Source organism: Fluviibacterium sp. S390, assembly GCF_049800695.1.
Classification (GTDB): Bacteria; Pseudomonadota; Alphaproteobacteria; order Rhodobacterales; family Rhodobacteraceae; genus Meridianimarinicoccus.
The window spans coordinates 1-53,887 of the sequence record NZ_JBNAFN010000005.1; the positions used below are offsets into that span (position 1 = coordinate 1).

Here is a 53,887-nt window from a genome sequence, read left to right on the forward strand (position 1 = left end):
CCAGCCATCATCCTCGCGAAAACACCTTTGTCACTCCACCGCTTCCAGCGGTTGTACAAGGTCTTGTGCGGACCGTATGCGGCGGGCGCATCCCGCCAACGTAAGCCATTGCGGTTGATGAAGATAATTCCGCTCAACACGCGCCGATCATCGACGCGGGGCTTGCCGTGAGACTTGGGAAAGAAAGGCGCAAGCCGCGCCATCTGCGCGTCGCTAAGCCAGAAGAGATCAGACATGTCACCGCTCGTTTTTCGAACGGTGAATCACGCTGATCGCCGGAAATCAATGGGTCCTGAGCCTAATAACGTTCTTGCAACCGTAAGACAAAGCAATCTCGACTTTTTTCGATGTGAGCATACCGTCTGTCTTACAGTCGGTCAAACATCCAGTTCCTCGACAAACCGCGCGTTGTCCTGGATGTACTCGAACCGCTTTTCGGGTTTCTTGCCCATCAGCCGTTCGACAAGATCGGCGGTTTCACCCGGTTCGTCGTCGTCCACGGACACCCGGATCAGTTTTCGGGTGGCCGGGTTCATGGTGGTGTCTTTCAGATCCTTGGCGTCCATCTCGCCCAGACCCTTGAAGCGGCTGACGTCGATCTTGCCCTTGCCGCCCAGTCCCTTGGCCAGCCATTCGTCGCGCTCGACCTCGTCCAGACAGTAGACGCGCTTGGCGCCTTGCGTCAGCCGGTACAGTGGCGGGCAGGCGAGGTAGAGGTGGCCGTTGTCGATCAGCGGGCGCATCTGGCTGAAAAAGAAGGTCATCAACAGCGCCGCGATATGGGCGCCGTCGACGTCCGCATCGGTCATGATGATGATTTTCTCATAGCGCAGATCGTCGACGCGGAACTTGGTGCCCATCGAGACTCCCAGCGCCTGCGACAGGTCATTGATCTCGGCGTTCTGGGTCATCTTCGACGAGGCCGCGCCCAGCACGTTCAGGATCTTGCCGCGCAAGGGCAGCAGGGCCTGGGTCTTGCGGTCCCGCGCCATCTTGGCCGAGCCGCCGGCGCTGTCGCCCTCGACGATGAACAACTCGGTGCCGGCGCGGTTGGCGGCCGAGCAATCCACCAGCTTGCCGGGCAGGCGCAGCTTCTTGGTGGCGGATTTGCGGGCGGTTTCCTTTTCCTGGCGTCGGCGCAGGCGTTCCTCGGCGCGCAAAACCAGAAAATCGAGGATCGCACCGGCGGATTTCGTGTCGGCGGCCAGCCAGTTGTCGAAGTGGTCGCGCACGGCGTTTTCCACCAGGCGGGCGGCCTCGGTGGTGGCGAGGCGATCCTTGGTCTGGCCGACGAATTCCGGTTCGCTGATGAAACAGGACACCAGCGCGCAGCCGCCGGTGATCAGGTCTTCGCGGGTGATGTCCTTGGCCTTGCGGTTGCTGGCCAGTTCGCCATAGGCGCGGATGCCCTTCAGGATCGCGGCCCAGAAGCCGGCCTCGTGGGTGCCGCCTTCGGGGGTGGGGACGGTGTTACAGTAGGACTGGATGAAGCCGTCGCGGGCCGGGGTCCAGTTGATTGCCCATTCGACCAAGCCGGGTACGCCGAAACGTTCCTGGAACTGCACCTTCCCTGCGAAAGGGCGGTCGGCATAGGTGGCCGCGCTGCCCAGGGTTTCGGTCAGATAGTCCGACAGGCCGCCGGGGAAGTGGAACACCGCCTCGGCCGGGGTTTCACCGTCGTCGATATGGGATTTCCAGCGGATTTCCACGCCCGAGTATAGGTAAGCCTTGGAGCGGGCCATCTTGAACAATCGCGCGGGCTTTAACCTTAGCTTACCGAATATCTCGGCATCAGGATGGAAGGTGACCGAGGTTCCACGGCGGTTGGGGGCCTGCCCGACCTCGGTCACCGGTCCTTGCGGGATGCCGCGGGAAAACTCCTGCGCGTAGACGGTCTTGTTGCGCGCGACCTCGACCCGGACGTGATCGGACAGGGCGTTGACGACCGACACGCCGACGCCGTGCAGACCGCCCGAGGTTTCATAGGCCTTGCCCGAGAACTTGCCGCCCGCGTGCAGGGTGCACAGGATCACTTCCAGCGCGGATTTGTCGGGGAATTTCGGATGCGGATCCACCGGGATGCCACGCCCGTTGTCCTTGATGGTGACCGAGCAATCGCCGTGCAGTTCGATCTCGATACGGCTGGCGTGGCCCGCGACGGCCTCGTCCATCGAGTTGTCCAGAACCTCGGCCACCAGATGGTGCAGGGCGCGCTCATCGGTGCCGCCGATGTACATGCCGGGCCGTTTGCGCACCGGCTCCAGCCCTTCCAGCACCTCGATCGAGGCGGCGTCATAGGCAGGCGACGGTTGCGCCCCGGTCAGAAGGTCATCGGCCATGGAACTGCTCTTTTGTTGGTATTTCGGGCCAGTCTACAGGCAGCGGGCAGGGAAGGGCAATCACTCCTGCGCCCTCACTTGCGTTGATTCGCCTCTCGTGCCACAAGATGTGGGAGGCGAACGCATGGGAAAAACACGATGCGAGCAGTAGGTTTTGGGACGGTTCTTGCCGTCCTGGCGGGCATTTCGGCGGCCCATGCACAGAACGCCGAATTCGACGCGGCGCTGAGCCACGCGGCGCGCGAAGAGGTCACCCAACCGGGCGATTCCGACAAGTCCGACAACGACATTTCCCGGCTGGCCATGGCGCTCAGTTGGGATGCGGGCGGCGACGGACGAATGCGGGCGGCGCTGGAACTGGGCGTGGGCAACGAGGATTTCGATGGCCCCTATCCGGCCCTCAACGGGTTCGAACTGGCGTTCGGGCGGCGGGTCGGCATGCAGCGCTATGCCGCCGGGGCGCGGATCCGGTCCGACGATGATTTTTCGACGACGACAGAACTGGCCTACAGCGCCGAGCATTTCGGCCGCTCCATCGACTGGCACGGGCTGTTTGGAATGCAGTTTGTCGCCGATTCCGACGATGTGCCGGGGCGGGACGGACCGGGGTTGTTCGGTCAGGTCGACGGCGATTTTTATATCAATGACAACTGGTTGCTGATGGCCGGGGCGTTGGCCGATACCGATGGCGCGGTCTACGGCTTTGGCACGGAGTACCGTTTTGACGGCGCGCCGATCAGCCTGTTCCTGGACTATGCCGAGGCCTTCAACGATTATCGCGGCCAGCAGAAATACGACTCCCTGTCGGTGGGCATCCGCATCATGCCAAAGTCCAAGTCCTTGCGATCCTTCCATCAGAGCAACCTGAGCCGCGCAATGTTCCGGCTGGTTGAAGTGCAGTAGCACGCCCTCCCACGGCCCTTGAGGGGGCACGGCAATCGGAGTAAGGGCCGGGGATGTCCCGACCCTTGACCTTTTCCGCGCATCTGAAAGCGACCCTGACCCTTGGCCTGCCGTTGATCGGCGGGCAGTTGGGTCAATTGCTGATCCATGTCACCGATACGGTGATGATGGGCTGGTACGGCGTCACCGAGCTTGCGGCGCTGGTGGTGGCAACCTCGGTCATCTTCGTGTTCCTGATCCTTGGCTCCGGGTTTGCCTGGGGCGTGATGCCGCTGGTGGCCGCAGCCGCCGAAGAAGGCGACGACATCCAGGTGCGCCGGGTGACCCGCATGGGTCTCTGGGCGTCGATGGGGTACTGCGTGGTGGTTCTGCCGCCGCTGGTAATGGTGCCGGATCTGTTCGGCATGCTGGGGCAGGTGCCCGAGGTGGCGGTGCTGGCCGACCAGTATTTTGCCATCGGCCTGTGGATGATGGTGCCGGCGCTGGTGATCATGCTGTTGCGCAGTTACCTTTCGGCGCTGGAGCGCACGCAGGTGGTCCTCTGGGTCACGCTGGCGGCGGCGGCGGTGAACGCCGTGATGAACTATCTGCTGATCTTCGGCACCTTCGGATTTCCCGAAATGGGGGTGCGCGGTGCGGCCTGGGCCTCTATCGGGGCGAACGTCGCGGCGGCCATCCTGCTGATCATCTACGCGCGCTGGAAAGAGCGGCGGCGCGAGATCTTCGTGCGCTTCTGGCGGCCCGATTGGGTGGCGCTGCGGCAGGTGTTTCGCATCGGTGCACCGATCGGGCTGACCAGCCTGGCCGAGGCCGGGCTGTTTTCCTTCGCCTCTGTCCTGATGGGCTGGATCAGCGCCGAGGCCCTGGCCGCCCATGGCATTGCGATGCAATACGTCACGGCCACCTTCATGGTGCATCTGGGCCTGGCACAGGCGGCGACGGTGCGGGCCGGGCGTGCCTATGGCCGTAAGGACGCCGCTCTTCTGGTCGGCGGGGCCAAGGCGGCAATGGCATTGTCGGCGGCGGTGGCGATTGTCACCGTAGTTGTCCTCGTGGCGCTGCCCGAACCCCTGGTCAGGCTGTTCCTTGATCCCGATGATCCGCAATTGCCCGCAATCGTGGCCATCGGTGTCGGCCTTCTGGCTGCTGCCGCGATCTTCCAGGTGACCGATGCGGCGCAGGTCATGGCCCTTGGGTTGCTGCGCGGGGTGCAGGACACCCGGGTGCCGATGATCTATGCGGCGGTCAGCTATTGGGGCGTTGGCGCGCCGGTGGCCTGGTTCCTGGGCTTCCACATGGGTTTTGGCGGGGTCGGCATCTGGCTGGGTCTGGCGCTGGGTCTGACCATGGCGGGCATCCTGATGATGCGCCGGTTCTGGACCCGGATCGTTCCGAAAGTGGCGGCGGCGCGCAGGGCACCGGCCGCCTGATCTGGTCGTTTACGACAGTGCCGCGCAGAACGACTTGATCCGCCCGCAGGCCTCGGTCAGCGCGTCGTCCGAGGTGGCATAGCTGACCCGGAAGCAGGGCGAGGTGCCGAAGGCCGCGCCGAAGACCACGGCAACGCCGGTTTCCTCAAGCAGGGCCGTGGCGAAGGTTTCGTCATTCTCGATGACGGTGCCTGCGCCCGACGTCTTGCCGATGCACGCCGCAATCGACGGGTAGACGTAGAAGGCGCCTTCCGGGGTCGGGCAGGTGATGCCTTCGCAGTCGTTCAGCATCGAAACCACAAGGTCGCGGCGGCGTTTGAAGGTCTGGTTGTTGACCGGAATGAAATCCTGCGTGCCGTTCAGGGCTTCGACCGCCGCCCATTGGCTGATCGAGCAGGGGTTCGAGGTGCTTTGCGACTGGATCTTCCGCATCGCGCCGATCAGCTCCTTGGGGCCGGCCGCATAGCCGATCCGCCACCCTGTCATCGCATAGGCCTTGGACACGCCGTTGACGGTCAGGGTGCGGTCGTACAGCGCCGGCTCGACCTCGGCCGGGGTGCAGAAGTCGAAGTCGTCATAGACGAGGTGTTCGTACATGTCGTCGCTCATCACCCAGACGTGGGGATGGCGCAGCAGCACATCGGTCAGGCCTTTCAGTTCGGCGCGCGAATAGGCCGCGCCCGACGGGTTCGACGGCGAGTTGAAGATCAGCCATTTGGTCTTGGGCGTGATCGCGGCCTCCAGCGCCTCGGGCGTCAGCTTGTAGGCATTCTCGGCGGTGGCTTCGGCAATCACCGGCTCTCCGCCGGCCAGCAGCACCATGTCGGGATAGCTGACCCAATAGGGGGCGGGGATCACCACCTCGTCGCCGGGGTTCAGCGTGGCCATCAGGGCGTTGTACAGGATCTGCTTGCCGCCGGTGCCGACCGAGACCTGTGCCGGTTCATAGTCCAGCCCGTTGTCGCGCTTGAACTTGGCGCAGATCGCCTGCTTCAGCTCGGGGATACCATCGGGGGCGGTGTATTTGGTCTTGCCCGCGGCGATGGCCGCGACGGCGGCATCCTTGATGTTCTGGGGCGTGTCGAAATCCGGTTCGCCCGCGCCCAGGCCGATCACGTCCTTGCCGGCGGCGCGCAGTTCCGCGGCCTTTGTGGTGACCGCGATGGTCGGGCTGGGTTTCACGCGGGCAAGGGTTTCGGACAGGAAGCTCATCGGTCTCTCCGGTTGTCATGGGGGTAGGCTATGCTTAGGGTGCGCCGCATGACGGATCAAGAGACCACGGACATGAGCGGCGCTGAAAAACCCGAAGAATGGTTCAGTTCTGAAACTTCGACCTTCGGAGACCGGCTGGCCGGCGCGCGGGAGGCCGCCGGCATGAGTCGCGGGCAACTGGCCCGTCGGCTGGGTGTCAAGGAAACCACGGTCGCCAAGTGGGAAGACGACTTCTCGGAACCGCGCGCCAACAAGCTGCAGATGCTGTCGGGCATCCTTGGCGTGTCGCTGACCTGGCTGCTGACGGCCGAGGGCGAAGGGCTGGACGGCCCCGCCGTCGAGGACACGATCTCGGACGATCTGGCCGCGATCCTGACCGAGATGCGGGTGCTGAAATCCGAGATGCAGCGCAGCGCTGACCGCGTGGGCTTGCTGGAAAAGCGCCTGCGTCAGGTGCTGAAAGAGGACAAGTGATGGCGGAAACGGCAGAGGCCCGGATCAAGCGCATGAAGATGCGCTCGATGCGGCGGGGCATCAAGGAAATGGACCTGATCCTGGGTGGCTTCGCGGATCGTGAGCTTGAAGGGCTGAACGAGGCCGATCTGTTGATCTATGACGCGCTGCTGTCGGAAAACGATCACGATCTGTACCAGTGGATCAGCGGCCAGAAACCGACCCCGCCCGAGTATCTGGAACTGATGACCCGCATCGCCGCCAGCCAATCGACCGCAGTCTCGCACGGTTCGCGCCCAGTTTAACGTGATCTTGGGAAAATGCGCTGAATGTTTTCGCCAGTTGCTTATTGGCGGAGGTTTTCAGGATGAGTGTTCACCCAGGTATCGGGGAAAAGGCGGAACAGTCGGTGATGTCCAGCTATCTGGATGTCATGTCGCTGGTCGAACGGCTGCACCGGCTGCTGCTGGATGTGATCAAGGATGAGTTCGAACGGCTCGGGATCATCGAGATCAACGCGGTGCAGGCGCTGCTGTTGTTCAACATCGGCGACAATGAGGTCACCGCAGGCGAATTGAAAAGCCGCGGCTACTATCAGGGCTCCAATGTCTCCTACAATCTCAAGAAGCTGGTCGAGATGGGGTTCATGGACCACCAGCGCTGTCAGATCGACCGCCGTTCGGTGCGGGTCAAACTGACCGAGAAGGGGCGCGAGATCCGGGCGATCATGCAGGATCTGTTCGCGCGCCATGCCGACGGTCTGGAAAGCCACGGGGTAATGGGTGCCGATGGCATGGCCCAGATCAACACCTCGCTGCGCCGGGTCGAGCGGTACTGGAGCGACCAGATCCGCTACATCTACTAAGCATCGTCCGGGCGCCGACACGCCGCCCGAACCAGGGACCAGAACGGTCCGCGCGCATCCAGATCACCAGTGACCGGTGTTCTCCATGCTCGCCCAAGGCTCCTGCGGGGGCAGAGATTTTCCCTTCTGAAGCAATTCGATCGACACGTTGTCCGGCGACCGCACAAAGGCCATGTGCCCGTCACGCGGCGGACGGTTGATCACCACGCCGTTGTCCATCAGGTGCTGGCAGGTCGCATAGATGTCGTCGACCGCATAGGCCAGGTGCCCGAAATGGCGGCTGTCCGAGGGCAATCCCTCGTCCCCATCCCAGTTATAAGTCAGTTCCAGCGGGCAGTCCGGCTGATCCGGCGGCGCCATGAAGACCAATGTGAAACGTCCGCCTTCGCTGTCCGTGCGTCGGGTCTCTTCCAGTCCCAGCAGGCGGTAGAAGGCCATAGACGCCTCAAGATCTTTCACGCGCACCATGGTGTGGAGGTATTTGATCGTCATCGGGATCCCCTGTTGTTGATGGCGCAAACATAGGCGGAGCGGCGGCGGTTGCAAATGCCCTGGCGCCTCTGCCGGGCCCGCGATCTGCTTTGCCGGTCGGGGTGGAACGGGTACACATCGGAAAACGGCATCCGGCGCCCGAGTCGCGCCGGTGCAGGACAGCCCGCAGGGAGGGAAACGTGCAGGAATATCTCAACGCATTGCAAACGGTGCTGCAGAAGGGTGTCGACTCCTCGGATCGCACCGGCACCGGCACCCGGTCGTATTTCGGGCTGCAGTGCCGCTATGATCTGCGCGCGGGATTTCCGCTGGTCACCACCAAGAAGCTGCACCTGCGGTCGATCGTGCACGAACTGCTGTGGTTCCTGTCCGGCGATACCAACATCCGCTACCTGAAAGACAACGGGGTGCGCATCTGGGACGAATGGGCGGATGAAAACGGCGACCTTGGCCCGGTCTATGGCCACCAGTGGCGGCATTTCCCCAAGGTCGAGACCGGCTCCGCCGGTCCGATCATCGGCGAGGTGGACCAGATCGCCAAGCTGGTCGAGGCCATCCGCACCAGCCCCGACAGCCGCCGGCTGATCGTCTCGGCGTGGAACCCCGGCGAGGTCGACGTGATGGCGCTGCCGCCCTGTCACACGCTGTGGCAGGTTCGGGTGCAGGGTGACACCATGCATCTGCAACTCTATCAGCGCTCGGCGGACATGTTCCTGGGCGTGCCCTTCAACATCGCCTCTTACGCGCTGCTGCTGGCGATGCTGGCGCAGGTGACCGGCTACAAGCCCGGCGAGTTCATCCATTCCATTGGAGATGCCCATATCTATTCCAACCATATGGAACAGGTGGCTGAGCAGTTGTCGCGGACCCCGCGCGCCCGTCCGACCCTGATGATCACGCGCGAGGTGCCGTCGATCTTCGACTTCCGCTACGAGGACTTCGAATTCCTGAACTACGATCCGGCGCCGGTGATCCGCGCGCCGGTGGCGGTCTGACCATGATGACGCTGATCGTTGCACGGGCCAGAAACGGCGCCATCGGGCGGGACGGGGATATTCCGTGGCATGCGCCCGAGGATCTGAAGGCGTTCCAACGTGAAACCCTGGGCGGGGCGATCATCATGGGCCGCCGGACCTGGGAAAGCCTGCCGTTCCGCCCGCTGAAACGCCGCTTCAACTGCGTCGTCTCGGGGGGGCAGATCGACGGTGCCGATGCGGTCTGCACCAGTGTCGAGGCCGCGATGACCGCCTGCGCGGCGGCGGGCTATCACCGGATCTATGGCATTGGCGGTGCGGGGATCTACCAGGCGATGCTGCCGCTGGCCCATCGGCTGATGATCACCGAGGTTGATCTCGACGTGCCGGATGCCGACACCTTCTTTCCCCGCATCGATCCAGCCGACTGGACGGTGGTGGCCCGCACACCGCTGCGCAGCACCGCGCCGGCCTGCGAATTGGGCGAATGGTTGCGGCTGTAAACGCAAAAAACGGCCGCGATGGCGGCCGTTTTCTTGGTCTCATGCGGTCTGAGCCAGGTCAGCTTTCCAGCGACAATTCCGAGGCCGACGCCCGCCCGTCGCGGCCTTCGCGCAATTCATAGGAAATCTTCTGATTGTCGGCGAGGCCGGTCAGCCCGGCGCGCTCGACCGCTGAAATGTGCACGAACACATCCTTGCCGCCGTCGTCAGGGGCGATGAAGCCATAGCCTTTTGTGGTGTTGAACCATTTCACGGTGCCTGTGGGCATCGCGTGTCTCCTTGTCCTCCCCGCCGGAGCGGGCCGTTTGTCTTCAGCCGAAACCGTATCGACCGTGGTGTACGGGGGCGGCGGGACCGCCCCCTGTCCCTATTGAACAAGCATGTTGGGGAAAAAAGGCAAGTCCGGAGTGCTCCATCCCCGCCCATTTTTCCGGTGGTTCCTGGTGCGGCGCACAGGGCTGCCCGGAAACCGGGCAACCGACCCATGCCGGTCAGACCTCGACTTTACGGTTCAGGACAAAACGGTCGGCGGCGAAGGGACCAGCGCCTTTCAGCACCAGAACCAGAAGCAGGAAGATCCAGAACGACCGCTGATCGACGATCAGGCTGCTCGGGTCGCGGTCGAACCATGCCCCGATGTCCTTGGCCGCCAGCCCGTGCCCGGTGATGTCCACCCAGCTTTGCACGATGACGAAGCCGATCATGCCAAGGGCCGCCGCGCGGGTGAGCAGCCCGATGACGATCATCAACGGCAGCAGAAACTCGGCATAGGTGCCCAGGAGCACGACAAGCCAGTGGAAAAAGCCCAATTGGCTGGTGTCATAGCCCGCGGCCTCCATCGCCTTGGGGAAGATCTGGATGTAGGCCCCGGCCGAGGGAAACAGGAAGCCGAAGATGCCATCGCCGATTTTGGTCATCGCCGACGCCCAATAGTAGACCAGAAGGGTGCCGGCAAAGACCAGCCGGGCAAGGGTCGGGGTCAGCCAGCCATCGGTGGCGCGTTCCAGCAGGCCGAAGACGGAATTGTACAGGGAAACAAGGGTTTTCATGGGGTCAGCTTTCGGTCAGGGAATGGATCGCGCCACGGGTCAGAAGCAGGCCCAGCGTGGCGCTCAGGTCGAAGTCGGGGTCGGTCCCGGTGGCCTGCTCCAGCGCGGCGCCGAAACGGGTGCCGGCTTGCAGGGCCTGGCAGAAGGACACGGCACCGGGGGTCAGCGGGTCAACCATGGGATCAAATCCGGGGCGCGAGATCAGCACGGATTCGGCCTGCGGGTTCGGCGGCGGAGCAGAGGCCCGGGTATTGGCGCGCCAGATGCCGTGGATCGGGTGGGGCGAGCATAGCACGCGCATCGCCGGGGCCATGATGAAGCCGGTGGTCATCAGCACGTCGGTGGGAAGGTCTTGCAGGCGCGCGGGGTCGAGCGGTGTGCAGTCTGCAGCGTGATAGGCTTCGCGCAGGGCCAGTTCCAGCCGTGCCACATCGGCCAGATAAGGCAGATGCGTGACGGGTGGGAAGGCTTCCAGGAAGGTTGGAAACGCGGTGCCATAGGTCATCAGAAGCGGCGTTTGCGGGGGGGATTGCCGCAGGTGGATGCCGACCATGGCCTTGAAGAAGTCTTCCCCGACCAGCTTGCGGATGACCGGAAATCCGGTTTCCAAGGCTTCGGTCAGGCTGACCGCCACGTTGTTGCGGTAGACGTCGAATCGCTTGCCGGCAGGGGCGCCGTCTGGGCCCGTCAGACCGTCCGGTACCGGGGACGCAGGGTCCAGAAGGGCCTCTCCAAAGGTCGAAAGGCGCGTCATTGCGCGGGCACCAGGACAGGTGCCAGCAGGTCGGCCGCGCGGCGGGCCTCTGACACCAGCACAGGCCAGTCCGGCACATCGGTGTCCCATTCGATCAGGGTCGGGCGTGGACCGCCACGGCGCAGGGTATGGGCATACAGCGTCCAGACCGGGTCCACCACCGGGGCGCCGTGGCTGTCGATCAGCAACGGTGCGCCCGCATCATCTGTATCCTCATCATGGCCGCCAAGATGAATTTCGCCCACAAGATCCAGCGGGAAGGCGTCGATATAGGACACGGGATCGGTTTGCTGGTTGGTGGCCGACACGAACACGTTGTTCACGTCCAGCAGCAGGCCACAGCCGGTGCGGGTCGCGATCTCGCGCAGGAAGTCGACCTCGGCCATCTCGGTTTCAGAAAACGCCAGGTAGGTCGAGGGGTTTTCCAGCAGCATCCGGCGGCCCAGAGCCTCCTGAACCTGATCGATATGGGTGCAGACCCGGTCCAGCGTGGCGGCGGTATAGGGCAGCGGCAGCAGGTCGTTCAGAAAGCCGCTGTCATGGGTCGACCAGGCCAGATGTTCCGAAAAGGACGCAGGGGCAAGCCAGCCCAGCAGCGTCTTCAGGCGCGACAGATGATCGGTGTCCAGCGGGCGTTCTCCGCCGATCGACAGACCGACACCATGCACCGAGATCGGGAAGCGTTCGGCCAGCGCCCGCAACTGTGCCAGCGGGCGTCCGCCTGCCCCCATGTAGTTCTCGGCGTGAACCTCGAACCAGCGCACGGGGCCGGGGTCGGCCTCGATCGCCGCGAAATGGCTGGGCTTGTAGCCGACGCCGACGGCATCGGGCAGGGCGGTGAACGGCGGGCGGCTGAACGACATGGGAACCTCGGGCAGTCAGGGGTGGGCAGGCCGATCCCGGCCCGCCCGACAGGCCGATCAGGCGGGCAGATCGCGGTCCAGGGCTTCCAGCGAGCCCATGCGCCCGTCGGGAAGTTTCATTTCCGTGCAGGTGCCCTTGGCCACCAGTGTCCAGGCGTTGCCCTGGTAGTCCACGGTCGAGGTGCCAGCGCATGTGGTGCCGGGACCGGCTGCGCAATCGTTCTCGCCAGCCAGCGACACGCCATAGCATTTTTCCTGGGCTTGCGCGTGGGCCGGGGCGGTGGCGGCGGTGGCAACAGCGGCGGCGACGGCGCCAGCGACGGCAAGATGCTTCACGGTGTTCGACATGGGTCTATCCTTGTTGGGTTGTATGTGTTTCGGTGCCGCATCGGGCGACAGGGAAATCCTAGACGCTGGCATGAGCCGATCCCACACACGGCTCCGTGACTCACCGGGCTGTCATATCCTGTCAGGTGGTGGCCGGGAGTCGAGGTGCGCAAGGCATTGTTTTCATTTGATATGACGCCGAAGTGTTGCAATTTCCGGCATCGCTTGGGGCCGCGATGCACGAAATGTTACAGGTTTCGCGGTCGATGGCGGTACCGGCCCGCGCGGAAAAATCCAGGCCTGAAACACTTCGGCCCGCGGAAAACCGCGGGCCGTTGCATTTGGGATCGGGAGGTGGATCAGACCAGATCGGGCGGCGTGGCCTCTTGGGTCAATTGCCCGACAATCTCGTCCAGCGGCACGACGCTGGTGGTCTTTTCGCCCAGCCGGCGGACCGAGACCGAGCGGTTCTCGACCTCTTTCATGCCGATGGCCAGAATCACCGGCACCTTGCCCAGCGAATGCTCGCGCACCTTGTAGTTGATCTTCTCGTTGCGCAGATCGGCCTCGGCACGCACCCCGGCGGCGGTCAGCGCGTTGACGACTTCCTGACAATAGGCATCGGCGTCCGAGATGATCGAGGCCACCACCACCTGACGCGGGGCCAGCCAGAACGGCAGTTTGCCGGCGTAGTTTTCGATCAGGATGCCGAGGAACCGTTCGAACGAGCCCAGAACCGCACGGTGCAGCATGACCGGGCGATGCTTGTCGCCATCGGCGCCGATGTAATTGGCGTTCAGGCGCTCGGGCAGGTTGAAATCGGCCTGGAAGGTGCCGCACTGCCACTCGCGCCCGATGGCGTCGGTCAGCTTGAAGTCCAGCTTCGGCCCGTAGAACGCGCCTTCGCCGGGGTCGAGTTCGAAATCGTTGCGCACGCTGAGGATCGCCTTTTCAAGCGCGGCCTCGGCCTTGTCCCAGATCTCGTCCGAGCCGACACGCTGTTCCGGTCGCGTCGACAGCTTGATGTCGAATTTGCCAAAGCCGGTGTCGGTATAGACGCGGCTGAGCAGGTCGATGAACTTGGCGCATTCGCTTTCGATCTGATCCTCGGTGCAGAAGATATGCGCGTCATCCTGGGTGAAGCCGCGCACCCGCATCAGCCCGTGCAGCGCGCCATGCGCCTCGTAGCGGTGGCACGAGCCGAACTCGGCCAGCCGCATCGGCAGGTCGCGATAGGACTTCAGGCCCTGGTTGAACACCTGCACATGGCAGGGGCAGTTCATCGGCTTCAGCGCATTGGTGCGCTTTTCGTTGGCATGTTCCTCATCGATCTCGGTGGTGAACATGTTCTCGCGGTACTTGTCCCAATGGCCGGACTTTTCCCAAAGCTTGCGGTCCACCACCTGCGGGGTCTTGATTTCCTTGTAGCCGTCGCGCGTCAGCTGGCGGCGCATATAGTCTTCAAGCTCGCGGTAGATGGTCCAGCCGTTGGGATGCCAGAACACCATGCCGGGCGCTTCTTCCTGGAAGTGGAAAAGCTCCATCTCCTTGCCAAGGCGGCGGTGGTCGCGCTTTTCGGCTTCTTCAAGGAAGTTGAGGTATTTCTTCAGCCCGTCCTTGTTCTGGAAGGCGACGCCATAGATGCGCTGCAACTGTGGACGGTTGCTGTCGCCGCGCCAATAGGCGCCAGCCACCTTCATCAGCTTGAAGGCATCGGCGGGCACCTGTCCGGTATGTTGCAGATGCGGGCCGCGGCACAGATCCTGCCAGTCGCCGTGCCAATACATGCGCAGCGGCTCGTCGCCCGGAATGGCGTCGATCAGTTCGACCTTATAGGGCTCGCCCCTGTCCTTGTAGTGCTGGACGGCGCGGTCGCGTTCCCAGATCTCGGTCCGGACCGGATCGCGGGCGGCGATGATCTCGCGCATCTTCTTTTCGATGGCGCCCAGGTCTTCGGGAGTGAAGGGCTCGGCGCGGTCAAAGTCGTAGTACCAGCCGTTGTCGATCACCGGGCCAATGGTGACCTGCACGTCCGGCCACAGCTCCTGCACGGCGCGGGCCATGATGTGGGCGCAGTCGTGGCGGATCAGTTCCAGCGCCGGGGCGTCGTCCTTCAGGGTGTGAATGGCAATCTCGGCATCGGCCTCGATCGGCCATTGCAGATCCCAGTGCTGGCCTGCGACGGTGGCCGAGATGGCCTTCTTGGCCAGCGAGTTGGAAATGCCGGCGGCCACATCGGCAGGGGTCACGCCTGCGGGGTAGGAGCGGCTGTTGCCATCGGGAAAGGTGAGGGAGATGTCTGCCATGATCTGGCCTCCTCGTCGGTTTGGCGCCCACGGAACGCCCGGTTGCGGGTATGGTTTCGCGGGTCTTCTGGGCGCTTGGCGGCGGGGTGTCAAGACGGCTCGGCGGGTGCGCGGGGGCCGATGGTGTGCCGTGAGTATTTTTGCCAAGAAGAAATGGCTGGCGCGGCGCAGGGTGCGGGCGATTGCCGCCACCCCGGCGATTGCCTAGGGTTCAGGAAAACCGGCGGAGGCATGGCATGAGCGAACGGGTGGCGATTGTGACGGGGGCGGCGCGGGGCATTGGCCTGGCCACCACGCGGCTGTTCCTGGAGGAAGGGGTGCGCGTGGCCATGGTGGACCGCGATGCGCCCGCCCTGCGCGACGCCGTGGCCGGGCTGGACGGGGTACTGGCGCTGGAGCGCGACGTGTCGCGCCCCGAGGATGCAACAGCCATCATGGCCGAGACCGAGGCGGCTTTCGGGCGGATCGATCATCTGGTCAACAATGCCGGGGTCGCCGATTTCGGGCCCATCGAGGAGACCGACTTCGCGCGCTGGCGGCGGGTGATGGAGACCAACCTGTACGGGGTGTTCCTGTGTTCGCAGGCGGCGATCCCGGCGCTGAAGAAGACGCGCGGGACCATCGTGAACATCGCGTCGATCTCGGGGCTGCGGGCCTCGACCCTGCGGGTGGCCTATGGCACCTCGAAGGCCGGGGTGATCCATCTGACCCAGCAGCAGGCGGTTGAGTTGGGGGAACATGGCATCCGGGCCAATTGCGTGGCGCCGGGGCCGGTGCGGACAAAGCTGGCCATGGCGGTGCACAGCCCCGAAATCATCGCGGCCTATCACGACGCCTTGCCGCTGAATCGCTATGGCAGTGAGGAAGAGATCGCCCGTGCCATCGTCTTTCTGAGTTCGGACAAGGCCAGTTTCGTGACCGGGCAGACGTTGTCTGTCGATGGCGGCTTCGAGGCCACGGGCATCGGCCTGCCCGCGTTGCGCCAGGAATGAGCCGCAGAAAACCCTTGTTCGCGGCGGCCGCTGCGGCGAGGTTTGCGCGACATTGCAAGGAGCCGACATGACCGAGCCGAACTATCTGGACACGCCGCAGGGACGGCGCATCGCCTATCATCGCAGTGCCGGGACCGGGCCGGGCCTGGTGTTTCTGGGCGGTTTCGTGTCGGACATGGAAGGCACCAAGGCGCTGCATCTGGAAGATTGGGCGCGGGCGCAGGGCCGCGCCTTCGTGCGCTTCGACTATTCCGGGCACGGGCAGTCGTCCGAGGACTTCATCGACGGCTGTGTCGGCGATTGGACCGAGGATGCGATGGCGGTACTGGAGGCGTTGACCGAAGGGCCGCAGGTGCTGGTCGGGTCGTCCATGGGGGGCTGGATTGCGCTGCTTTGCGCGCGGGCGATGCCGGCGCGGGTGGCCGGGATGGTGACCATTGCCGCGGCACCCGATTTCATGACCACCTCGATGTGGGCGGAACTGGGCGCGGACGGGCAAAAGCGGGTCATGGAGGAGGGCATCTATGAGATCCCATCGGACTATGACGCGCCCTACCGCATCACCCGCCGGATGATCGAGGATGGCCACGACCAGACGGTGCTGGACAAGCCGCTGGCACTTGAGTTCCCGGTGCGCTTCCTGCAAGGCACCGAAGATGAAGCGGTCGAAACGGATGTGGCCCTGCGCCTTCTGGCACATGCCACCGGGCCGGATCTGCGGCTGACGCTGGTGAAGGGCGCGGATCATCGGTTTTCCACGCCGGAATGCCTGGCCCTGATCGAGAGCTCGGTGGAGCAGGTGCTGGCAGCAACAGGAGACGCGCGATGATGGGAATGATCCTGACACTGGTGAAATGGGCGGTCGGGCTGGCCATTCTGGCCTGGGGGACGCTGGCGCTGCTGGACTGGATCGGGCCGACCGAACCGGCGGATCTGGCAACCGAGTTCGATCCCGCGCAGCTGGGCGCCGATCTGGATGTCTGGCTGGCCGAGCAGGAGGCGCAGGTGGCAAACCTGCGCGACAATGCCGCCAAGGAGATTGTCTGGGCCGGGGAACCGGGGGGGCAGACGCCCCTTTCGGTGGTCTATATCCACGGGTTTTCCGCCACCAAGGCCGAATTGCGGCCGCTGCCCGATATGGTCGCCGCGTCGCTTGGGGCAAACCTTTACCTGACGCGCCTGCCGGGTCACGGTCGCGATTCAGCGGCCATGGGGGAGCCGGAAGTCAACGACTGGATGACCGATGTTGCCGAAGCGCTGGCCATCGGCGCGCGTCTGGGCGAACGGGTGATCGTCATGAGCAATTCCACCGGTGCGACGCTGGCGGTGGCGGCCGCCGCCGATCCGGCCCTGAACGCGCAGATGGCCGGTCTGGTTCTGATGTCGCCGAATTTCGGGGCTGCCGGGCTGAAGGGGCGGGCCATCGAATGGCCGCTGATCAACTCGTGGGGCAGGCTGGTGATTGGCGATACCTACAGTTTCGAGCCGCGCAATGCTGGTCACGCGGAAAACTGGACGACTTCATACCCGTTCGAGGCGGTCGCGCGTCTGGGGGCCCTGAGCCACAAGGTGCGCAACATGGACCTTGGGGCGATGACGGTTCCGGCGATCTTCTTTGTGTCGAACGAGGATCAGGTGATCGATCCCAAGCTGGCCCGCCGTGCGTCGGCGGACTGGGGCGCGCCAAGCGAGCTGGTGCCGGTCGTGCGCGTCGAGGGGGATGATCCCAGCGGGCATGTCCTGGCCGGTGATATCCTGAGCCCCAACAAGACCGCACCGATCGCCGAGCGAATCGTGGCATGGGCGCGCGGCCTGTAAACCCGGATGGCGCGGCGATTGTCATTGCCGCCGCGCCCGATTCGACCCTGGCCGAGGAACGGCTGCGGCGTCACCTGATCGCGGACAATCTGCGCGTCTCGGATATCGGCGATGAACGGTCAGTCGTGCTGGAAGCCCGCAACAGCACCGGCCGGGTTCTGGGCGGTGTTGCGGCGGTGCTTTGGGGGCAATGTCTGGAGATTGACCTGCTGTGGGTGGATCCCGAAGCACGCGGGCAAGGCATCGGATCACGCCTTCTGGCGGATCTGGAATGCCGGGCGGGGGCCGAGGGCGGGCGCCGGGCCCTTGTGAACACTTTCAGCTTTCAGGCGCCGGCTTTCTATCGCCGCGCCGGGTATCGCGAGGTCTACCGGCAGGAGGGCTTCGCAGACGGTACCGTCACCAAGGTCTTCTTTGAAAAGGATCTGGGGTAACGCCCGGCCATGAAAAAGCCCGCTCGGGTGAGCGGGCTTTTGCAATGTCGCGGCTTGTGGCTCAGACCGTCTTGAGTTGCGGTTTGGGCGACTGCGTTGCGGTCTCGATGCCGTTGGAGTCGATGAAGTCCAAAACCAGCGGGCGGATGTTGCTGCGCCAGCTTTTGCCCGCGAAAATACCGTAATGGCCAGCACCCGGTTCCAGGTGTGCGGCCTTTTTCGACTCTGGCAGGCCGGTGCAAAGCCGCAGTGCAGCAAGGCACTGGCCGGGCGCCGAGATGTCGTCCTTTTCGCCTTCGACCACCTTCACGGCGACCGTGGTGATCTTGCCGATGTCAATTTTGTGACCGGCGACGGAAAATTCATTGCGCGCGATTTCGAGATTCTTGAACACCCGCTCCACGGTGGACAGGTAGAACTCGGCCGGCATGTCCATCACCGCCAGATACTCGTCGTAGAAGCGGTTGTGGTGATCGTGATCCGAGGCCTCGCCCTTGGCGACGCGCAGGATCTGGTTGAAGAAGGCCTCGCCATGGCGGTCGGCGTTCATCGACATGAAGGACGACAATTGCAGCAGGCCCGGATACACCAGTCGCCCCGCACCGATATAGTTGAAGCCGACGCGCTGGATGGCGACTTCTTCCAACTGGCCCATGGTGATGCGGGCGCCGAAATCGGTGACGTCGGTGGCTGCGGCATCGGGGTCGATCGGGCCGCCGATCAGGGTCAGGGTCTGGGGCTGGGCGTCGGGGTTCTTCTCGGCCAGATAGGCGGTGGCGGCCAGCGTCAGCGGGGCTGGCTGGCAGACCGCGATGACATGCAGATCGGCGCCCAGATGCTCCATGAATTCGGCCAGATAGAGGGTGTAATCCTCAATATCAAACTTGCCTTCCGACACCGGAATGTCGCGCGCATTGTGCCAGTCGGTCAGATAGACGTCGCAGTCGGGCAGCAGCGAGATCACGGTTGACCGCAGAAGCGTGGCATAGTGACCCGACATCGGTGCCACCAGAAGCACCCGGCGGCGCTTCGGGCCACGGCCCTGAACTTCAAACTTGATGAGGTCACCGAAGGGACGTTCGACCACCGCATGAGTCGTGACCACATGGTCGCGCCCGTCCTCGCCCACCACCGAGCTGATGTTCCAGTCCGGCTTGGCGATCATGCGTGAAAAACTGCGCTCCATGACCTCGCCCCAGGCCGCCATTACCTTGAATGCAGGTGTCGGAAACAGGCCGGTTGCCGGATAGGAGCCGAAAGCGCGGGCCGTTGCACCAAGCCATTGGTTGGTGTTTCGAACCGTCTCCATCAGGTCATAAGTTGCCATATAACGCATCTGTAACTCCTGTCGGGGTTCCCCCCCGTAACAATTCGTCGCTTTGGCCCCCCACCTTAGCGGCGGTACATATATCGGGCATGAACCTACGGGGGAAATCGGGACATGACAACTGACGAAAATGCTGCAGGCGCAGAACTGGATCGGCTGAACGAGAATCTGAGCAAGATGGAAGAGCTGTCCCAGCGTCTGGTCACTGCAATGGCGCACAAGCGCGCTGTCGACCCGGGCCTGCACGGACCCAAGAAGGAATTGTTTGCCAAGGCGGCAACAGCTTACGTGCAGGAGGCCTTTCAGAACCCGGCCAAGCTGATGGAACATCAGGTCGGCTATTGGGGATCAATGCTGAAACATTATTTCGAGGTCCAGAAAGCACTGGCATCCGGGCGTCTTGTCGCGCCCGAACCGGAAGGGGGGCAGCCGACCGACAAACGCTTCTCGAACCCGCTGTGGAATACCCATCCGTTCTTCAGCTACATCAAGAACAACTACCAGCTGACCTCCGAGGCCATCGAGAACGCCATCAAGGACATCGACGGGCTGGACGAGGACGAGAAGAAGAAGGTCGAATTCTTCACCCAGCAGATCGTCGACATGCTGTCGCCGACCAACTTCCTGGGCACCAACCCGGACGCGCTGGAACGCGCCGTGGAAACGCAGGGTGAGTCGCTGGTCACCGGGCTTGAGAACCTCGTGGCGGATATCGAGGCCAACGACGGCGAGCTTCTGGTCACCCTGTCCGATCCCAAGGCCTTCAAGGTGGGCGAGAACCTGGCCACCACCGAAGGTTCGGTCGTGTTCCGCAACCGCCTGTTCGAACTGATCCAGTACAAGCCCACCACCGAGACCGTCCACGCGACCCCGCTGATCATCTTCCCGCCGTGGATCAACAAGTTCTACATCATGGACCTGAAGGAGAAGAACAGCCTGATCAAATGGATTGTCGATCAGGGCTACACGCTGTTCGTGGTCAGCTGGAAGAACCCCGACGGAAGCTATGGCGATGTCGGCATGGACGACTATATCGAAAGCGGTTTCCTGACCGCCATCGACGAAGTCAAGAAACTCACCCGCCAGAAAGAAGTCAACGCGGTGGGCTACTGCATCGCCGGGACGACGCTCAGCCTGACTTTGGCGCTGATGGCCAAGCGCGGTGACAAGTCGGTCAAGTCGGCAACCTTCTTTACCACCATGACCGATTTTTCGGATCCCGGCGAAGTGGGGGTGTTCCTGGACAACAGCTTTATCGACGGTGTCGAACGCGAAGTGGCGGAAACCGGCATCTTGAACAGTTTCTTCATGTCGCGGACGTTCTCGTTCCTGCGGGCCAACGATCTGATCTACGCGCCCGCCACCCGCCGCTACATGATGGGCGAGGCGCCGCCGGCCTTCGATCTGCTGCACTGGAACGGCGACAGCACCAACCTGCCGGCGCGCATGGCGGTCGAATACCTGCGCGGGCTGTGTCAGAACAACGAATTCGCCGAAGAGGGCTTCAAGGTCTGCGGCGAGGTGCTGAAATCTTCTGACGTGAAGACCACTTTCTGCGCCATCGCCTGTGAAACCGATCACATCGCGGCGTGGAAGGCCTGCTACAACGGGTTCCAGAAGTTCGGCAGCCGGTCGAAGACTTTCATCGTGTCGGAATCCGGCCATATCGCCGGGATCATCAACCCGCCCTCGAAGAAGAAATACGGCCACTACACCAACCCGGACATGAAGCTTCCGGCGGATGAATGGCTGTCGGGGGCCGATTTCAACGAAGGCTCGTGGTGGCCGCGTTGGGAAGAATGGCTGAAGAAGAAATCCGGACGCATGGTTGAGGCCCGCGAACCCGGCGATTCGGATCATCCGGTTTTGGGTCCGGCACCCGGAACCTATGTGGTTCAGCGTTCAACTGGTTGAATTTGCTGACAAAAAAATAATGCTGCAACGCAGAAAAAATGCTTGAAATGCTGCGTTGCAGCAGCCATATTGTGTCTCAGGAACAGCACGGTGCACCGCGCAGCGGACACCGACAACTCAGGAGAGATACCATGGCTGCTACCAAAGCAAACGACGTGACCAAGATGATGCAGGAAATGATGGGTTCGTTCCCTGTTGACACCAAAGCCATCCAGGACGCCTTCAAGACCCAGGCGACCCTGAGCGAGAAGATGTCGAAAGTGGCTCTGGAAGCCGCCGAGAAGTCGACCGAGATCTCCTCGAAGTGGACCAAAGAGACCCTGGCCAAGCTGGCCGCTGTCACCGCCGTCAAGGACGAGCCCGCCGACTACGGCAAGGCCGTGACCGATTTCGCTTCGGCCCAGGCCGAAATGACCTCGGAAGCCCTGGCTGCCTTCGCTGAAGTCGCCAAGAAAGTTCAGATGGAAACCGTCGAACTGATGCTGGCCGCTGGCAAGGACATCTCGGAAGACGCGACTGCCGCCGTCAAGAAAGCCACTGCGGACGTGACCGCAGCTGCCAAGAAAGCGACCACCGTCGCCAAGTAAGCAACGTCTGTCGCAAGGACAGGTGTCGTATTGTAGAAAACTCTGTGTTTTTGGGGTTTTCTGAAGAGCGGGCGTCAAGCCCGCTCTTTTCTTTTGTGAAGAACCCGTCATACTCTGCATTGCAGCAAACCCAGTCGGAGGATGACCGTGGCAGACAGTGACAAGCCGTTGTTGATCAAGCGCTATGCAAGTCGGCGTCTCTACAACACGGAAACAAGTGATTACGTAACCCTGGACGATATTGCCCGCTTCATCCGCGAAGGACGCGAGGTTCAGATTGTCGATCTGAAAAGCGGCGACGACCTGACCCGCCAGTATCTTCTGCAGATCGTGGCAGAGCACGAAAGCAAGGGCGAAAGCGTCCTGCCGATCGCGGTGTTGACCGATCTTGTGCGCAGCTACACGACCCAGGCCAACAGCGTTGTGCCGCAGTTTCTGGCCATGTCCTTCGAGATGCTGCGCGACAGCCAGTCGAAGATGATGGAGAACTTCACCCATATGCCCACCCCGATAAACCCGATGTCGGGGATCGAGGCCATGCAGCGGCAGCAGAAAGCCTTTCTGGCGTCGATGATGCCGGGTTGGAAGGGCGGGCCGGGCGGCACCATGCCAACGCCCGAAGCCGCCGAAGGCCAAAGCCCCGTCGAAGAGGCAACCCCGGTCCCGGAAGACCTCAGCAACGACGAGCGTCAGGAACTGGAAGACATCAAGTCCCAGCTGGCGGAACTCAAAGAGAAGATGACGAAGCTGGGCAAATGATGGCCCGCACGTCGCGACCGGGTTGTGATCCCGCCGGGACGCGGGCCTGATGGCCGACAGCCCCGGTCGCATTTCCTTGTGGATGGTGGAAGTCTTTGCCGCCATCTCCGAAGAGCGATCGATCTCCTCGGCAGCGCGTCGGCTGGAGGCCAGCCCCTCGGCGGTCAGCCAGCAGCTTAGCAACCTTGAGGCCGGGCTTTCGACCCGGCTGGTGGACCGCAGCGCGCGGCCCCTGACGCTGACCCCCGAAGGCCACATCTTCCTGCGCCGCGCGCGCAACATCCTGGACGAGGCGGATCTGGCCCGTGCCGAACTGGCCAGTCGCGACATGGCCAATCTGGCGCGATTCCGTCTGGGCATGATCGAGGATTTCGATGCCGATGTGACGCCGCGCCTTCTGACCGAGATGGCCGAGGATCTGCGCGCCTGCCGCTTCCTGCTGGAGACCGGCGCCAGTCACCGTTTGGTCACGCAGTTGGAAGAACGCGCGCTGGATGTGATCGTGGCGGCGGATACCTCGGTTGCGGCGGACTGGATGGAAGTGCATCCGCTGCTGATGGAACCCTTCGTCGCCGCACTGCCCAAGGGCGGGGCCGAGCCTGTTACACTGGCCGATCTGCGGGATCTGCCCTTCGTCCAATACACCCAGCGGCATCACATGGGCCGCCAGATCGCCGCGCATCTGTCGCGCCAGAACGTTTCGCTTCTGCATCGGTTCGAGATGGACAGCTATCACGCCATTCTGGCGATGGTGGCGCAGGGGGCGGGATGGACCATCCTCACACCGCTGGGATTTCTGCGGGCGCATCGGTTCTTTGAAGACGTGCGGATCTGTCCGCTGCCGATGGAGCCGCTGTCGCGCAGGATCTCGCTGCATGCCCGGCGCGAGGTCATGGGCCGGGTGCCGGCGCAGACCGCCGCGCGGTTGCGGGCCATCCTTCAGGATATGATCGTCGCGCCCTCCATCCGGCAGATGCCGTGGCTGGCAGGACAGTTGAAGGTGCTGGACAGCGGCCCGGGCGCGACGGCGCCCTAGGTGCCGTAGGCGCGGGTGTCCTTGGCGTCGGCCACCGCCATCAGAATTGCCCCGGCAATGAAATCCAGTTCGGGCCGGGTCAGCCGTGCGGGCAGGCGCGTGTCGCAGGCGCGCATCAGCATTTCGCGGGTTTGGGGCAATTCGGGCCGGTCATCCAGGAACTGCCAGTTCCAGAAGGCGCGGGCATTGTCGGTGGACAGGCCGAAGATCTGGATCGAGACACCCCGCGCGGCGGCGGCGGCCTGAAAATCGCGGGCCTCTTCATCGGTAAAGCCCTGAAGGTTGAATTGCAGAGAATCCGGCGCCCGAACCTCGGGCGGCAGCGCGTCGGGAACTTCCAGCCAGGGCGAGGTGTTCAGTTGCGCGGCCACATGGTCATGATTGGCACGGCCATCGCGCACCCGGCGTGGCAGTTCGGCAAGCTGGGCCCGGATCAGCGCCGCCGACAGGTTGTTGAGCCGGGTGTTGTACAACGGCAGCTTGTTCTGCCAGTGCGCGACTCGCCCCGAGATGGCTGCGTGCTTCTTCCAATTGTGCTCGTAAGCGCCGGACATGATGACGGCGCGGGCGGCGATGTCATCGTCATCGGTGATCAGGATGCCCCCTTCGCCCGCGTTCAGCAGCTTGTAGGACTGGAACGAGAAGCAGCCGACCCGGCCCAGCGTGCCGATCTTGCGGCCATGCCATTCGGTGCCCAGCGAATGCGCCGCATCCTCGATCACGGGCAGGCCGCGCGCTTCGGCCAGGCGCAGGATCGCATCCATATCCGATGTATGGCCACGCATGTGCGAGATCAGGATGGCCTGCACGTCATCGGTCAACTTGGCTTCGAAATCGGCCATGTCGACCCGATAATCGCGCCCGACCTCGACCAGCACCGGCGTGCAATCCGCATGCACCACGGCCGAGGGGACGGCGGCAAAGGTGAAGGCCGGGACCAGAACCTTGGCACCGCGCGGCAGATCCAGCGCCTTGAGCGTCAGGAACAGCGCAGCCGAGCAGGAGGCCACGGCCAGTGCGTAACGGCTGCCCATCATTTCAGCGAATTCCGCTTCCAGCAGCGCCACCGGAGACGCCTCGGACGTGTAGCGGAACAGATCGCCGCTGCTCAGCAGGCGGGCCACCTCGGCGCGGGCGGCTTCGGGGATCGGTTCGGCATCATAGACGTTCGGGGCAGAGGCTTGCGGCATGTTCGGATTTCCTGAAAATCATCTTTCGAAAATCCGTATAACATGGCTGGCGCAAATTGCATGCCCTTGTTTCCCGAAAAACCGGGGCGGTGTGACATGACGAAAAGCCGGGCGGGGTCAGATGCCTAGGCGGTCGCGCAGGGAAAACCATGTCATGGCCAGCGCCAGCAACGGGCTGCGCATTGCCGGGCCGCCGGGAAAGGCGGGTGTGGGCAGGCGCGCCATCAGGTCAAAACGCTCTTCCGTGCCGGCGACGGTTTCGGCCAGGATCTGCCCGGCCAGCGTTGCCAGCGCCACGCCGTGCCCGGAATAGCCCGAGGCTGACAGCACGTTGCGCTCGGGCCGATGGAAATGCGGCAGGCGCGAGCGGGTGATCGCCAGCGTGCCGCCCCAGGCATAGGTGATGCGGGCATCGGCCAGTTGCGGATAGATCTCCAGCATCGGCTTGCGCACCAGCGCCGCAATGTCACGCGGGAACCGGTAGCCATAGCTTTCGCCGCCGCCGAACAGCAGCCGTCCGTCGCCGCCACGCCGCCAGTAGTTGACCACGAAGTGGCTGTCGGCCACTGCTATGTCGCGCGGCAGGATCTCGGGGGCGATCTCGCCCAGGGGTTCGGTGGCCACGATGAAATTGTTGATCGGCATCACCCGCCGCGCCACCTGGGGCGACAGTTTGCCAAGGTAGCCGTTGCAGGCCAGGATCACCTGCCGGGCCCGGACGCTGCCCTGGGACGTGCGCACCACGACCTGCTCGCCGGGGTCCAGTTCCGTTACCTCGCTTTGCTCGTGCAGCTTGACCCCAAGATGCTGCGCGGCGCGGCCCAGACCGATGGCAAAGCGCAGCGGGTGCAGGTGTCCGGCGCTCCAGTCGATCACCCCGCCGCGAAACAGTTGCGAGCCGGTTTCGGCCTCGACCTCGCGCGGGCCGAGGATCTCCAGCTTGTCGTGGCCATAGGTGCGGCGCAGATGCTCGGCCTCGGTGCAGGCGTGCTGCCAGCCGGCCCGGTTGTGGCAGACATGGGCCACCCCGTCGCGCCAGTTGCAGTCGATCTTGAGGTCGTCGATCAGGCTGCGCACCAGGGCCTTGGCGTCTTCGCCCATGTCCCACAGCAGGCGCGCGTCCGCGTCGCCCATCAGCTTTTCAAGGTCCGGCTGTTCCACCCGCTGGCCCGAGCCGACCTGGCCGCCGTTGCGCCCCGAGGCACCAAAGCCGATGCGTTGTGCTTCCAGCAGCCGCACGTCAAACCCCCGCCGCGCCAGATGCAGCGCCGCCGACAGCCCGGTGTAGCCGCCGCCGATCACGCAGATATCGGTGCGCACCTCATCCTTCAGCGCCGGGAAGGGGCCAATCGGGCCCGAGGTCGCCGCGTACCAACTGTCGGGATAGACGCCGGGCCGGTCATTTTCATGCAGCAGGTTCATACGTTCATCAGCAGGTGTTCACGTTCCCACGGAGAGATGACTTGCAGGAACTCATTGTATTCGGCGTCTTTCACGATCTCATAGACCCGTGCGAAATCCTCGCCCAACAGGTCGCGCAGGCCACGGGCATCGGCGAACAGTTCCAGCGCCGAGAACAGCCCCCAGGGCATGTCCGCCTCGCCGCTGTAGGCGTCGCCGTTGAACATGGCGCGCGGCTCGACCTTGTGCTCCAGCCCCAGCAACCCGCAGGCCAGCGACACGGCGATGCCCAGATAGGGGTTGCAATCCATGCCCGCCAACCGGTTCTCCACACGGCGCGAGGCCGCGTCCGAGATCGGCACCCGGATGCCGGTGGTGCGGTTGTCGCGTCCCCATTCCAGGTTGATCGGTGCCGCGTGGTCGCGCACGTAGCGGCGGTAGGAGTTCACATAGGGCGCAAAGATCGCCACCGCTTCGGGCAGATGGGACTGCAATCCGCCGATGAAATGGCGAAAAGCCGGGGCCTCGCTGCCATCGGCCTGTGAAAAGATGTTCTGGCCGGTGGCCCTGTCCAGCACCGAATGGTGGATGTGCATGGCCGATCCCGGCTCCTGCTCGATCGGTTTGGCCATGAAGGTGGCGAAACAATCGTGGCGCAGGGCGGCCTCTCGGATCAGCCGCTTGAAGTAGAACACTTCGTCGGCCAGTTTCACCGGATCGCCGTGACGCAGGTTGATCTCGACCTGACCGGCGCCGCCTTCCTGGGTGATGCCGTCGATCTCGAAGCCCTGCGCTTCGGCGAAATCATAGATGTCGTCGATCACCGGCCCGTATTCATCGACCGCCGACATGGAATAGGCCTGCCGCGCCGCCGCCGGGCGGCCGCTGCGGCCCAGCATCGGTTCGATGGCACGGGCGGGGTCAAGGTTGCGGGCGACAAGGTAGAATTCCATTTCCGGCGCCACCACCGGTTCCAGCCCGCGGTCGCGATAGGCCTGCACCACCCGTTTCAGCACGTTGCGCGGGGCGAAGGGGATCGGATCGCCCTTCGCATTCACCGCATCATGGATGACCTGAAGGGTCCAGTCGCCGGTCCAGGGCGCGGCGCTGGTGGTAGAGTAATCCGGCACCAGCACCATGTCGGGTTCGGTGAAGCCCGAAGGCCCCGCAGCTTCGCCCCAACCGCCGGCGATGGTCTGGAAGAAGATCGACTCGGGCAGGTAGAAATGCTTCTGGCGGGCGAATTTCCCGGCTGGCACGGCCTTGCCGCGCGCGATGCCGGGCAGGTCCGAGATGATGCATTCGACCTCGTCCAGCCGATGGCCCTCCAGAAAGCTGCGGGCGGCTTCGGGGGCCTCGGAGAGCCAGGCGGGCGGAGCTTTGGTCATGGTCTTCCATCTGTGTTGCGGTCGGCCTGGCCGGACCTGCGGCTTCGGGGCAACGTGGCACGGTCAGCACGATCTTTTGCGCGTGCAGCGACGCTAGCCCCGAGCGGTGCAAGCGTCCAGTGTTCAGACGGCCTCGAAGGTTTCCAGCGCCAGCCGTTCGGGCGACAGGCCCTCGCACAGCCGCTGTTCCTGACGTTTCAGCCGTTGCAGCATGTCGATCAGCAGGCCGGGAAAGATCCGGGCCATCTTGGGCGAGGATTCCCAGCGGGCGATGGCCTCGTCCCAGTCGGTGGGGATCATCAACACGCGCTGGCCATAGGCATTGCCCATGATCGGCTCGGGCGGGGTCAACTCGTCTTCCAGCCCCATGAAGGCCGCGCCCAGGATGGCGGCCATCACCAGATAGGGATTGGTGTCGCTGCCGGCCATGCGATGCTCGATCCGGCGATGGGCGTTGGCGCCGCCGGGAATGCGGATGGCGGTGGTGCGGTTCTCGTAGCCCCAGCTGGCGCCGGTGGGGGCATGGCTGTAGGGCGCGAACCGGTCATAGCTGTGGGCGTGGGGCGCGAAGATCAGCGTGGCGCCCGGCATGCCCGCGATCAGCCCGGCCACCGCGTGATGCAGCAGTGCGGTGCCGGTCATCACGCCGTTGTCGAACAGGTTGCGGCCCTTGCTGTCGGTGATCGAGAAATGCACATGCAGCCCGTTGCCCGCGTCGCCGTCGAAGGGCTTGGCCAGGAAGGTTGCGGCCATGCCGTGCTTGCGTGCCATGCCGCGCACCAAAGTCTTGAACAGCCAGGTGTCATCGGCCATGCGCATGGCGGGTCCGTGCTGCAGGCTGACCTCGAACTGCCCGATCCCGCCCTCGGAAGACGCCGCCAGCGGGCGTAGCCCCATGGCCTCGGCGCCGTCGTACAGGTCATCGAAGAAGGCGGCGAAGCGGTCCATCTCGGCCACGCCGGTGATCTCGCCCGCGAACAGGGGCCGTCCGACGCCGGGCGCATGCACCGGGGCCAGCTTGCCGGTGCGGTCGTCCACCAGGGTGAATTCGATCTCGGTGCCCGCCACCACCTTCCAGCCCTTGCGGTCGAAGCGCTTCAGCACGCGGGCCAGCGCGTGGCGCGGATCGGCCTGAAACGGATTGCCGTCTTCGGTATACATCCACATGGGGATCAGGGTGGCGGGCTGGTCCAGCCAGGGCATCAGCACCGGGCCGCGCTCGGTGCAGCGCAACTGCCCGTCGGCATCGCCCGAGGCAAAGACCAGCGGGCTGTCTTCGACATCGCGGCCCCAGATGTCCAGCGACAGTGCCGACAGCGGCATCCGCTGGCCACCGTATTCCAGCATCGCCGCCTGAGAGCCCGGCAGACGCTTGCCGCGCATCTGGCCGTTGAGATCGGCACAGGCGGTGCGCAGGCTTTTGGTCTCGATCTCCATGGCGTTACCGGATGACTTGCGGGCGGATGCGCAGGCGGCGCCGTTGCGTGGCCGGAAGGTGCCGGTTCAGGCGCCGGTTGATATAGCCGAACAGCGCGATAACGCAGAGGGTCAGCACGATGAAATAGCCCGCGAAGATGGGGTAGGGCACGAAGGGGTTGAAGGTCTTGTCGGCGAAGTAATTCGCGTAATACAGCGCGTCGCCCATCTGTTGCCAGGCCGGAAAGCCCGAAAAGAACACCAGCGCCGTGGCATGGAACAGGAAGATCGCCTCGTTGGTGTAGGATGGCCAGGCCAGCCGCAGCATGGTGGGCCAGGTGATGCGCCGGAACTTGGCCCAGCCCGACAGGCCGTAAGCGTCGGCGGCCTCAAGCTCTCCCTTCGGGACCGAGCGCAGGGCGCCATAGAAGATTTCCCCGGCATAGGCCGACGTGTTCAGGAACAGCACGATCAGCGCCCCGGCCCAGGCCTTGGTCAACCAGCGGGTCTGGGCGGTCAGTTCGACAATGCCCAGATTGATCTCGATCCCGTTGCGCGGCAGCATCACGAAGGCCTGGTAGGCCAGGAAGAACTGGATGAACAGGGGCGAGCCACGGAACAGGAAGATGAACCATTCTGACGGCTTGCGGATCAGCGGGTTGGGCGCAGCCTTGCCAAGAGCCACGGCAGTGGCCAGGAAAAACCCCAGCAACAGCGCCAGCAGCCCGAAATAGATATTCCACAGCATGCCCGAGCCGATCAGCGTGAACTGCTGGCACAGGGTGAAATCGGATTTCGGCAACAGGCGCTCGCCAATGCCAATGGACCGCAGGCCATAGTCCTGAATGGTGTCCCAGCAGCTCATGCCTCGGCCTTTCGCTGGGCGTCGCCGCCCATGGTGGCCTGCCCACGGGACAGACGGGTCGTCATGCCCGAGAAGAACCGTTCCGACAGCGAGGTCAGGGTCAGGTAGAAGACCAGCAGCGCCGTGAAGTAATACAGCCGCCAGTCGGGATGCGGATAGGCGTAGGTCGAGGTTTTCGAACCGCCCAGTTCCCGCGCCCAATAGACGATATCCTCGACCCCCAGCAGGAACAGCAGCGGTGTCGCCTTGATCAGGATCTGCCAGAGGTTCGACAGGCCGGGCAGGGCATAGACCCACATCTGCGGCACCACGATGCGCCAGAAAGTCTGTTGCCGGGACATGCCATAGGCCTCGGCGGTTTCCACCTGTCCGCGCGGCACCGCGTTCATGGCGCCATACAACACGTTGGCCGCGAAGGCGCCGAACACCACCGCGAAGGCCAGCACCGCCAGCGTGAAGCCATAAGCCTCATGCACCCATTGCGCCGAGCTTGATTGCGGCAGCTTGGCGATATCGCAGACCACGAAGTCGCTGCCCTGGCGCACCGGGAATTCCCAGTCGGGGCATTTGGTCTTGTGCCGCAGCCATTCGAACCCCTGATCCATGGCGATCGGTACGAACAGGAAAAACGCGATGTCCGGCACGCCGCGCACCATGGCGGTATAGCCCTTGCCCAGCCAACGCAGCGGCGCAATCTGCGACCGGGCTGCAACAGCACCGAAAAAGCCGAACAGCAGCGCGATGGGGGCCGTGATCGCAAGCAACAGCAGCACCGTCCCGAAGGAGGTGTAGAACGCCATGTGCTTGCCCGTGGTCAGGTAACAGGCAAGCCAGGTCATTCCTTCAATCGCGTCGGGGTCTGTGCAGAAGTCGAACACTGAGAGCGGAACCGATCATCGTCGTGGGACAGTCGGTGCAGTATGGCGGCGGTCTTGGGGCTTGTCACCCGGCAACCAACGCCATTTGCAGCCGTGCCCTGTCATGGAGCGGCCCGGTCGAGGGATCAACCGGGCCGCCTGGCAATCTCACGTCTGGTCGCGTGACCGGATCAGAACAAGGCGCTGGCGGGCAGCCATTTCTGGATCAGCTCGTTCAGCGTGCCGTCGTCCTTCATGGACTGGATCGCGGCGTCCAGCGTGGCTTTCAAATCGCCGTCGCTTTCACGCAGGCCGATGCCCAGGCCGCCGCCCAGGATCACGTCTTCGCTGACGAACATCAGGTCGGCATCTTCGGCCACGAAGGGCTCAAGAAACCCCTTGTCGGCAATCACCGCGTCCACTTCGCCGTTCTTCACCGCGGCGATGGTTTCGTCTGGCGTGGAAAATTCCACCAGCGTCGCCCCGCTTTCGGCCACATGGCTGGCCTGGATCGTGCCGGTCTGGGCCGCGATCACGCCAGCGTTCAGGTCCACGTCCTCGGACATGGCAACATAGGCCGAGGGATCCGGCGGCGCATAGTTCTGGGTGAAATCGATGACCTCGTCGCGTTCGGCGGTGATCGACATGCCCGCGACGATGGTGTCGTAGTTGCCCGACACGAGGTTGGGGATGATGCTGTCCCATTCGTTGGTGACCCATTCACAGGTCAGGTTGGCGCGGGCGCAGGCTTCGTTGCCGACGTCAACGTCGAAGCCGTCGACGTTGCCCGCATCATTGATGAAGTTGTACGGAGGGTAGGCGCCTTCGGTGCCCATGCGCACCACATCCGCTGTGGCAACAGTTGCGGTCAGCGCCAGGGCGGCGGTGCCAAGTAGCAGTTTTTTCATAGAAAACTCCCGTGTTGGTTTGGTTGGATCCGGTCTACGCCGGTTGAGAATGGGACAGGAACTGGCGCAGCCGGTCCGAGCGCGGTGCATCGAACAACGTCTCGGGCGGCCCCTGTTCCTCGATCAGCCCATGGTGCAGGAACACCACGTGGCTGGAAATGTCGCGGGCCATGCGCATGTCGTGGGTCACGATCAGCATGGTGCGGCCTTCGGCGGCCAGATCCTTGATAACCTTGATGACTTCCTGTTCAAGCTCGGGGTCGAGCGCCGAGGTCGGCTCGTCGAACAGAAGCGCCTGCGGCTCCATGCAGAGCGCGCGGGCGATGGCGGCGCGCTGTTGCTGGCCGCCGGACATCTGCGCCGGGTAGACATCGCATTTGTCGCCGATGCCGACCTTGTCGAGCAACCCGCGCGCGCGCGCCTCGACCTCGGCCTTGTCCTGGCGCAGCACCGTGACGGGGGCTTCCATGACGTTTTCTAGAACCGTCAGATGCGCCCAAAGGTTGAATTGCTGAAACACCATCGACAGGTTGGTGCGCACCCGCAGCACCTGCTTGGCATCGGCGGGGCGGCGATTGTGGCCCTCGCCCTTCCAGGTGATGGGTTCGCCATCGAACAGGATCTCGCCGCGCTGGCTGTCTTCCAGCAGGTTAAGGCAGCGCAGGATGGTGGATTTCCCGGACCCGGACGAGCCGATCAGCGAGACCACATCGCCCTTGTGGGCATTGATCGACACGCCCTTGAGAACCTCCAACTGACCATAGGCCTTGTGAAGCTCTCGGATTTCGATGACCGGTTCTGTCGCCACGCTTGCCCACCCCTTGCGCGATTCATCCGGGGATTACGGTGTAAAAAGGGCAGGAATACAAGGCTTGCCGGGCTGGTACGGCGGAAAAACCCGCGTGTGAACAGTATGACGCCGCGTCAGAGCTTCGATTGTACGCGCTGGCGCGCAAGGTTGCTGTCGCGATCGTTGACGCCCAGGAAGCTGGCGACCATGCGCAACACGCTGTCCTCTTCGCCGTCGCGGGCGCCATCGGCCAGCACCACGGCCCAGAGGGCTTCCAGCACTGCGGTTCGGTCCTCGTAGGGCACGGCCTCCTTGATCGCCTGGGTGAAACGCACGGTGTCGGGGGCCTGGGCCTCCAGCGCCTCGCCCTTTGCGCGCAGATCCGTGGCCTCGAAGGGCGACAGGCCATAGCGGGTGGCAAGGATACGGTCGATGCGGTCGATCTCGGCATCGGCATAATCGCCGTCCGAGCGTGCCACGCGCACCAGAAGCGCCGCCAGCGCCAGCCTTGCGTCGGCATCGGGCAGCGGCTTGGGATCGGGGGCCATCAGGCCTTTCAGAAGCGTTCCAAACATGGCCGCAGGCTAGGCCGGTGAGCGGCGCGGGCCAAGCCCTGAAATGGCAAAACCCGCGTCTGGAAAGCGTCTGGAACAGGTATGGCGAACGTATGGCTGCCCGCCGGATCCGGGCGGCGGCCTCAGTCGAGGCAGAGGAACAGGAATTCGGTGCCGCCGTAGCCGGGCAGCGCCTTGGACGACGCCAGTTGCGAGGTGCCCTTGCCGCCGCGCTGACAGGTTTGCGTCGCCATCGTATAGGCCGACCCCACGGCGCCGCCCGCCGGCAGGGTCACGGTCACGCTGTCGCCGTTATAGGCCGAAACGAAGGGGGCCGGCACGACACAGGCGGCCAACAGCGGCAGGGCGGCAAACAGGGCGAAACGGGTGGGGGTCATGGCAAGGTCTCCTGAGTGTTTTGGTTACCCTAGCGGGAAATTCGGACCGGTCCATGCGGGAATCACCCCAGTGGGCTCTCTGCTGCGGGGCGAAACTGTGCTAAAATGACGCAAGGTCAATCAAGGGGAGAAACGACCGATGCCAACATTCATCATGACCGCCAATCTGACGCAGCAGAGCATTCAGGGGATGATCGACAAGCCCGAGGATCGCCGCGCGGCGCTGGGCGCGCTGTTCACCGCCACCGGTGCCACGCTGAAGGATCTGTATTTTACGGCCGGCGAGCGCGACATCCTGATGATCGTCGAGTCGGACGATCCCAACGCGGCGGTGGCCGCGGCGATGGTGGCCGGCGCGTCGGGGGCCGGGACCGGCATGCAGACCGTGCGCGCCTGGACCCCGGCGGAATTCGCCGAGATCGCGAAGGCCGCCGGAGCGGCGGCGGCGAGCTATCGCAAGCCGGGGGATTGAGGGGGGTCTTGGGGACGGTATGAAACAGTTTTGGTGATGTTTCTTGATAAATGTCGGACACCCAGTCGGACGCGGAGAGTTGACCGAGGTTCAATCGCTTCCGGGCGAATTCTGCCGGGGACTGTCCCCTTGGATGTCCGGCGTTTGCATACGTCTCGCTTCGCTGGATTCCAAAGTCTGCAACAATTTATGACCGTAGCGTGTGCCGAAAATGATACCGGGGCCCACGGCGCCCAAGATCAAGATCGCAGACATTCCGGCCATAAAGTAGAACAACTGGTCGTCGTGTTTGAAATCCGTGTCTGCCAAGCGCTTTGCCTCGGCCACAAGCAACTCTGTTCGGGCGAGAATCTCGGTCTGTTTTGTCAAAATTTTTTCAATATCTTCGTTAGATATATTGAAATCAAACTGGCCTTCGGTGCTGGAACTGTGACTGCCGAGCCGCGTGTCTAGGTCTGCCACTTCTGTTCGCAAAAAGACCGCTTCATTCTCAAGTTTTGAAGAATATAGCGGAGCTGTGCCAAATGCGCGTGCGAGGATCAAAAGGACAAGAAGAATAACCCCGCATAGGAACATGACGCGCCTTTGCCGGTGATAACTGGTCACGTCTTCTAAAAATCCGTCGACGAGCTTGCGGATTCCGTCTTGCGGGTCAAATTGCGTCATTGTTCGTTCCCTGCAGCTTTGGATATCAGTTCAGAAAGCTGTTGGTCAATTAGACGAGCTTGACTTAGGCCACTTGCCGAGGCTGCGAAGTCCTCAGAAATAGCTAGCGGCCCATTTAACCGGTGAAGAAACTCGCGGGCTTGTCCAACGATCTTTTTTCGCTGAGCATCCAGTTCACGATCTTTGAATTTTACCCCATCTTGGGTCAAGATTTCAACCAAATGTTGCGTTCGTTGGCGCGCTGTATCTGTAGAGAGGACCGGGACGAAAGGATGCAAAGGGTCAGCCAATGATAGTGGGGATTTGTTTCGGATCTGTGCCGCAATGCGACGATCAGGTTCCGGTCGTTCTTCCTGCGTGGATTCGGGAGGTTTCTGCGCTGAAGAGAAATAGTGCAGAAAGTACACGAATATGCCTATTCCAATCAGGACAAGGCCTTGTTCGAAATTTGACGCACTATCGGGTTCGACATCGAAATGCTTTTGAAAAAGGGGTTCAATGAATGGAATCCACCAAACAACCGTCATCTTTGCAACGCCAGCAGAAACAAGTAGGGCCGCAGCTTTCACTGGCCATGGTCGGCGAATGATTTCGCGGATCAGTTCGAAAACTGATTGGAGAAAATCACCTATGTTCCGCAATGGTGATCCTTGGTCTAGACTAGCCTGCTCACATCCTTCGCCGCCCGCACGAAATCCGCAAACAGCGGATGGGGGGCGAAGGGTTTGCTTTTCAGCTCGGGGTGGAACTGGACGCCGATGAACCAGGGGTGGTCCTTGACCTCGACGATCTCGGGCAGGCGGCCGTCGGGCGAGACGCCCGAGAACACCAGCCCGTGGTCTTCCAGTGCGGCGCGGAAGCTCATGTCCACCTCGTAACGGTGGCGGTGGCGTTCCTCGATCACCGTGGTGCCATAGGCCTTGGCCACGGTGGAGCCTTCTTTCAGATGCGCGGTATAGGCGCCCAGCCGCATGGTGCCGCCCTTGGCGTCGGTCTTCTTGCGCGCGACCGTGTGGTTGCCCTGGATCCATTCCTTCAGGTGATAGACCACCGGGGTGAAGCGGGCCTCGCCGGCCTCGTCGTCGAATTCTTCCGATCCGGCGTCGGGGATGCCGGCCAGGTTGCGCGCCGCCTCGATCACCGCCATCTGCATGCCCAGGCAGATGCCGAAATAGGGGATCTTGCGGGTGCGGGCGAATTCGACGGCCTTGATCTTGCCCTCGGTGCCGCGCTCGCCGAAGCCGCCGGGGACGAGGATGGCGTGGAAGCCTTCCAGATGCGGGGCCGGGTCTTCCTTTTCGAAGATCTCGGCGTCGATCCATTCGGCGCGGACCCTGACGCGGTTGGCCATGCCGGCATGGGTCAGGGCCTCGGCGATGGATTTATAGGCGTCTTCCAGCTGGATGTACTTGCCGACGATGGCGACGCGGACCTCGCCTTCGGCATGGACGATGCGGTCGTGCACGTCGTCCCAGCGGGCCATGTTGGGGCGCGGCGCGGGCGAGATCATGAAGGCGTCCAGAACCGCCTGGTCCAGCCCCTCGGCGTGATAGGCCAGCGGCGCGTCGTAGATCGAGGTCAGGTCCTGTGCGGCGATCACCGCCTCGGGGCGGACGTTGCAGAACAGGGCCAGCTTCTCGCGTTCTTTCGCCGGGATCGGCCCTTCGGAGCGGCACACCAGGATGTCGGGGGCCAGACCGATGGAGCGCAACTCCTTGACGCTGTGCTGGGTCGGCTTGGTCTTCAGCTCGCCGCTGGCCTTGATGAAGGGCAGCAGGGTGAGGTGCATGAACAGGCATTGGCCACGCGCCTTGTCCTGGCTGAACTGGCGGATGGCTTCGAAGAAGGGCAGGCCTTCGATGTCGCCGACGGTGCCGCCGATCTCGCAGAGCATGAAATCGACCTCGCCGTCGCCGATGTCGATGAACTCCTTGATCTCGTTGGTGACATGCGGGATCACCTGGATGGTCTTGCCGAGGTAGTCGCCGCGGCGTTCCTTCTCCAGCACGTTGGAATAGATGCGGCCCGAGCTGACGCTGTCGGTGGCGCGGGCGGCGACGCCGGTGAAGCGTTCATAGTGGCCAAGGTCGAGGTCGGTTTCGGCGCCGTCGTCGGTGACGAAGACCTCGCCGTGTTCGAAGGGCGACATGGTGCCGGGATCGACGTTCAGATAGGGATCGAGCTTGCGCAGCCGGACGGTGAAGCCGCGGGCCTGCAGGAGCGCGCCAAGGGCCGCCGAGGCCAGTCCCTTGCCAAGCGAAGAAACCACACCGCCGGTGATGAAGATGTAACGTGTCATGTTTGGCTGCTCCCCCGCGACGAGCTCGATTCGGCAAAAGCGCTTCGCTGCTGCGAAACGCTGCATCACGGGATTCAAGAAGTACAAGATTTAGGGGTGATCCGCAACATCCTGTGAATGTTGCGGTGTCGATTTCAGTGGATAGGGGCCGGAAGGGCCGTCCGGATCACTCGGCGCGCGGCGGCAGGGCCGGGGCATCGCCGGTGCTGGGCGGCAGCAGGCCGCCTTCGGCGCCGGGCAGGGTCGGCGGCGGCGCGGTCTCGTCAACGGCCGGTGCGGTCACCTCGGGCTGGGCGGTCACGCGGTCCAGAACCGAGCTGCCGGCGGAATTCTTGGCCGCGACGATGGTCAGGGTGATCGAGGTCGCGATGAAGGCGATGGCAAAGGCCCATGTCAGCTTGCCAAGGGCCGTGGCCGCGCCGCGGCTGGACATCACGCCGCCGCCGCCGCCGCTGCTGCCCATGCCCAGACCGCCCCCTTCGGAGCGTTGCAGAAGCACCACGCCGATCAGGCTGAGTGCCAGAATGAGATGGACGATGAGCAGGACGTTTTCCATGAACCGGGCCTTCGTTGGATCAGGTGGCTACTTATGGGATGTACCGCAATACCGCAAGCCCGGTCTGGCGACTTGCGGGCCAGTTTCCGACCTTGGGGGGCTGAATGCGGCGCGGTATCATTCGGCCGGGCGCGGCTGTCGGGTGCTGTTGCGGTCGAAATGGTCCAGCAGCGCCGAGGTGAGCAGCGCGCCCACCCACATGCTGAACACCGCCAGCCAGGCGGTCAGCGCGAAGATTGCGCCGCCCGAAACGCCCGCACCCACCGCACAGCCGCCCGCCAGCATCGAGCCGAAGCCCATCAAAACCGCGCCCACGAGGTAGCGTTCCATGCGGGTGCTGGAGTCGAACCGCTGCAGCTTGAATTCTCCGGTCAGCAAGGCGGTCAGGGCCGAGCCCAAAAACACCCCCGGCACCAGCCCCAGCGAGAACGACAGGGTCAGGCCGCGTTCGTTGATCAGCGCCATCAGCGTGTCGGTGGAAGGGCCGGTGAAGGTGACGCTTGAGACCGAGACGGGTTCGAACGACAGTTGTGCCACCGCGTATGTGCCGACCCAGCCCAGAGCCACCGCAAGCCCCACGCCGAAGGCCGCAAGGAGGCGCGAGGCACCCATGGGGCTGCGCAGCACCAGCCAGACCCCCAGCGCCAGCAGCATCGCCCCCAGCGCCAGCCCCAGGCCACGGTCCAGCCCCAGCACCGCCAGCAGGTCACGGGCAGGACCGCCGTCCACGGTCCAGATGTTGAACAGCGCTTCGCGGCTTGGCGACAGGATCCCGCGATAGGCGGCCTGCGCCACGATGGTCAGCACCAGCCCGGTGACCAGCGCCCGCATGTTGCCGGTGGCCGAGAGCACCAGCAGACGCGAGGCGCAACCGCGCGCCAGGATCATGCCCGCGCCGAACATCAGCCCGCCGATGATGGCGCCCGACAGGCTGCCCAATGCGGCGATCTGCCGGGACTGCCCGGTGTCCAGCCAGCCCAGCAGCACCGCGCCCTGGGTCAGCAGCAGGGCGGCGGCGAAGACGATCAGCCAGACCCCCAGACGCGGCCCGGCCTGACCGCTGCCGACCTCGATGGTGGCGGCGCGCAGGCAGAACCGGGAATGCTGGGCCGACGCGCCGAACAGCAGGCCGACGATCAGGCCGAGCGTCGCCAGAACCTCGGCGTCGCCATAGGTGTTGAGCAGCTCTTCAAGCATCCGGGGCATCCCTGCGGTGTGATGCGGCCAGCCTGCGGCCCGCCGCGGTCCTTTGCCATGACATGCGTCAAGGCCTCGGGGTCAGAAGGCGGCGGCCTCGGTCGCGATGTCGTCCAGCAGGCTTTGAACCTCCTGCATGGCGCCGTCGGGATAGTGGCGGTAGCCGATCACGACGGCGCCGTCGCGATCGGCCACGAAGATGCCATAGGGGCAATGGGCGATGTTCATCGGGTCGGCCTCCATCACCGTGCGCGAGGTCACGGCCGAGCAGAACAGGAACACATCCGCCGCCGCGAACAGCGTCACCTCGGAACCGACATCGGCGCCGGTGCGGGCCAGCATCTCGCCCACGTGGCTGACATAGTCGATCACCAGCCCCTTGCCGATGATGGCGGTTTCCACCGCGAAAGTGGCGTCTTCGAAACTGCCGTCGAAAGGATAGGTGGTGACACCGTCGGCTTGCGCGGCAAGGGGGGCGGCCAGCAGGGCGAGAGGGGCGAGGGCTTTGGTCAACCGCATGAGGGGTTTCCTTTGAAGAGGGGCCTTCGGGGCCGGACCCCGAAGGCGGGGACGTTCAGCCGAACATGTCGGCGGTGATACCGGCGTACCAGCCGAGGCTTTCCTCGTAGGTGGCCTTGCGCAGGTTGGCGTCTTCGCCGGTCTGGCTGATGAAGCCGTCCACCTTGGCGATTTTCTCATCGGTGGCCTGATAGGAGGCACCGACCTTGACGCCGTCGTCGGTGGCGATCAGCGACCAGCAGGTGTTGGAGAACCGCGCCGGGAACACCTTGGAGCCGGTCAGCGCCCCGCGCACGGCCATGGCCGCGACCTTGGCCTGGCTGTTGGCGGAAAAGCCCGATTTCGGCATGTCGCCCTGCTGGCTGGCATCGCCCAGGACGTGAATGCGCTCGTCCATCCGGCTTTGCATGGTGGCGGGGATCACCGGCGCCCAGCCGGCGTCATTGGTGATCCCGGCCAGTTCCGCGATGCGGCCGGCCTTCTGGGCGGGGATGACATTGGCCACATCGACCTTCTCGACCTCGCCGTCGATGACGATCTCCATGCTGTCGGGGCGCACCTCGACCACGTCGCCGCCGAAATCGGGGCCGATGCGGGAGATCATGCCGGGGTAGTGATGTTCCCAGCCTTCCTCGAACAGCCCCTGTTTCGAGAAGGTCTCCTTGGGATCGACGATCAGGATTTTCGCGGTGGGATTGGACTGCGACAGCACATGGGCGACCATCGACACCCGTTCGTAAGGGCCGGGGGGGCAGCGGTAGGGGTTGGGCGGGGCGATCATCGCAAAGGTGCCGCCTTCGGGCATCGCCGCGATCTGGGCTTTCAGAAGCTGGGTTTGCGACCCGGCCTTGTAGGCGTGCGGCATGGCATTCTGGGCGGCCACCGACCAGCCGGGCACCGCACCCTCGACAAAGTCGATGCCGGGCGAAAGGATCAGCCGGTCGTAGGGCAGCACGGCACCGCTGGCCAGTGTCACCATCCGGGTGTCACGGTCGACGCCGGTGGCCCAGTCGTGGACCACGTTGACCCCCCCCACAGCCAGCCCGCCATAGGTATGGGCGATGTCCTCAAGCCCGGTGAACCCGGCCATGTAGAGGTTCGAGAAGAAGCAGGTGAAATAGGTGCGCGAGGGTTCGACCAGCGTCACGTCGATGGCGCCCTGGCTGTCCTTGGCGATATAGCGCGCGGCGGTGGCCCCGCCGGCGCCGCCGCCGATCACCACCACGCGTGGCTTGCCCTGGGCGCGCAGCATCGGCGCGGACAGGCTGGCGGTTGCGGTGGCCGCGGCGGTCGCGGCCAGGAAATGGCGTCTGTTCAGGGTCATCGGGGTCTCCTCCTTGCGGGAATGGGGCCGGTCACTCCTCCAGCCGGGCGAAATAGGCGGCCAGCGCGGCGATCTCTTCATCCGACAGCCGTCCGGCCATCATCTGCATCACCGGGTGCGGGCGCAGCTTCTGCTTGTAGGCGTGCATGGCGACCACGAAGTCCTCTTCGGGCCAGAGCGTGATCGCCGGGATGCCGGCGTCGCCGCCGTCGCGCTGATGGCAGGTGCTGCATTCGCTGGACAGATAGGCACCGTAGTCCGGGTCGCCCTCGATCGCCAGGATCGCCGGATCGAGATCGGGCAAATCGGCGCGGGCGGTCGGTTCGGCCTCGGGGATGTCCTGCGGGCTGGCGGTAAAGCGGCGCAGGTAGGCCATCACGTCGGCCCGGTCCTGGGGATCGGAAAAGCCGCGAAAGCTCATCCGGGTGCGGCTGACCAGCGCGCGGGGGTTTTCCAGATAGGCATCGATGGTGTCGAGATGCCAGACCAGCCCGTCGGCCCCGGCGCGCACCATGCTTTTGGAATAGGCAAAGCCGTCCAGCCCGGCGGCAGGACGGCCATAGATGTTGTTCAGATGGGGGCCGACGCGGTTGATCGCCCCGGCACCGACCTGATGGCAGCCGCTGCACTGGGAGAACAGCGTCTGGCCGCGGGAGGCGTCGCCGATCTGACCGGCGGCATGGGCGCCCGGAGCCAGCAGGCCCAGGGTGAAACCCAGCAACAGGCAGAGCCGCGCCATCGGCCTAGGGGGCCGCTTGCAGGTAGGCGATCACCGCGTCGATGTCGGCTTCCTTGCGCAGCCCGGCAAAGGACATCTTGGTGCCCTTCATGTAGCCCTTGGGATCGGCCAGAAAGGCGGCCAGTTCGGCGTCGGTCCAGACCAACCCGTCCTCGGCGGCGACTTGCAGGGGCTTGGAATACTTGAAGTCCGGCACGGCCCCGGCCGCACCGCCAACGATGCCGGTCAGCACCGGGCCGACGCGGTTGGTGGCGCCGTCGCCAACCTGGTGGCAGGCCTTGCACTTCTTGAACACCTTCTCGCCGGCGGCGACCAGTTTGGGATCGGGCGCCATGACCTCCGGCTCCTGGGTCTCGGCGGCTTCGGCCAACTCGACAGCCTCTTCGACCTCGGCTTCCGTATCCTCGGCAGCGGCGGTTTCGTCCGGGGTCACATCCAGCACCATGGCGCGCATGGTGACTTCGACGCTGTCCTTGCAGGCCTCCATGCAGGGGGTCTCGGTCCAGAAATGCGCTTCGGCGCTGTCGCGGTCGTCGATGATGAAGCCGTCGGCGTTGGGCATCTCGACATCGAAGAACGTGTCTTTCGACAGGACGAAGTCATCGTCCACCAGATCGTTGGAATACAGGATATAGGCGACAATGGCATAGACATCATCCGCCGACAGGGTCTGCGCCGCGCCGAAGGGCATCGAACGGTTCACATAGTCCCATGTGGTCGACAGGTAGGGCCAATAGGAACCGACGGTCTTGAGCGGGTCGTCGTGGTCGAGCGTGTTGGCACCCCCGGCCAGCTTGGGCCAGTTGTCGATGCCTTCGGCAAAGTCGCCGTGGCAGACGGCGCAATAGTCGGCGAAAACTTCCTCTCCGGTCCAGACATCGCCCGAGCCGTCGGGCAGGCCGGTGCCATCGGGGCGCACGTCCAGATCCCAGGCGGCGATTTCCTCGGGCAGGGCCGGGCGGCCCAGTCCCAGCTTGTCGGCCAGCGCCGGGGTCGTCAGGGTTGCGGAAAGCAGGGCAGAGCCGATCAGCAGATTACGAGACTTCGACATTTTCCGCCTCTCCGTTCGCATTTACGTGCCAGGTCTGGATGCAGTTGTTGTGGTAGATCGAGTTCAGCCCGCGCACCTCGCGCAGTTGCGCCTTGGTGGGCTGGACATAGCCGGTGCTGTCCATGGCGCGCGATTGCAGCAGCATTTCTTCGCCTTGCCAGTCCACGTCGAGGTAAAAGCGGGTCAGCGCCATGGGCTTGCCGTCTTCGGCCAGCCGCGCGGTTTCCCAGGTGACGCCGCCATCGCGGGAAACATCGACGCGGGTGATCGCGCCGCGCCCGGACCAGGCCAGACCGGTGATGACCAGCGGGCCGGGGCCGTGGGTGATCGGAGACTGCGGACTGGGGGAGGTGACCACCGACTTGGCGTCCATCACCCAGGTCCACTTGCGCGAGGTGCCATCGGCCAGCGTGTCGGTGTATTTCGAGGTTTCCTCGCGGCTTTCCACGGGCGCGTCGGCAACTTCCATGCGGCGCAGCCATTTCACCCACATGTTGCCTTCCCAGCCGGGCACGATCAGGCGCACGGGATAGCCATGCTCCTTGCGCAGGGCCTCGCCATTGGCCTTGAAGGCGATCATGCAATCGTCCAGCGCCTTTTCCATCGGGATCGAGCGGCCGTTGGAGGACGCGTCGGCCCCTTCGACATACAGCCATGTGCCCTCGGGCTGGATGCCCGCTTCGTTCAGCAAGGTGCGAAGCGAGACGCCGGTGTATTCCATGTTGTGGATCATGCCGTGGGTGAACTGCGCGCCGTTGAGTTGCGCGCCGGCCCATTCCATCCCGGTGTTGGCGGCGCACTCCAGAAAGAAGGTGCGCTGTTCGCGGGGAAAGCGTTCAAGATCGGCATAGGTGAAGACCAGCGGCGTATCGACCAGCCCGTTGATCATCAGCCGGTAGTCTTCCTTGCGCAGCTCGATCGCGCCCGAATGATGACGCTCGAACGCGCAGCCCTGCGGGGTGATGGTGCCGTCCAGCGCGTGGATCGGAGTGAAGTTGATCGAGCTGATGGTGTCGGCGGTCAGCCATTCCACGTTGCGGCGGATCACGTCGCTTTCGTACTGGATCGGCAGGCCGTAGGGCGTGGCATCCACCCCGTCGCCCAACCCCGAGGCCCATTCCTGCACCTCGGTGATCAGCGGGTCTGGCGTGGCGCCGCGCGCCATCGACGCGCCCGCAACGGCACCCCCGGCGGCCAGGGCGCCGCCCAGAAACTGCCGGCGGGAGGTTCCGGGGTCCTTGGTCTTGTCGGTCATGGGAGAGGGTCCTCCTTGCTGATCTGTCCAGCGTTGGGCCGGGCGCTCAGGCGCCGCTGACCTTGACGCTGGTGTTCGGGGTGACGGTGACGGTGCCCTTGCGGCGGATGTAGCTTTCGACCACGTCCCAGATCTGCGGGCCCTCGGTGCCTTCGTTGACCGAGGCCCAGCCGGCCACCACATAGGATTTCGCCGGATCGATCTTCTCGCCGGTTTTCAGCAGGGTCATGTCGCTGATGCGTTCGCCCTGCGGCTTGGTGATGTCGATGGCGTAGCCCATGCCGCCGATGCGCACCATGTCGCCGCCCTGCTGGTAATAGGGGTCGGGGTTGAACAGGTTGTCGCCCACGTCTTCCAGGATGGTGTGGATGAATTCGCCGGTCATCTCGGTCCGGTAGGCCTTGCCGTAGGTCATCGAGGTGACATTCCACAGATCCTCGCGGGTGATGTCCTGACCGGGCAGCACCGACGGCCCCCAGCGCACGCCGGGCGACATCGAGATATCGGCCTCGCGTTCCTCGATCAGGGCGTCGCAGATCAGGTCATCCCAGGTGCCGTTGAAATTGCCCCGGCGGTACAGCAGGCTGTCGGTCTGGCCCAGCACCTCGGACAACTGGCTTTCGAAGGGCGCGCGCTGGGCGTCGATCACGCTGGCCATTTCGGCATCGGGGGTGATGACATCCGAGAAGATCGGGATCAGCTTGTGGCGGAAGCCCATCATCCGGCCATCGCGCACGTCCAGATCGACGCGGCTGACAAATTTGCCGTTGGAGCCGGAAGCGACGATGATGGTTTCGCCCACCAGCACCGGTTCGGGCAGGGCGTCATGGGTGTGGCCCGACAGGATCACGTCGATGCCCTGCACGCGGCCGGCCATCTTCTTGTCCACGTCGAAGCCGTTGTGCGACAGCATCACCACCAAATCGGCCCCGGCGGCGCGCACTTCGTCGACCATTTCCTGCATCCGGTCTTCGCGGATGCCGAAAGAGTATTCGGGGAACATCCAGCGCGGATTGGCGATGGGCATGTAGGGGAAGGCCTGGCCGATGACAGCGATCTTGGCCCCGCCGCGTTCAAAGATCTTGTAGGGCGGGAATTCCTCGGTCGGCTCGTCCCATTCCTGATCGAAGATGTTCTGCCCCAGTGCCGCGAAAGGCAGGCCCTCGACCAGTTCGCGCACGCGTTCGGACCCCAGGGTGAATTCCCAGTGGAAGGTCATGGCGTCGGGGGCCAGCGCGTTCATCACGTTGACCATGTCCTGGCCCGCGGTCTGATAGCAGGTGTAGGAGCCATGCCACGTGTCGCCGCCGTCCAGCAGCAGCGCGTCGGGGCGGGCGCTTCGGATCTCCTTGACCACGGTGGCCACGCGGTCCATCCCGCCGACCCGGCCATAGCTGCGCGCCAGCGCGTCGAAATCGTTGTAGGTCAGCGCATAGGCCGAGGGCGAGCCATCCTCGATGCCATAAAGCTTGCGAAAGTCCGCGCCGGTGATGTGCGGCACATGTCCGCGCGCCGCACCGACGCCAAGATTGATCTCGGGCTCGCGGAAATAGATCGGTTTGAGTTGGGCATGGATGTCGGTGACATGGATCAGCGTCACGTTTCCGAAGGTGTCGAATTCAAGAAGCTGGTCCTGGGTCAGGCTTTGCTGGGCCGCGAGCCGGGCCCAGTTGCCGAAGCCGGAAGCGCCCAGCACGGCCGAGGCGGCCATGCCGACCTGAAGGAAATCACGGCGGGAAATCATGAGGCGGAGACTCCGAAATCAGACAAAGTTTGGGTGTCCCCTCCCGCAGGGCGGAAGGGGGGAAAGCGGCACGCGGCCCGTTTTTCAGATCAGTTGCGAACCGCGGGGGTTTCGACCGAAAGCCCGTTGCCGCGCGAGGCGACATAAAGTTCCAGCGCCACGAATTCCGGCGAGCCTTCCGAATAGGTCTCGGCGCGGGTGTCGCGGATGCAGCCCTTGAAGCGGTTGTGCGCCGCGATCAGGTTGGCCTGTTTCAGGCGGTAAACCGGGAAGCCGTTGGTCTGGCCTTGGCTCAGGTGATCGGCGCGGATGTAGTTGTCATAATTGTCTTCATGACAATTCGCGCAGGACAGCTCCAGCTGGCCATAACGGGTGTAATACATCTCTTTGCCCTGTTCCCAGGTTGCCTGGGCCGGGCCGTCGATCTCGACCGCCATGGGCAGGCCGCGCGACTGGTTGCCGATCAGGGCGGTCATGTTCAGCATCGGCTGGGATTTCCATCCCCAGGGCTCAGCCTCCATGCGCTCTGTCCGGCAGGCGTTGATGTACATCTCCATGGTCCAGACTTCGCCGGCGGCCTCGTTCCACTTGGGCAGCTTGGTGCGCAGGCCGGTCATGGATTCGGGGTCTTCGTGGCAATCGGCACAGGATTTGCCGGCGGCGCCATCCGCGGCGTTCCAGCTGTCGATGCCCTGATCGACGAAGATCATCGCCGGGTTGTCGAAATCATCCATCTGCAAGGACTGGGTTTCCACGGTGCGGAAGGTCCAGCCCGACCGGATGGTGTCGAGCCCCTCGACATGTGCCGGGGCGTCGGTCTTGGTGATGATCTCGGTCTCGCCGTTGATGACCAGGATGTCATCTTCGTCCGCCCAGGCCGTCGTGCCGGCGGCGACGCCGCCTGCCAGGGCCAGGCCCAGGGCGATCTTTGTTGATGTGGCCAGAGCCATCGCGTTCCTCCCTATTTCCTGCTGCCGGTTCAGACGGTGATCGGCTTGGCTTCTTCGTAGACCGAGCCGTCATCGTCGTACCACGTGAACTTGAACTCCCCGGCTTCGGGCACCACGGCCTCGAATTGCAGGTAGGGGTTCGTCGAGATCGACGGCTCCAGCGTCACGTCGATGACGTTCTCGCCGTTGAAGTCGCAGGTGAAGCGATTGATGATCGAACGCGGGACAAGGTTGCCGTCGCTGTCCTTGCGCTGACCGCTTTCCATGGGGTGACTGATCAGGGTCTTGATCGTGATCGTGTCGCCAGCCGAGGCGGTCTTCGGGACCTTGACGCGGGGTTTTACACCAGATGCCATTTCTTGGTTCTCCTGTCTTAGCCGCCGCAGCCGCCGATGGTGACTTTGACGTTGGCTTGCGCCCGCTTGAAGCTGCCGTCTTCCATCCGGGCGATGGCGATGACATCCTGGGTGCCGGCAAGGCGGATGCGGGTCGAGGCCGACCGGGCACCGGCGAGCTTGCCGAAATTGAAGGTGGCGACCGAAGGCGTCGGGTTGCCTGCGGCCAGCAACATGATCGCCGCGGCCCCGTCAGCGCCGACTTCGATCGGCACGGTGTTGCCGTTCTCGGCAATTTCGGGGGCGTTCAGATCGACACCGCCGTCGGAAACGGCGGCCCCGCCGGTAAAGGCGGCGATGGCGTCGTCAACGGCGGCATTGGCCCGCAACGGCAGCGCGGCCAGGCTGACCGCGCCAATGCCGAGCGCAAGCGTGTCGCGTCGTGTCAGGGACATGGCATTCTCCTTGAATGGGAAAGGTCTGGGATCACTCATCCTTGAGCGTTGCAAGGTAGGCGACCACATCTTCGATTTCCTGAGCGGTCAGGATCGGCGGCAGGTCGGCCGGAGCCGCTTTGCCGGTATAGGCATCGCCGGGGCGGATGAAGCCGGTGGTCTTGTAGAAGGCCGGCATCACGGTGCCATCGAAGGTCATCTTCGAATTGGCCACCAGACCGCGCAATTCGGCCTCGGTCCAGCGCGATCCCGCGCCGTCCAGAATGGGGCCGACCTCGCCGTGGAAGGGCGCATCCTTCAGCGCGGTGACTTCGTGGCAGGCGATGCAATTGCCCTTGGATCGGGCGGTGATGATCTCGGCACCGCGTTGAGGATCACCGGCCGCGCCGGTCAAGGAGACCTCTACCGCGCCGTATTCGTCAAAGACGACATCTCCCGGTGCGGTTTCGCTGGCTAGGGCTGCCCCTGCCGCAAGCGTTGCCGCTACCGCCGTGGTCGCAAATGGCTTCATGTCTCCTCCCAAAGTCGAAGCTGGAACTGGCGTTATCACATTCAGATGTATGTTATTGATTTACCCTAGCGCAAGATTAAAATTCCGGTGCGTCGCTTTGTGCAGGATTATGAGCCTGGCTAGGGCGCCTTGGTGGACTTTCTTTCTTCGATCCTGCGGGCGTGATACCGCTGGAAATCTTCTCCATCGGGAGTGTCATAGCGGTTCTCGCGCACCCAGACCAGAAGGTCGAGCGTGGTCGCCGCCTCGAAAGCCCCCGGCATGATCGCGACGGCGGCCTGCTGTGCCGACAGTCCTTCGGGCACGTCCTCGGGCAAAAACAGAATCGTCGGGGTGAACAGCAGGCCCCATTTTCGGGCCATCTGCTTTTCGCTCAGAACCTCGCCGTCGAAGTCGGTGACCTCAAGATCGCCGTGCAGGTTCAGTTGCAACACGAAATAATTCTGAGAAATGAATTCGGCGATTTCCGGACGCGGGAACACCTCGGTGTGCATCTTGGTGCAATAGATGCAGCCGCGCTGTTCGAAGATCAGGGCCAGGCGTTTGCCTTCGGCGTTGGCCTCGTCCAGATCCTCGCGCAGATCCTTGAAGGTGTCGCGCATCCAGTCGGTCTTGTGCAGCCCGTCGTCGCCCAGTTCTGCGGCGGTGGTGGTCCCGGCGGCAAGGCCAAGAAGCAGCGCAAGGGTGGTCAGCAGGCGGGGCATGGGGATCCTCCTCAGGTCGGGGCTTGGAAAACGGGGAAGGTCTGCAGCATCCAGTTGGCGATCTGGTTGACGGAATCGGTGGCGATCAGCACGGCAAACAGGATCAGCACCCCGCCCATGGCCTTTTCGACCGTGCCAAGGTGGCGCCGGAAGCGGCTGGCAAAGCGCAGGAACGGGCCGATGAAACCCGCCGCGACCACGAAGGGCAGGGTCATGCCCAGCCCGAAGATCAGCAGCAGGAACAGCCCGCGTTGGGCGGTGGCTTCCTGGCTGGCCTGGAACACCACAGCAGTCAGCACGCCGCCCACGCAAGGCGTCCAGCCGGCGGCGAAAGCCAGTCCCACCACGAAGGCGCCCATGATCGACATCTGTTCGGTCTGGCCGCCGCCCATGCTGAAACTGCGGTTCAGAAACCCGATGCGGATCACCCCCAGAAAATGCAGGCCCATCAGCAGCACCACCGCCGCGGCGAACAGGCGAAACTCGGTCTGGTAGCCGCGAAAGGTCTGGCTGAGGCTGAAGGCCGCCGCGCCCAGCAGCACGAAAACGGTGATGATTCCGGCCGAGAACATCACCGAGGCCAGCACCGCGCGCCGCCGCAGGCCCGGCGGCAGGGTGCCATCGGCCTGGATTTCGGCCATGCTCGCCCCGGCCATATAGCTGAGATAAAATGGCACGATGGGCAGGATGCAGGGAGAGAAAAACACCAGCAGCCCACCTGCAAGCGCGCCGATCACCGAAACTTCGAACAAGAACATTCCTCCCAGCCGCTTGATGGAGACATATTCTTATAATACGATTCCAGAAATTCAGCCGTCAATTGTGCAGGAGCGCAGCAGGCCATGAAAATCACGCGAAGGCTTCTGGCCGCGCTGACGGGGATCGTGCTGGCGGTGCAGGCAGCGGCCTTTGAACTGGTGATGGTCGAGCAGGCGGGCTGCCAATACTGTGCGCGATGGAATGTGGCGGTCGGGCCGGTCTATCCGAAAACGCCCGAGGGCGCCTTTGCCCCGCTGCGCCGCGTGGATCTGCACCAACCCTTGCCACCGGACCTGAGCCTGCAAGGCAAGGTCGTCTTCACCCCCACCTTCATTCTGGTCGACGAAGGCCGCGAACTGGCTCGGATCGAGGGCTATCCGGGGGAGGAGATGTTCTGGTGGATGCTTGCCAACTTGTTAACAAATAATACGGATTTTAAGGGAGAACCATCATGACCCGTATCGCCCCCATCGCGCTGGCCGCGACCCTTGTCGCCACCTGTGCCACCGCCCAGGACGACGACGCCTTCGTCACCTTCAAGGTGCTGAAACCCGAAGTGGCCTTGCAGGCCGCGCAGGCCGCGCTGGAGCATTGCCGGGCCGGCGGCTACCAGGTGGGCGTCACCGTGGTGGATCGTTTCGGCGTGCCACAGGTGTTTCTGCGCGACCGGTTCGCCGGGGCGCATGTGCAGGACACCTCGTTCCGCAAGGCGTGGACGTCGGTGTCCTTCCGCGCCGGCACCAGCGAGCTCAACGCGACCACGGCGCCGGGGTCTGAGTCCTATGGCATCCGCTTCCTCGACCTGGCCCTGCCGCTGGGTGGCGGACTGGTGGTGCAGGATGGCGACGGCTCCATCGTCGCGGGGATCGGCGTGTCGGGGGCGCCGGGTCCGAGCCTGGACGATGAATGCGCCGAGGCCGGCATCGCCGCGATCGAGGATCAGATCGCCTTCTGATCGCGGCCCTTCGCGCGGCGTAGGCCGCCGCGCGCCACCTGTCCGACGAACGCCAGCAACGACAGCGCGCCGACCAGTGCCATCGCCCCATGCGCCAGCGGATTGGCCGGGGGATGGCCGGTCAGAAGCAGGCAGGCGGCCAGCAGGCTCAGCCCGGTCAGGCCGCCCACCACCACAAGGGTGGTGCCTTGGGGCAGGCGGCGGGCCATCTCCAGCCCCAGCCAGACGCAGACCAACCCGCCCGCCGCGCCGACCAGCGTGTCGATGGGCCAGTGCATCCCCACCGGCACCCGGCTGAGCGCAACCGCCAGACCACCCGCAAGGGCCAACGCCCGCGCCCAGGGGGCCGGGCAACAGACCATGACGAACCCCGCCAGCGTCAGGGCGGTCTGGCTGTGACCGGAAGGAAAGCTCTGGTCCGCAGTCAATGCGCCGACGCTGTGGAACTGGTCGGGCGACAACAAGCCAGATGGCCGAAGAACAGGCCAGAAGCCTTTGAAGACATGTGTGAAAGCGGTTCCAAAGACGCTGGCGATCAGCACCGGCCACGCCAGATACCAGCGCCCCGGCAGCAGCACCAGCAGCAGGCAAAGCGCGACGGCGGTGTCGCCAAACTCGGTCAGCACGGCCCAGACCACGGGCGGCGCGAGCGGCATCAATCCGTTCAGCGTGGCAAACCCGGCGTGATAGCCACCGCCCAGAAACAGCGTCGCCGCCGCAAGCAGCAAGGCCAGCGCGGGCCAGAGCAGCCAGCGGCTGAGCGTTGAGCCGGGCAGAGTGGTCTGGACCTTCCGCGCGGCGGCAAGCCCCGGACGGAAGATCCGGCGCATCACACCGACTTCAGATAGGCGGCCAGCAGGTCACGGGCGGCTTCCAGATCGCTTTTGTGGATCATCTCGGTCACCGTGTGGATATAGCGGGTGCCGACCACGATGCCGATGGCGCGGGCCCCGGCGGCGGCCTGCTGGGCGGCGGCGCCGTCCTGACCGCCCGACCGCAGCATGGTGCGCTGCCAGACGATGTCATTGGCCTCGGCCAGTTGTTCGAAGGTCGTCACCAGCCCGCGATCGGCGATGAAAGAGCCGTCGCGCAGGTGGATGCCCACGCCCTTGCCCTGTACCGTGGTGGCATCCTGTTCCGGCACACCGGGCGTATCGCAGGCCAGCGTGGTATCGACCCCGATGCCGATGTCGGGGCGCACGGCGAAGGCGGCAGTGCGGGCACCGCGCAGGCCAACCTCTTCCTGACAGGTGAAGGCGACATGGATCTCGGCCTCGGCCGCGTGATCGCCCATGGCGCGCACGGCTTCGATGCCCAGCCAGCAGGCGATGCGGTTGTCCAGCGCCTTGGACACGATCTTGTCGCCCATCTCGACGAAGGGTTCTTCCATCACCACCATGTCGCCGATCCTGACGTGATCCGCGGTGGCCTCGCCCAGGCCCAGGTCGACGAAGAATTCGGCCACTTCGGGCACCTTCTTGCGTTCCTCGGGGGTGGCAATGTGGACCGGGCGACCGCCGGGGTTCATCACGCCGGGCAGATCGCCGCCTTCGGTGCAGACGCGCACGCGGCGTGAGAACAGGTTGCGCGGATCGAAGCCGCCGACGGGCTGCAGGTAGCAAAAGCCCTTGTCGGTGATGTGGCTGACCAGAAAGCCGATCTCGTCCATGTGGCACAGCAGCATGATCTTCTGCGGCGCGTCGCCCTTGCCATTCCGGCGGCACAGCAACGAGCCCATGTTGTCTTCGCGCACCTCATCGAACAGCCCGTCGATTTCAGCGCGGATCAGGTCGCGGACGCGATCCTCCTGTCCGGGCACGCCGGGGGTTTCGCAAAGCCGTTTCAGCAGGTCGATGTTCATGGGGATCCTCGGGATTGTGCGTCGGGCTATCGGTGACCGATAGGCATGCGGCTGTCCAGCCTGTCAGGAGGCCAGAACCCGCATCGCCCGGATCTCGCGTGCCAGATCGGCGGCCATGTCGCGGGCTTGTTCGCGGCGGTCCGGGCGCATGGCATAGACGCCGATGCCGGTCAGCGTGGCTTGCAGGCGCCGGGCTGTCTGGCTGGGGTCGAGCGACGCGGGCAGGGCGCCCTCGGCCTGCGCCTGCCGGTAGATCGCGACAAACGAGGCCTCGCTGCGGTCCAGCAGATCCAGAATCGCGGCGCGCAGAGCCGGTTGGGTCAGGCCCGTGTCCATGCCGGTCTTGGCCAGGAAGCACGCCGGTTGCGGGACATCGTCCCGTACCACCGGGTGCGCCGATTCCACGAAACGCGCCAGTCCTTCCAGAACATCGGGGGCCGCATCCAGAATTTTCTGACGGCTTTCGGCGATTTCCTGAGCATACCGTTCCAACGCCATGCGGAACAGCGTCTCCTTGTTGCCGAAGGCGGCATAGATGCTGCCCGGATGCATGCGCAGGGCCGCTTCGATGTCCTTCAACGAGGTCGCATGGAACCCCTGTTTCCAGAACAGGTCGCGTGCGCGGGACAGCGCCTTGTCGCGGTCGTGGGATTTGGAACGAATGGTCATGGCCCAGATATAGCGCGGCGTTTCACGGATGCACAGGGTGCTGTGATCTCACGCTTGAGTGATCGTTCAAAAAGAGACTTGAGCAACCGCTCCATGGGGCTAGATAGGGCACATCGGCGTGCAACACCAGAAAGGAACCCCAGATGACCGATTTTCCGTCCTACGACCTCGACACAGCCCCCCAGGCCGCCAAACCGTTTCTGGAAAAATCGCAAAAGGCCTTTGGTCGTTTGCCGGGTCTGCACAAGGTGATGGCCGGAGCGCCGGGTCTTCTGGACGTGTACCAGCAGGCGCACGCCGCGTTTCAGAACTCCAGCCTCGACAAGGACGAACTGACGGTTGTCTGGCAGGCGATCAACGTCGAACATGGCTGCCACTACTGCGTGCCTGCCCACACCGGCATTGCCAACATGATGGGCGTCGATCCCGCGCTCAGCGAAGCGCTGCGCAACGAAGCACCGTTGGGAAATGACGCGCTGGAAGCCCTGCGGACCTTCACCCTGGCCATGGTGCGCCAGCGCGGCGAGGTGTCCGAGGCGCAGCTTGCCGCCTTCTATGCCGCCGGTTATGGCCCCCAGCAGGTTCTGGAAGTCATCCTGGGCATCAGCCAGAAGGTGATGTCGAATTACGTCAATCACATCGCCCAGACCCCGGTGGACGAGGTGATGCAGAAGTTCGCATGGGAAAAGAAGTCAGATCAGGCCGCCTGATCCGGTTCCTCCCCTGTGACACCAAGAGGCGGCCGCCCAAGGGTCGCCTCTTGGCATTGGGGCTTTCGTCCGCGCCTTGGGCAAGCTAAGACGGCTCGGGTTTGAAGACCGGCACAGGACGAGGAGTTTCCCATGGCCAATGTGGTCGTCGTAGGCGCCCAGTGGGGCGACGAAGGCAAAGGCAAGATTGTCGACTGGCTCAGCGAGCGGGCGGATGTGATCGCGCGCTTCCAGGGCGGGCACAATGCCGGCCATACGCTTGTCATCGATGGCAAGGTCTACAAACTGCATGCGCTGCCCTCGGGTGTGGTGCGTGGTGGCAAGCTGTCGGTGATCGGCAACGGCGTGGTGCTGGACCCCTGGCATCTGGTCAAGGAGATCGCCACCGTGCAGGCGCAGGGCGTGGAAATCACTCCGGAAACCCTGATGATCGCCGAGAACACGCCGCTGATCCTGCCCATCCATGGCGAGCTGGATCGCGCCCGCGAGGAAGCTGCCTCGAAAGGCACCAAGATCGGCACCACCGGCCGTGGCATCGGTCCGGCCTATGAAGACAAGGTTGGCCGCCGGTCGGTCCGCGTGGCGGATCTGGCCGATGATGCCACGCTCGAGGCCCGCGTGGACCGCGCGTTGCAGCACCACGATCCGCTGCGCAAGGGTCTGGGGATCGAGGCCGTGGATCGCGACGGGCTGGTTGCCCAGCTCAAGGAGATCGCGGCGCAGATCCTGCCCTATGCGGCCCCGGTCTGGAAGGTGCTGAACGAAAAGCGCAAGGCCGGCAAACGGATCCTGTTTGAAGGTGCGCAGGGCGCGTTGCTGGACATTGATTTCGGCACCTATCCCTTCGTCACCTCGTCGAACGTGATTGCCGGGCAGGCGGCCACCGGGGTCGGCATCGGGCCGGGCTCCATCGATTATGTGCTGGGGATCGTGAAAGCCTATACCACCCGCGTCGGCGAAGGGCCGTTCCCGACCGAGCTGGATGACGACGATGGCCAGCGGCTGGGCGAACGCGGTCATGAGTTCGGGACCACCACCGGGCGCAAGCGCCG

61 protein-coding genes (1 of these 61 cut by a window edge) are annotated in these 53,887 nt (G+C 64.0%); 20 read left to right on the top strand and 41 right to left on the bottom strand.

What is annotated here, in order from left to right; all coding sequences use genetic code 11:
• Both ACP15K_RS05275 and parE read right to left on the bottom strand, forming a co-directional pair.
• Positions 1-236: transposase (locus ACP15K_RS05275; protein WP_424990003.1), on the bottom strand; the 236-nt coding region annotated here is incomplete at its 3' end.
• Positions 237-377: 141 nt separating this feature from the next.
• Positions 378-2,339, bottom strand: a complete 1,962-nt coding sequence (gene parE / locus ACP15K_RS05280; RefSeq protein WP_193142538.1) for a DNA topoisomerase IV subunit B — start codon at positions 2,337-2,339, stop codon at positions 378-380.
• A 138-nt stretch (positions 2,340-2,477) separates the two neighbouring features.
• On the opposite strand from parE, the gene ACP15K_RS05285 reads away from it, so the two are divergent.
• A complete protein-coding gene (locus tag ACP15K_RS05285; RefSeq protein ID WP_193142537.1) occupies positions 2,478-3,242 on the top strand; it encodes a hypothetical protein in 765 nt (254 codons plus the stop codon).
• A 53-nt stretch (positions 3,243-3,295) separates the two neighbouring features.
• Complete coding sequence (locus ACP15K_RS05290) at positions 3,296-4,672, top strand: MATE family efflux transporter (protein WP_424990004.1); 1,377 nt, start codon at positions 3,296-3,298, stop codon at positions 4,670-4,672.
• 9 nt (positions 4,673-4,681) lie between these two features.
• Here the strand turns inward: ACP15K_RS05290 and ACP15K_RS05295 are convergent, their stop codons facing one another.
• A complete protein-coding gene (locus ACP15K_RS05295; protein ID WP_193142535.1) occupies positions 4,682-5,884 on the bottom strand; it encodes a pyridoxal phosphate-dependent aminotransferase in 1,203 nt (400 codons plus the stop codon).
• 48 nt (positions 5,885-5,932) lie between these two features.
• Between ACP15K_RS05295 and ACP15K_RS05300 the strand changes: the two genes are divergently transcribed.
• The 3 genes from ACP15K_RS05300 (at position 5,933) to ACP15K_RS05310 (ending at position 7,202) form a co-directional block, all read left to right on the top strand.
• Positions 5,933-6,358 (top strand): helix-turn-helix domain-containing protein, encoded by a 426-nt coding sequence (locus ACP15K_RS05300; protein WP_424990005.1) that lies wholly within the window; start codon positions 5,933-5,935, stop codon positions 6,356-6,358.
• Complete coding sequence (locus tag ACP15K_RS05305; protein ID WP_193142534.1) at positions 6,358-6,642, top strand: succinate dehydrogenase assembly factor 2; 285 nt, start codon at positions 6,358-6,360, stop codon at positions 6,640-6,642. The genes ACP15K_RS05300 and ACP15K_RS05305 overlap by 1 nt, the downstream gene beginning before the upstream one ends.
• 107 nt (positions 6,643-6,749) lie before the next feature.
• Positions 6,750-7,202, top strand: a complete 453-nt coding sequence (locus ACP15K_RS05310) for a MarR family winged helix-turn-helix transcriptional regulator (RefSeq protein ID WP_394355479.1) — start codon at positions 6,750-6,752, stop codon at positions 7,200-7,202.
• A gap of 63 nt (positions 7,203-7,265) precedes the next feature.
• Here the strand turns inward: ACP15K_RS05310 and ACP15K_RS05315 are convergent, their stop codons facing one another.
• Positions 7,266-7,694: a VOC family protein gene (locus ACP15K_RS05315; RefSeq protein ID WP_193142532.1), complete on the bottom strand. Its 429-nt coding sequence runs from the start codon at positions 7,692-7,694 to the stop codon at positions 7,266-7,268.
• 179 nt (positions 7,695-7,873) lie between these two features.
• Between ACP15K_RS05315 and ACP15K_RS05320 the strand changes: the two genes are divergently transcribed.
• On the top strand, positions 7,874-8,689 hold the full coding sequence (locus ACP15K_RS05320; protein WP_193142531.1) for a thymidylate synthase: 816 nt from the start codon (positions 7,874-7,876) through the stop codon (positions 8,687-8,689).
• Between the two features lie 2 nt (positions 8,690-8,691).
• On the top strand, positions 8,692-9,171 hold the full coding sequence (locus tag ACP15K_RS05325; protein ID WP_424990006.1) for a dihydrofolate reductase: 480 nt from the start codon (positions 8,692-8,694) through the stop codon (positions 9,169-9,171).
• Between the two features lie 58 nt (positions 9,172-9,229).
• On the opposite strand, the gene ACP15K_RS05330 is transcribed toward ACP15K_RS05325, so the two are convergent.
• From ACP15K_RS05330 to thrS, 6 genes are all read right to left on the bottom strand, one after another.
• On the bottom strand, positions 9,230-9,439 hold the full coding sequence (locus ACP15K_RS05330) for a cold-shock protein (protein ID WP_193142529.1): 210 nt from the start codon (positions 9,437-9,439) through the stop codon (positions 9,230-9,232).
• A 223-nt stretch (positions 9,440-9,662) separates the two neighbouring features.
• A complete protein-coding gene (locus tag ACP15K_RS05335) occupies positions 9,663-10,220 on the bottom strand; it encodes a DoxX family protein (protein ID WP_193142528.1) in 558 nt (185 codons plus the stop codon).
• A 4-nt stretch (positions 10,221-10,224) separates the two neighbouring features.
• Entirely contained in the window at positions 10,225-10,974 is a 750-nt protein-coding gene (locus tag ACP15K_RS05340) for a DNA-binding domain-containing protein (RefSeq protein WP_424990007.1), read from the bottom strand.
• Positions 10,971-11,837 (bottom strand): DUF692 domain-containing protein, encoded by an 867-nt coding sequence (locus ACP15K_RS05345; protein ID WP_424990008.1) that lies wholly within the window; start codon positions 11,835-11,837, stop codon positions 10,971-10,973. The genes ACP15K_RS05340 and ACP15K_RS05345 overlap by 4 nt, the downstream gene beginning before the upstream one ends.
• A gap of 57 nt (positions 11,838-11,894) precedes the next feature.
• Entirely contained in the window at positions 11,895-12,185 is a 291-nt protein-coding gene (locus ACP15K_RS05350) for a DUF2282 domain-containing protein (RefSeq protein ID WP_193142525.1), read from the bottom strand.
• A gap of 338 nt (positions 12,186-12,523) precedes the next feature.
• Positions 12,524-14,470 (bottom strand): threonine--tRNA ligase, encoded by a 1,947-nt coding sequence (gene thrS, locus ACP15K_RS05355; RefSeq protein ID WP_193142524.1) that lies wholly within the window; start codon positions 14,468-14,470, stop codon positions 12,524-12,526.
• A 236-nt stretch (positions 14,471-14,706) separates the two neighbouring features.
• Between thrS and ACP15K_RS05360 the strand changes: the two genes are divergently transcribed.
• The 4 genes from ACP15K_RS05360 to ACP15K_RS05375 all read left to right on the top strand — a co-directional run bounded on the left by ACP15K_RS05360 (position 14,707) and on the right by ACP15K_RS05375 (position 17,714).
• Positions 14,707-15,462, top strand: coding sequence for an SDR family NAD(P)-dependent oxidoreductase (locus ACP15K_RS05360; RefSeq protein ID WP_193142523.1), 756 nt, complete (start codon positions 14,707-14,709; stop codon positions 15,460-15,462).
• Between the two features lie 67 nt (positions 15,463-15,529).
• Entirely contained in the window at positions 15,530-16,291 is a 762-nt protein-coding gene (locus ACP15K_RS05365; RefSeq protein WP_424990009.1) for an alpha/beta fold hydrolase, read from the top strand.
• Complete coding sequence (locus ACP15K_RS05370) at positions 16,288-17,280, top strand: alpha/beta hydrolase (protein ID WP_424990010.1); 993 nt, start codon at positions 16,288-16,290, stop codon at positions 17,278-17,280. The genes ACP15K_RS05365 and ACP15K_RS05370 overlap by 4 nt, the downstream gene beginning before the upstream one ends.
• On the top strand, positions 17,262-17,714 hold the full coding sequence (locus ACP15K_RS05375) for a GNAT family N-acetyltransferase (RefSeq protein WP_424990011.1): 453 nt from the start codon (positions 17,262-17,264) through the stop codon (positions 17,712-17,714). The genes ACP15K_RS05370 and ACP15K_RS05375 overlap by 19 nt, the downstream gene beginning before the upstream one ends.
• Positions 17,715-17,775: 61 nt before the next feature.
• Here ACP15K_RS05375 and phaZ read toward each other — a convergent pair whose 3' ends face one another.
• A complete protein-coding gene (phaZ, locus tag ACP15K_RS05380) occupies positions 17,776-19,050 on the bottom strand; it encodes a polyhydroxyalkanoate depolymerase (protein ID WP_424990012.1) in 1,275 nt (424 codons plus the stop codon).
• Positions 19,051-19,155: 105 nt separating this feature from the next.
• Between phaZ and ACP15K_RS05385 the strand changes: the two genes are divergently transcribed.
• The 4 genes from ACP15K_RS05385 (at position 19,156) to ACP15K_RS05400 (ending at position 23,337) form a co-directional block, all read left to right on the top strand.
• Positions 19,156-20,955 carry a PHA/PHB synthase family protein gene (locus ACP15K_RS05385; protein WP_193142519.1) on the top strand — a complete coding sequence of 600 codons (1,800 nt, stop codon included), beginning with the start codon at positions 19,156-19,158 and terminating at the stop codon, positions 20,953-20,955.
• 131 nt (positions 20,956-21,086) lie between these two features.
• Positions 21,087-21,542: a phasin, PhaP gene (locus ACP15K_RS05390; RefSeq protein WP_193142518.1), complete on the top strand. Its 456-nt coding sequence runs from the start codon at positions 21,087-21,089 to the stop codon at positions 21,540-21,542.
• A gap of 147 nt (positions 21,543-21,689) precedes the next feature.
• On the top strand, positions 21,690-22,301 hold the full coding sequence (phaR, locus tag ACP15K_RS05395) for a polyhydroxyalkanoate synthesis repressor PhaR (protein ID WP_424990013.1): 612 nt from the start codon (positions 21,690-21,692) through the stop codon (positions 22,299-22,301).
• Positions 22,302-22,350: 49 nt separating this feature from the next.
• Positions 22,351-23,337, top strand: coding sequence for a LysR family transcriptional regulator (locus tag ACP15K_RS05400; protein WP_193142516.1), 987 nt, complete (start codon positions 22,351-22,353; stop codon positions 23,335-23,337).
• Here the strand turns inward: ACP15K_RS05400 and ACP15K_RS05405 are convergent.
• The 10 genes from ACP15K_RS05405 to ACP15K_RS05450 all read right to left on the bottom strand — a co-directional run bounded on the left by ACP15K_RS05405 (position 23,334) and on the right by ACP15K_RS05450 (position 33,104).
• Positions 23,334-24,527, bottom strand: a complete 1,194-nt coding sequence (locus ACP15K_RS05405; protein ID WP_424990014.1) for a DegT/DnrJ/EryC1/StrS family aminotransferase — start codon at positions 24,525-24,527, stop codon at positions 23,334-23,336. The genes ACP15K_RS05400 and ACP15K_RS05405 overlap by 4 nt on opposite strands.
• A gap of 117 nt (positions 24,528-24,644) precedes the next feature.
• On the bottom strand, positions 24,645-25,949 hold the full coding sequence (locus tag ACP15K_RS05410) for an NAD(P)/FAD-dependent oxidoreductase (RefSeq protein ID WP_424990015.1): 1,305 nt from the start codon (positions 25,947-25,949) through the stop codon (positions 24,645-24,647).
• Positions 25,946-27,316 carry a glutamine synthetase family protein gene (locus ACP15K_RS05415; protein ID WP_193142513.1) on the bottom strand — a complete coding sequence of 457 codons (1,371 nt, stop codon included), beginning with the start codon at positions 27,314-27,316 and terminating at the stop codon, positions 25,946-25,948. Before ACP15K_RS05415 ends, ACP15K_RS05410 begins: the two co-directional genes overlap by 4 nt.
• A gap of 123 nt (positions 27,317-27,439) precedes the next feature.
• Positions 27,440-28,753, bottom strand: a complete 1,314-nt coding sequence (locus ACP15K_RS05420) for a glutamine synthetase family protein (RefSeq protein WP_193142512.1) — start codon at positions 28,751-28,753, stop codon at positions 27,440-27,442.
• 4 nt (positions 28,754-28,757) lie between these two features.
• Positions 28,758-29,597: an ABC transporter permease gene (locus tag ACP15K_RS05425; RefSeq protein WP_193142511.1), complete on the bottom strand. Its 840-nt coding sequence runs from the start codon at positions 29,595-29,597 to the stop codon at positions 28,758-28,760.
• The gene (locus tag ACP15K_RS05430) at positions 29,594-30,475 is read right to left on the bottom strand and encodes an ABC transporter permease (RefSeq protein WP_424990016.1); all 882 of its coding nucleotides are present in this window, start codon (positions 30,473-30,475) and stop codon (positions 29,594-29,596) included. The genes ACP15K_RS05425 and ACP15K_RS05430 overlap by 4 nt, the downstream gene beginning before the upstream one ends.
• Before the next feature lie 170 nt (positions 30,476-30,645).
• Positions 30,646-31,362 carry a transporter substrate-binding domain-containing protein gene (locus ACP15K_RS05435; RefSeq protein WP_193142509.1) on the bottom strand — a complete coding sequence of 239 codons (717 nt, stop codon included), beginning with the start codon at positions 31,360-31,362 and terminating at the stop codon, positions 30,646-30,648.
• Between the two features lie 34 nt (positions 31,363-31,396).
• Positions 31,397-32,170 (bottom strand): ABC transporter ATP-binding protein, encoded by a 774-nt coding sequence (locus ACP15K_RS05440; RefSeq protein ID WP_424990018.1) that lies wholly within the window; start codon positions 32,168-32,170, stop codon positions 31,397-31,399.
• Positions 32,171-32,286: 116 nt separating this feature from the next.
• Positions 32,287-32,727, bottom strand: coding sequence for a TerB family tellurite resistance protein (locus ACP15K_RS05445; RefSeq protein ID WP_193142507.1), 441 nt, complete (start codon positions 32,725-32,727; stop codon positions 32,287-32,289).
• Between the two features lie 122 nt (positions 32,728-32,849).
• Positions 32,850-33,104 carry a hypothetical protein gene (locus tag ACP15K_RS05450; protein ID WP_193142506.1) on the bottom strand — a complete coding sequence of 85 codons (255 nt, stop codon included), beginning with the start codon at positions 33,102-33,104 and terminating at the stop codon, positions 32,850-32,852.
• A 139-nt stretch (positions 33,105-33,243) separates the two neighbouring features.
• Here ACP15K_RS05450 and ACP15K_RS05455 point away from each other — a divergent pair, with 139 nt between their 5' ends.
• On the top strand, positions 33,244-33,576 hold the full coding sequence (locus ACP15K_RS05455; RefSeq protein WP_193142505.1) for a GYD domain-containing protein: 333 nt from the start codon (positions 33,244-33,246) through the stop codon (positions 33,574-33,576).
• A 90-nt stretch (positions 33,577-33,666) separates the two neighbouring features.
• Here ACP15K_RS05455 and ACP15K_RS05460 read toward each other — a convergent pair whose 3' ends face one another.
• From ACP15K_RS05460 to ACP15K_RS05540, 17 genes are all read right to left on the bottom strand, one after another.
• Positions 33,667-34,242 (bottom strand): hypothetical protein, encoded by a 576-nt coding sequence (locus ACP15K_RS05460; protein WP_193142504.1) that lies wholly within the window; start codon positions 34,240-34,242, stop codon positions 33,667-33,669.
• Positions 34,239-34,883 (bottom strand): hypothetical protein, encoded by a 645-nt coding sequence (locus ACP15K_RS05465; RefSeq protein WP_193142503.1) that lies wholly within the window; start codon positions 34,881-34,883, stop codon positions 34,239-34,241. Before ACP15K_RS05465 ends, ACP15K_RS05460 begins: the two co-directional genes overlap by 4 nt.
• A gap of 14 nt (positions 34,884-34,897) precedes the next feature.
• On the bottom strand, positions 34,898-36,541 hold the full coding sequence (locus ACP15K_RS05470; protein ID WP_193142501.1) for a CTP synthase: 1,644 nt from the start codon (positions 36,539-36,541) through the stop codon (positions 34,898-34,900).
• Between the two features lie 166 nt (positions 36,542-36,707).
• A complete protein-coding gene (secG, locus tag ACP15K_RS05475; protein ID WP_193142500.1) occupies positions 36,708-37,097 on the bottom strand; it encodes a preprotein translocase subunit SecG in 390 nt (129 codons plus the stop codon).
• Between the two features lie 117 nt (positions 37,098-37,214).
• Positions 37,215-38,294 (bottom strand): YeeE/YedE family protein, encoded by a 1,080-nt coding sequence (locus ACP15K_RS05480; protein WP_193142499.1) that lies wholly within the window; start codon positions 38,292-38,294, stop codon positions 37,215-37,217.
• Positions 38,295-38,375: 81 nt separating this feature from the next.
• Positions 38,376-38,813 (bottom strand): DUF302 domain-containing protein, encoded by a 438-nt coding sequence (locus ACP15K_RS05485; RefSeq protein ID WP_424990019.1) that lies wholly within the window; start codon positions 38,811-38,813, stop codon positions 38,376-38,378.
• 55 nt (positions 38,814-38,868) lie between these two features.
• Complete coding sequence (locus tag ACP15K_RS05490; RefSeq protein ID WP_424990020.1) at positions 38,869-40,137, bottom strand: FCSD flavin-binding domain-containing protein; 1,269 nt, start codon at positions 40,135-40,137, stop codon at positions 38,869-38,871.
• A gap of 31 nt (positions 40,138-40,168) precedes the next feature.
• Positions 40,169-40,876: a c-type cytochrome gene (locus tag ACP15K_RS05495; protein ID WP_193142496.1), complete on the bottom strand. Its 708-nt coding sequence runs from the start codon at positions 40,874-40,876 to the stop codon at positions 40,169-40,171.
• A gap of 4 nt (positions 40,877-40,880) precedes the next feature.
• A complete protein-coding gene (locus ACP15K_RS05500; protein ID WP_193142495.1) occupies positions 40,881-41,927 on the bottom strand; it encodes a c-type cytochrome in 1,047 nt (348 codons plus the stop codon).
• Entirely contained in the window at positions 41,911-43,182 is a 1,272-nt protein-coding gene (gene soxC, locus ACP15K_RS05505; RefSeq protein ID WP_193142494.1) for a sulfite dehydrogenase, read from the bottom strand. Before soxC ends, ACP15K_RS05500 begins: the two co-directional genes overlap by 17 nt.
• Before the next feature lie 46 nt (positions 43,183-43,228).
• Positions 43,229-44,926: a thiosulfohydrolase SoxB gene (gene soxB, locus ACP15K_RS05510; protein WP_424990021.1), complete on the bottom strand. Its 1,698-nt coding sequence runs from the start codon at positions 44,924-44,926 to the stop codon at positions 43,229-43,231.
• An 89-nt stretch (positions 44,927-45,015) separates the two neighbouring features.
• The gene (gene soxA, locus ACP15K_RS05515) at positions 45,016-45,876 is read right to left on the bottom strand and encodes a sulfur oxidation c-type cytochrome SoxA (RefSeq protein WP_193142492.1); all 861 of its coding nucleotides are present in this window, start codon (positions 45,874-45,876) and stop codon (positions 45,016-45,018) included.
• A 29-nt stretch (positions 45,877-45,905) separates the two neighbouring features.
• Positions 45,906-46,232: a thiosulfate oxidation carrier complex protein SoxZ gene (gene soxZ, locus ACP15K_RS05520; RefSeq protein WP_193142491.1), complete on the bottom strand. Its 327-nt coding sequence runs from the start codon at positions 46,230-46,232 to the stop codon at positions 45,906-45,908.
• A gap of 17 nt (positions 46,233-46,249) precedes the next feature.
• Complete coding sequence (gene soxY / locus ACP15K_RS05525) at positions 46,250-46,666, bottom strand: thiosulfate oxidation carrier protein SoxY (protein WP_424990022.1); 417 nt, start codon at positions 46,664-46,666, stop codon at positions 46,250-46,252.
• Positions 46,667-46,697: 31 nt separating this feature from the next.
• The gene (gene soxX, locus ACP15K_RS05530; protein WP_193142489.1) at positions 46,698-47,177 is read right to left on the bottom strand and encodes a sulfur oxidation c-type cytochrome SoxX; all 480 of its coding nucleotides are present in this window, start codon (positions 47,175-47,177) and stop codon (positions 46,698-46,700) included.
• 119 nt (positions 47,178-47,296) lie between these two features.
• Positions 47,297-47,881 carry a thioredoxin family protein gene (locus ACP15K_RS05535; RefSeq protein ID WP_424990023.1) on the bottom strand — a complete coding sequence of 195 codons (585 nt, stop codon included), beginning with the start codon at positions 47,879-47,881 and terminating at the stop codon, positions 47,297-47,299.
• Positions 47,882-47,892: 11 nt separating this feature from the next.
• A complete protein-coding gene (locus ACP15K_RS05540; RefSeq protein WP_424990024.1) occupies positions 47,893-48,633 on the bottom strand; it encodes a cytochrome c biogenesis CcdA family protein in 741 nt (246 codons plus the stop codon).
• Between the two features lie 90 nt (positions 48,634-48,723).
• Here ACP15K_RS05540 and ACP15K_RS05545 point away from each other — a divergent pair, with 90 nt between their 5' ends.
• Positions 48,724-49,095, top strand: coding sequence for a hypothetical protein (locus ACP15K_RS05545; protein ID WP_424990025.1), 372 nt, complete (start codon positions 48,724-48,726; stop codon positions 49,093-49,095).
• Positions 49,092-49,595: a GlcG/HbpS family heme-binding protein gene (locus ACP15K_RS05550; RefSeq protein ID WP_193142485.1), complete on the top strand. Its 504-nt coding sequence runs from the start codon at positions 49,092-49,094 to the stop codon at positions 49,593-49,595. The genes ACP15K_RS05545 and ACP15K_RS05550 overlap by 4 nt, the downstream gene beginning before the upstream one ends.
• Here ACP15K_RS05550 and ACP15K_RS05555 read toward each other — a convergent pair.
• The 3 genes from ACP15K_RS05555 to ACP15K_RS05565 all read right to left on the bottom strand — a co-directional run bounded on the left by ACP15K_RS05555 (position 49,580) and on the right by ACP15K_RS05565 (position 52,125).
• Positions 49,580-50,425, bottom strand: coding sequence for a phosphatase PAP2 family protein (locus ACP15K_RS05555; RefSeq protein ID WP_424990026.1), 846 nt, complete (start codon positions 50,423-50,425; stop codon positions 49,580-49,582). The genes ACP15K_RS05550 and ACP15K_RS05555 overlap by 16 nt on opposite strands.
• A complete protein-coding gene (locus ACP15K_RS05560; RefSeq protein WP_193142483.1) occupies positions 50,425-51,456 on the bottom strand; it encodes a M42 family metallopeptidase in 1,032 nt (343 codons plus the stop codon). Before ACP15K_RS05560 ends, ACP15K_RS05555 begins: the two co-directional genes overlap by 1 nt.
• A gap of 63 nt (positions 51,457-51,519) precedes the next feature.
• Entirely contained in the window at positions 51,520-52,125 is a 606-nt protein-coding gene (locus ACP15K_RS05565) for a TetR/AcrR family transcriptional regulator (RefSeq protein WP_193142482.1), read from the bottom strand.
• A 143-nt stretch (positions 52,126-52,268) separates the two neighbouring features.
• Between ACP15K_RS05565 and ACP15K_RS05570 the strand changes: the two genes are divergently transcribed.
• Together ACP15K_RS05570 and ACP15K_RS05575 are read left to right on the top strand one after the other, a co-directional pair.
• Positions 52,269-52,835 (top strand): carboxymuconolactone decarboxylase family protein, encoded by a 567-nt coding sequence (locus ACP15K_RS05570; RefSeq protein ID WP_193142481.1) that lies wholly within the window; start codon positions 52,269-52,271, stop codon positions 52,833-52,835.
• Positions 52,836-52,967: 132 nt separating this feature from the next.
• Positions 52,968-53,887: the 5' portion of an adenylosuccinate synthase gene (locus ACP15K_RS05575; RefSeq protein WP_193142480.1), read on the top strand. 376 nt of this gene lie beyond the right edge of the window; 920 of the gene's 1,296 nt are visible here — the first part of the coding sequence; it begins with the start codon at positions 52,968-52,970; its stop codon lies beyond the right edge, outside the window.

Excerpts from the sequence above, each read along its gene's own strand:
- parE (WP_193142538.1), bottom strand. The coding sequence starts at position 2,339 with ATGGCCGATGACCTTCTGACCGGGGCGCAACCGTCGCCTGCCTATGAC.
- ACP15K_RS05285 (WP_193142537.1), top strand. The coding sequence starts at position 2,478 with ATGCGAGCAGTAGGTTTTGGGACGGTTCTTGCCGTCCTGGCGGGCATT.
- ACP15K_RS05290 (WP_424990004.1), top strand. The coding sequence starts at position 3,296 with ATGTCCCGACCCTTGACCTTTTCCGCGCATCTGAAAGCGACCCTGACC.
- ACP15K_RS05295 (WP_193142535.1), bottom strand. The coding sequence starts at position 5,884 with ATGAGCTTCCTGTCCGAAACCCTTGCCCGCGTGAAACCCAGCCCGACC.
- ACP15K_RS05300 (WP_424990005.1), top strand. The coding sequence starts at position 5,933 with ATGACGGATCAAGAGACCACGGACATGAGCGGCGCTGAAAAACCCGAA.
- ACP15K_RS05305 (WP_193142534.1), top strand. The coding sequence starts at position 6,358 with ATGGCGGAAACGGCAGAGGCCCGGATCAAGCGCATGAAGATGCGCTCG.
- ACP15K_RS05310 (WP_394355479.1), top strand. The coding sequence starts at position 6,750 with ATGTCCAGCTATCTGGATGTCATGTCGCTGGTCGAACGGCTGCACCGG.
- ACP15K_RS05315 (WP_193142532.1), bottom strand. The coding sequence starts at position 7,694 with ATGACGATCAAATACCTCCACACCATGGTGCGCGTGAAAGATCTTGAG.
- ACP15K_RS05325 (WP_424990006.1), top strand. The coding sequence starts at position 8,692 with ATGATGACGCTGATCGTTGCACGGGCCAGAAACGGCGCCATCGGGCGG.
- ACP15K_RS05330 (WP_193142529.1), bottom strand. The coding sequence starts at position 9,439 with ATGCCCACAGGCACCGTGAAATGGTTCAACACCACAAAAGGCTATGGC.
- ACP15K_RS05335 (WP_193142528.1), bottom strand. The coding sequence starts at position 10,220 with ATGAAAACCCTTGTTTCCCTGTACAATTCCGTCTTCGGCCTGCTGGAA.
- ACP15K_RS05340 (WP_424990007.1), bottom strand. The coding sequence starts at position 10,974 with ATGACGCGCCTTTCGACCTTTGGAGAGGCCCTTCTGGACCCTGCGTCC.
- ACP15K_RS05345 (WP_424990008.1), bottom strand. The coding sequence starts at position 11,837 with ATGTCGTTCAGCCGCCCGCCGTTCACCGCCCTGCCCGATGCCGTCGGC.
- ACP15K_RS05350 (WP_193142525.1), bottom strand. The coding sequence starts at position 12,185 with ATGTCGAACACCGTGAAGCATCTTGCCGTCGCTGGCGCCGTCGCCGCC.
- thrS (WP_193142524.1), bottom strand. The coding sequence starts at position 14,470 with ATGGCAGACATCTCCCTCACCTTTCCCGATGGCAACAGCCGCTCCTAC.
- ACP15K_RS05360 (WP_193142523.1), top strand. The coding sequence starts at position 14,707 with ATGAGCGAACGGGTGGCGATTGTGACGGGGGCGGCGCGGGGCATTGGC.
- ACP15K_RS05365 (WP_424990009.1), top strand. The coding sequence starts at position 15,530 with ATGACCGAGCCGAACTATCTGGACACGCCGCAGGGACGGCGCATCGCC.
- ACP15K_RS05370 (WP_424990010.1), top strand. The coding sequence starts at position 16,288 with ATGATGGGAATGATCCTGACACTGGTGAAATGGGCGGTCGGGCTGGCC.
- ACP15K_RS05375 (WP_424990011.1), top strand. The coding sequence starts at position 17,262 with ATGGGCGCGCGGCCTGTAAACCCGGATGGCGCGGCGATTGTCATTGCC.
- phaZ (WP_424990012.1), bottom strand. The coding sequence starts at position 19,050 with ATGCGTTATATGGCAACTTATGACCTGATGGAGACGGTTCGAAACACC.
- ACP15K_RS05385 (WP_193142519.1), top strand. The coding sequence starts at position 19,156 with ATGACAACTGACGAAAATGCTGCAGGCGCAGAACTGGATCGGCTGAAC.
- ACP15K_RS05390 (WP_193142518.1), top strand. The coding sequence starts at position 21,087 with ATGGCTGCTACCAAAGCAAACGACGTGACCAAGATGATGCAGGAAATG.
- ACP15K_RS05400 (WP_193142516.1), top strand. The coding sequence starts at position 22,351 with ATGGCCGACAGCCCCGGTCGCATTTCCTTGTGGATGGTGGAAGTCTTT.
- ACP15K_RS05405 (WP_424990014.1), bottom strand. The coding sequence starts at position 24,527 with ATGCCGCAAGCCTCTGCCCCGAACGTCTATGATGCCGAACCGATCCCC.
- ACP15K_RS05410 (WP_424990015.1), bottom strand. The coding sequence starts at position 25,949 with ATGAACCTGCTGCATGAAAATGACCGGCCCGGCGTCTATCCCGACAGT.
- ACP15K_RS05415 (WP_193142513.1), bottom strand. The coding sequence starts at position 27,316 with ATGACCAAAGCTCCGCCCGCCTGGCTCTCCGAGGCCCCCGAAGCCGCC.
- ACP15K_RS05420 (WP_193142512.1), bottom strand. The coding sequence starts at position 28,753 with ATGGAGATCGAGACCAAAAGCCTGCGCACCGCCTGTGCCGATCTCAAC.
- ACP15K_RS05425 (WP_193142511.1), bottom strand. The coding sequence starts at position 29,597 with ATGAGCTGCTGGGACACCATTCAGGACTATGGCCTGCGGTCCATTGGC.
- ACP15K_RS05435 (WP_193142509.1), bottom strand. The coding sequence starts at position 31,362 with ATGAAAAAACTGCTACTTGGCACCGCCGCCCTGGCGCTGACCGCAACT.
- ACP15K_RS05445 (WP_193142507.1), bottom strand. The coding sequence starts at position 32,727 with ATGTTTGGAACGCTTCTGAAAGGCCTGATGGCCCCCGATCCCAAGCCG.
- ACP15K_RS05450 (WP_193142506.1), bottom strand. The coding sequence starts at position 33,104 with ATGACCCCCACCCGTTTCGCCCTGTTTGCCGCCCTGCCGCTGTTGGCC.
- ACP15K_RS05455 (WP_193142505.1), top strand. The coding sequence starts at position 33,244 with ATGCCAACATTCATCATGACCGCCAATCTGACGCAGCAGAGCATTCAG.
- ACP15K_RS05460 (WP_193142504.1), bottom strand. The coding sequence starts at position 34,242 with ATGACGCAATTTGACCCGCAAGACGGAATCCGCAAGCTCGTCGACGGA.
- ACP15K_RS05470 (WP_193142501.1), bottom strand. The coding sequence starts at position 36,541 with ATGACACGTTACATCTTCATCACCGGCGGTGTGGTTTCTTCGCTTGGC.
- secG (WP_193142500.1), bottom strand. The coding sequence starts at position 37,097 with ATGGAAAACGTCCTGCTCATCGTCCATCTCATTCTGGCACTCAGCCTG.
- ACP15K_RS05480 (WP_193142499.1), bottom strand. The coding sequence starts at position 38,294 with ATGCTTGAAGAGCTGCTCAACACCTATGGCGACGCCGAGGTTCTGGCG.
- ACP15K_RS05485 (WP_424990019.1), bottom strand. The coding sequence starts at position 38,813 with ATGCGGTTGACCAAAGCCCTCGCCCCTCTCGCCCTGCTGGCCGCCCCC.
- ACP15K_RS05490 (WP_424990020.1), bottom strand. The coding sequence starts at position 40,137 with ATGACCCTGAACAGACGCCATTTCCTGGCCGCGACCGCCGCGGCCACC.
- ACP15K_RS05495 (WP_193142496.1), bottom strand. The coding sequence starts at position 40,876 with ATGGCGCGGCTCTGCCTGTTGCTGGGTTTCACCCTGGGCCTGCTGGCT.
- ACP15K_RS05500 (WP_193142495.1), bottom strand. The coding sequence starts at position 41,927 with ATGTCGAAGTCTCGTAATCTGCTGATCGGCTCTGCCCTGCTTTCCGCA.
- soxC (WP_193142494.1), bottom strand. The coding sequence starts at position 43,182 with ATGACCGACAAGACCAAGGACCCCGGAACCTCCCGCCGGCAGTTTCTG.
- soxB (WP_424990021.1), bottom strand. The coding sequence starts at position 44,926 with ATGATTTCCCGCCGTGATTTCCTTCAGGTCGGCATGGCCGCCTCGGCC.
- soxA (WP_193142492.1), bottom strand. The coding sequence starts at position 45,876 with ATGGCTCTGGCCACATCAACAAAGATCGCCCTGGGCCTGGCCCTGGCA.
- soxZ (WP_193142491.1), bottom strand. The coding sequence starts at position 46,232 with ATGGCATCTGGTGTAAAACCCCGCGTCAAGGTCCCGAAGACCGCCTCG.
- soxY (WP_424990022.1), bottom strand. The coding sequence starts at position 46,666 with ATGTCCCTGACACGACGCGACACGCTTGCGCTCGGCATTGGCGCGGTC.
- soxX (WP_193142489.1), bottom strand. The coding sequence starts at position 47,177 with ATGAAGCCATTTGCGACCACGGCGGTAGCGGCAACGCTTGCGGCAGGG.
- ACP15K_RS05535 (WP_424990023.1), bottom strand. The coding sequence starts at position 47,881 with ATGCCCCGCCTGCTGACCACCCTTGCGCTGCTTCTTGGCCTTGCCGCC.
- ACP15K_RS05545 (WP_424990025.1), top strand. The coding sequence starts at position 48,724 with ATGAAAATCACGCGAAGGCTTCTGGCCGCGCTGACGGGGATCGTGCTG.
- ACP15K_RS05550 (WP_193142485.1), top strand. The coding sequence starts at position 49,092 with ATGACCCGTATCGCCCCCATCGCGCTGGCCGCGACCCTTGTCGCCACC.
- ACP15K_RS05555 (WP_424990026.1), bottom strand. The coding sequence starts at position 50,425 with ATGCGCCGGATCTTCCGTCCGGGGCTTGCCGCCGCGCGGAAGGTCCAG.
- ACP15K_RS05560 (WP_193142483.1), bottom strand. The coding sequence starts at position 51,456 with ATGAACATCGACCTGCTGAAACGGCTTTGCGAAACCCCCGGCGTGCCC.
- ACP15K_RS05565 (WP_193142482.1), bottom strand. The coding sequence starts at position 52,125 with ATGACCATTCGTTCCAAATCCCACGACCGCGACAAGGCGCTGTCCCGC.
- ACP15K_RS05570 (WP_193142481.1), top strand. The coding sequence starts at position 52,269 with ATGACCGATTTTCCGTCCTACGACCTCGACACAGCCCCCCAGGCCGCC.